The 57671-nt window shown below is 30.0% G+C and carries 45 protein-coding genes, 3 tRNA genes and 1 pseudogene (1 of these 49 running past the window's edge); 36 read left to right on the top strand and 13 right to left on the bottom strand.

What is annotated here, in order from left to right; all coding sequences use genetic code 11:
- From R3X25_RS14460 to R3X25_RS14430, 7 genes are all read left to right on the top strand, one after another.
- A protein-coding gene (locus tag R3X25_RS14460; RefSeq protein ID WP_317675673.1) for a DUF4835 family protein crosses the window boundary here: on the top strand, positions 1 to 842 show its 3' portion. The gene continues 43 nt to the left of window position 1, outside the view; 842 of the gene's 885 nt are visible here — the last part of the coding sequence; its start codon lies off the left edge, out of view; it ends in the stop codon at positions 840 to 842.
- A 24-nt stretch (positions 843 to 866) separates the two neighbouring features.
- The gene (recN, locus tag R3X25_RS14455; RefSeq protein WP_317675672.1) at positions 867 to 2519 is read left to right on the top strand and encodes a DNA repair protein RecN; all 1653 of its coding nucleotides are present in this window, start codon (positions 867 to 869) and stop codon (positions 2517 to 2519) included.
- Between the two features lie 49 nt (positions 2520 to 2568).
- Positions 2569 to 3420 carry an enoyl-ACP reductase gene (locus R3X25_RS14450; protein WP_317675671.1) on the top strand — a complete coding sequence of 284 codons (852 nt, stop codon included), beginning with the start codon at positions 2569 to 2571 and terminating at the stop codon, positions 3418 to 3420.
- A 148-nt stretch (positions 3421 to 3568) separates the two neighbouring features.
- Positions 3569 to 4444, top strand: coding sequence for an electron transfer flavoprotein subunit beta/FixA family protein (locus tag R3X25_RS14445; RefSeq protein WP_317675670.1), 876 nt, complete (start codon positions 3569 to 3571; stop codon positions 4442 to 4444).
- Positions 4445 to 4468: 24 nt separating this feature from the next.
- A complete protein-coding gene (locus tag R3X25_RS14440; protein ID WP_317675669.1) occupies positions 4469 to 5488 on the top strand; it encodes an electron transfer flavoprotein subunit alpha/FixB family protein in 1020 nt (339 codons plus the stop codon).
- A gap of 138 nt (positions 5489 to 5626) precedes the next feature.
- Entirely contained in the window at positions 5627 to 7354 is a 1728-nt protein-coding gene (locus R3X25_RS14435; RefSeq protein WP_317675668.1) for an acyl-CoA dehydrogenase family protein, read from the top strand.
- 118 nt (positions 7355 to 7472) lie between these two features.
- A complete protein-coding gene (locus tag R3X25_RS14430; protein WP_317675667.1) occupies positions 7473 to 8423 on the top strand; it encodes a glycosyltransferase in 951 nt (316 codons plus the stop codon).
- A 50-nt stretch (positions 8424 to 8473) separates the two neighbouring features.
- On the opposite strand, the gene R3X25_RS14425 is transcribed toward R3X25_RS14430, so the two are convergent.
- Positions 8474 to 11008 (bottom strand): ATP-dependent Clp protease ATP-binding subunit, encoded by a 2535-nt coding sequence (locus R3X25_RS14425; RefSeq protein WP_317675666.1) that lies wholly within the window; start codon positions 11006 to 11008, stop codon positions 8474 to 8476.
- A 258-nt stretch (positions 11009 to 11266) separates the two neighbouring features.
- Here R3X25_RS14425 and gyrA point away from each other — a divergent pair, with 258 nt between their 5' ends.
- Positions 11267 to 13777, top strand: coding sequence for a DNA gyrase subunit A (gene gyrA, locus R3X25_RS14420; protein ID WP_317675665.1), 2511 nt, complete (start codon positions 11267 to 11269; stop codon positions 13775 to 13777).
- 12 nt (positions 13778 to 13789) lie between these two features.
- Complete coding sequence (locus R3X25_RS14415; protein WP_317675663.1) at positions 13790 to 15067, top strand: tetratricopeptide repeat protein; 1278 nt, start codon at positions 13790 to 13792, stop codon at positions 15065 to 15067.
- A 49-nt stretch (positions 15068 to 15116) separates the two neighbouring features.
- Here R3X25_RS14415 and R3X25_RS14410 read toward each other — a convergent pair whose 3' ends face one another.
- Positions 15117 to 15887: a C40 family peptidase gene (locus R3X25_RS14410; RefSeq protein WP_317675662.1), complete on the bottom strand. Its 771-nt coding sequence runs from the start codon at positions 15885 to 15887 to the stop codon at positions 15117 to 15119.
- A 5-nt stretch (positions 15888 to 15892) separates the two neighbouring features.
- Positions 15893 to 17068 (bottom strand): acetyl-CoA C-acyltransferase, encoded by a 1176-nt coding sequence (locus tag R3X25_RS14405; RefSeq protein WP_317675661.1) that lies wholly within the window; start codon positions 17066 to 17068, stop codon positions 15893 to 15895.
- A 140-nt stretch (positions 17069 to 17208) separates the two neighbouring features.
- Here R3X25_RS14405 and R3X25_RS14400 point away from each other — a divergent pair, with 140 nt between their 5' ends.
- The 20 genes and pseudogenes from R3X25_RS14400 to R3X25_RS14310 all read left to right on the top strand — a co-directional run bounded on the left by R3X25_RS14400 (position 17209) and on the right by R3X25_RS14310 (position 41383).
- Positions 17209 to 18576, top strand: coding sequence for an FAD-dependent oxidoreductase (locus tag R3X25_RS14400; protein WP_317675660.1), 1368 nt, complete (start codon positions 17209 to 17211; stop codon positions 18574 to 18576).
- A 65-nt stretch (positions 18577 to 18641) separates the two neighbouring features.
- Entirely contained in the window at positions 18642 to 20696 is a 2055-nt protein-coding gene (locus tag R3X25_RS14395) for an HDIG domain-containing metalloprotein (protein ID WP_317675659.1), read from the top strand.
- A 103-nt stretch (positions 20697 to 20799) separates the two neighbouring features.
- Positions 20800 to 20883: transfer RNA gene (locus tag R3X25_RS14390), tRNA-Ser, on the top strand.
- Between the two features lie 21 nt (positions 20884 to 20904).
- Positions 20905 to 20979, top strand: a tRNA-Pro gene (locus R3X25_RS14385).
- A gap of 31 nt (positions 20980 to 21010) precedes the next feature.
- Positions 21011 to 21084: transfer RNA gene (locus tag R3X25_RS14380), tRNA-Arg, on the top strand.
- A 334-nt stretch (positions 21085 to 21418) separates the two neighbouring features.
- Positions 21419 to 22684, top strand: a complete 1266-nt coding sequence (locus R3X25_RS14375; protein ID WP_317675658.1) for a site-specific integrase — start codon at positions 21419 to 21421, stop codon at positions 22682 to 22684.
- 53 nt (positions 22685 to 22737) lie between these two features.
- Positions 22738 to 23580, top strand: coding sequence for an RteC domain-containing protein (locus tag R3X25_RS14370; RefSeq protein ID WP_317675657.1), 843 nt, complete (start codon positions 22738 to 22740; stop codon positions 23578 to 23580).
- Positions 23581 to 23940: 360 nt separating this feature from the next.
- Entirely contained in the window at positions 23941 to 24219 is a 279-nt protein-coding gene (locus R3X25_RS14365) for a helix-turn-helix domain-containing protein (RefSeq protein ID WP_317675656.1), read from the top strand.
- 5 nt (positions 24220 to 24224) lie between these two features.
- Positions 24225 to 24899 (top strand): hypothetical protein, encoded by a 675-nt coding sequence (locus R3X25_RS14360; RefSeq protein WP_317675655.1) that lies wholly within the window; start codon positions 24225 to 24227, stop codon positions 24897 to 24899.
- Positions 24900 to 24952: 53 nt separating this feature from the next.
- Positions 24953 to 25624 (top strand): ATPase, encoded by a 672-nt coding sequence (locus R3X25_RS14355; RefSeq protein WP_317675654.1) that lies wholly within the window; start codon positions 24953 to 24955, stop codon positions 25622 to 25624.
- 181 nt (positions 25625 to 25805) lie between these two features.
- Positions 25806 to 25913: pseudogene (locus R3X25_RS15250) on the top strand (ATPase); the annotation flags it as partial.
- A gap of 599 nt (positions 25914 to 26512) precedes the next feature.
- A complete protein-coding gene (locus R3X25_RS14350; RefSeq protein ID WP_317675653.1) occupies positions 26513 to 28162 on the top strand; it encodes a DUF6377 domain-containing protein in 1650 nt (549 codons plus the stop codon).
- 313 nt (positions 28163 to 28475) lie between these two features.
- Complete coding sequence (locus R3X25_RS14345) at positions 28476 to 31436, top strand: TonB-dependent receptor (RefSeq protein WP_317675652.1); 2961 nt, start codon at positions 28476 to 28478, stop codon at positions 31434 to 31436.
- A 20-nt stretch (positions 31437 to 31456) separates the two neighbouring features.
- The gene (locus R3X25_RS14340) at positions 31457 to 32932 is read left to right on the top strand and encodes a RagB/SusD family nutrient uptake outer membrane protein (RefSeq protein WP_317675651.1); all 1476 of its coding nucleotides are present in this window, start codon (positions 31457 to 31459) and stop codon (positions 32930 to 32932) included.
- An 11-nt stretch (positions 32933 to 32943) separates the two neighbouring features.
- On the top strand, positions 32944 to 34689 hold the full coding sequence (locus R3X25_RS14335; RefSeq protein ID WP_317675650.1) for a SusE domain-containing protein: 1746 nt from the start codon (positions 32944 to 32946) through the stop codon (positions 34687 to 34689).
- A gap of 41 nt (positions 34690 to 34730) precedes the next feature.
- The gene (locus tag R3X25_RS14330) at positions 34731 to 36197 is read left to right on the top strand and encodes a glycoside hydrolase family 30 protein (RefSeq protein WP_317675649.1); all 1467 of its coding nucleotides are present in this window, start codon (positions 34731 to 34733) and stop codon (positions 36195 to 36197) included.
- Between the two features lie 8 nt (positions 36198 to 36205).
- Positions 36206 to 37681 carry a glycoside hydrolase family 30 protein gene (locus tag R3X25_RS14325; protein WP_317675648.1) on the top strand — a complete coding sequence of 492 codons (1476 nt, stop codon included), beginning with the start codon at positions 36206 to 36208 and terminating at the stop codon, positions 37679 to 37681.
- Positions 37682 to 37764: 83 nt separating this feature from the next.
- Positions 37765 to 38754 carry a T9SS type A sorting domain-containing protein gene (locus tag R3X25_RS14320; RefSeq protein WP_317675647.1) on the top strand — a complete coding sequence of 330 codons (990 nt, stop codon included), beginning with the start codon at positions 37765 to 37767 and terminating at the stop codon, positions 38752 to 38754.
- Positions 38755 to 38787: 33 nt separating this feature from the next.
- Positions 38788 to 40404, top strand: a complete 1617-nt coding sequence (locus R3X25_RS14315; RefSeq protein ID WP_317675646.1) for a sodium/sugar symporter — start codon at positions 38788 to 38790, stop codon at positions 40402 to 40404.
- Between the two features lie 16 nt (positions 40405 to 40420).
- Positions 40421 to 41383: an ROK family protein gene (locus R3X25_RS14310; RefSeq protein WP_317675644.1), complete on the top strand. Its 963-nt coding sequence runs from the start codon at positions 40421 to 40423 to the stop codon at positions 41381 to 41383.
- Positions 41384 to 42298: 915 nt separating this feature from the next.
- Here the strand turns inward: R3X25_RS14310 and R3X25_RS14305 are convergent.
- Together R3X25_RS14305 and R3X25_RS14300 are read right to left on the bottom strand one after the other, a co-directional pair.
- Positions 42299 to 43762 carry a hypothetical protein gene (locus R3X25_RS14305; protein ID WP_317675643.1) on the bottom strand — a complete coding sequence of 488 codons (1464 nt, stop codon included), beginning with the start codon at positions 43760 to 43762 and terminating at the stop codon, positions 42299 to 42301.
- A gap of 254 nt (positions 43763 to 44016) precedes the next feature.
- On the bottom strand, positions 44017 to 44346 hold the full coding sequence (locus R3X25_RS14300) for a helix-turn-helix domain-containing protein (RefSeq protein WP_317675641.1): 330 nt from the start codon (positions 44344 to 44346) through the stop codon (positions 44017 to 44019).
- A gap of 277 nt (positions 44347 to 44623) precedes the next feature.
- Here R3X25_RS14300 and R3X25_RS14295 point away from each other — a divergent pair, with 277 nt between their 5' ends.
- The 5 genes from R3X25_RS14295 to R3X25_RS14275 all read left to right on the top strand — a co-directional run bounded on the left by R3X25_RS14295 (position 44624) and on the right by R3X25_RS14275 (position 49049).
- Positions 44624 to 45028, top strand: coding sequence for a DUF6943 family protein (locus R3X25_RS14295; protein WP_317675640.1), 405 nt, complete (start codon positions 44624 to 44626; stop codon positions 45026 to 45028).
- Positions 45029 to 45143: 115 nt separating this feature from the next.
- Positions 45144 to 45497, top strand: a complete 354-nt coding sequence (locus tag R3X25_RS14290) for a DUF2493 domain-containing protein (RefSeq protein ID WP_317675639.1) — start codon at positions 45144 to 45146, stop codon at positions 45495 to 45497.
- A 261-nt stretch (positions 45498 to 45758) separates the two neighbouring features.
- Positions 45759 to 47714 (top strand): hypothetical protein, encoded by a 1956-nt coding sequence (locus R3X25_RS14285; RefSeq protein WP_317675638.1) that lies wholly within the window; start codon positions 45759 to 45761, stop codon positions 47712 to 47714.
- Positions 47715 to 47746: 32 nt separating this feature from the next.
- Positions 47747 to 48148: a hypothetical protein gene (locus tag R3X25_RS14280; protein WP_317675636.1), complete on the top strand. Its 402-nt coding sequence runs from the start codon at positions 47747 to 47749 to the stop codon at positions 48146 to 48148.
- A 187-nt stretch (positions 48149 to 48335) separates the two neighbouring features.
- Positions 48336 to 49049: a hypothetical protein gene (locus R3X25_RS14275; RefSeq protein ID WP_317675635.1), complete on the top strand. Its 714-nt coding sequence runs from the start codon at positions 48336 to 48338 to the stop codon at positions 49047 to 49049.
- A 239-nt stretch (positions 49050 to 49288) separates the two neighbouring features.
- On the opposite strand, the gene R3X25_RS14270 is transcribed toward R3X25_RS14275, so the two are convergent.
- Genes R3X25_RS14270 through R3X25_RS14260 form a run of 3 tightly spaced genes read right to left on the bottom strand, consistent with a single transcriptional unit; the run spans position 49289 to position 50676 of the window.
- Positions 49289 to 49522 carry a hypothetical protein gene (locus R3X25_RS14270; RefSeq protein WP_317675633.1) on the bottom strand — a complete coding sequence of 78 codons (234 nt, stop codon included), beginning with the start codon at positions 49520 to 49522 and terminating at the stop codon, positions 49289 to 49291.
- Between the two features lie 3 nt (positions 49523 to 49525).
- A complete protein-coding gene (locus R3X25_RS14265; RefSeq protein ID WP_317675631.1) occupies positions 49526 to 49921 on the bottom strand; it encodes a DUF5675 family protein in 396 nt (131 codons plus the stop codon).
- Positions 49921 to 50676: a hypothetical protein gene (locus R3X25_RS14260; protein WP_317675630.1), complete on the bottom strand. Its 756-nt coding sequence runs from the start codon at positions 50674 to 50676 to the stop codon at positions 49921 to 49923. Before R3X25_RS14260 ends, R3X25_RS14265 begins: the two co-directional genes overlap by 1 nt.
- Positions 50677 to 50835: 159 nt before the next feature.
- Between R3X25_RS14260 and R3X25_RS14255 the strand changes: the two genes are divergently transcribed.
- Positions 50836 to 51039 carry a hypothetical protein gene (locus tag R3X25_RS14255; protein ID WP_317675629.1) on the top strand — a complete coding sequence of 68 codons (204 nt, stop codon included), beginning with the start codon at positions 50836 to 50838 and terminating at the stop codon, positions 51037 to 51039.
- 257 nt (positions 51040 to 51296) lie between these two features.
- On the opposite strand, the gene R3X25_RS14250 is transcribed toward R3X25_RS14255, so the two are convergent.
- From R3X25_RS14250 to R3X25_RS14230, 5 genes are all read right to left on the bottom strand, one after another.
- Positions 51297 to 52166, bottom strand: coding sequence for an acyltransferase (locus R3X25_RS14250; protein WP_317675628.1), 870 nt, complete (start codon positions 52164 to 52166; stop codon positions 51297 to 51299).
- Between the two features lie 304 nt (positions 52167 to 52470).
- On the bottom strand, positions 52471 to 53139 hold the full coding sequence (locus R3X25_RS14245; RefSeq protein ID WP_317675627.1) for a 3'-5' exonuclease: 669 nt from the start codon (positions 53137 to 53139) through the stop codon (positions 52471 to 52473).
- A gap of 1 nt (position 53140) precedes the next feature.
- Complete coding sequence (locus R3X25_RS14240) at positions 53141 to 55057, bottom strand: DUF294 nucleotidyltransferase-like domain-containing protein (protein ID WP_317675626.1); 1917 nt, start codon at positions 55055 to 55057, stop codon at positions 53141 to 53143.
- A complete protein-coding gene (locus R3X25_RS14235) occupies positions 55058 to 55603 on the bottom strand; it encodes an NUDIX hydrolase (protein ID WP_317675625.1) in 546 nt (181 codons plus the stop codon).
- Positions 55604 to 55657: 54 nt separating this feature from the next.
- The gene (locus tag R3X25_RS14230) at positions 55658 to 56743 is read right to left on the bottom strand and encodes a M42 family metallopeptidase (RefSeq protein ID WP_317675624.1); all 1086 of its coding nucleotides are present in this window, start codon (positions 56741 to 56743) and stop codon (positions 55658 to 55660) included.
- A gap of 110 nt (positions 56744 to 56853) precedes the next feature.
- Between R3X25_RS14230 and R3X25_RS14225 the strand changes: the two genes are divergently transcribed.
- A complete protein-coding gene (locus tag R3X25_RS14225) occupies positions 56854 to 57549 on the top strand; it encodes a DUF4294 domain-containing protein (RefSeq protein ID WP_317675623.1) in 696 nt (231 codons plus the stop codon).
- Positions 57550 to 57671 lie beyond the last annotated feature (122 nt).

The raw sequence follows: 57671 nt of genomic DNA, 5'->3' as shown, positions 1-57671 counted from the left end.
TTCAGCTGAATGCTCAAGAGTTAGATTGTACAATAACAATAAATTCTGATAAAATTTCGGGTTCAAACAAACAAGTTTTTGAGACATTAGAAAATGCGCTTAATGAATTTGTAAGTCAAAAACGTTGGACAAATTTAAATTACAAACAACAAGAACGAATTAGTTGTAATTTTACATTAACTATTTTAGAAAGGGAAGGAAATTCTTTTAAAGGAAATATCCAAGTTCAATCATCTCGACCAGTTTATGGAGCATTGTATTTAACACCTGTATTTAATTTTAAAGATAGTAATTTTTCATTTCAATATACTGAATATGAACCTTTACAGTTTAATGAAAATAGCTTTGAGTCTAATTTAGTTTCTATAGTTTCATTTTATGCCTATACTATTATAGGGATGGATACAGATACATTTTCGTTAAATGGAGGAACACCATATTATACTCAAGCACAAAACATTGTAGTTCAAGCACAGCAAAGTGGTTATAAAGGTTGGAATCAAAACGATGGAACAAACACAAGATTTACCTTGGTAGATAATTTGTTGTCTCCAACGTATGCTTCATATAGAACGGCAATGTATAAATATCATTTAAATGGATTAGATTATTTTTCAAAAGATAAAAAAAAGGCCAAAGCTTCTATAGCAGATGCAATTTCAGAAATAAAATCCATATTTGACAATCGCCCAAACGCATTTCTTTTACGTGTGTTTATGGATTCTAAATCAGATGAAATTGTAGATGTTTTTTCTGACGGTCCTTATTTTGATAAAAGTGATTTAAAGGAAATTTTGTTAAAAATGTCTCCGATAAATACTTCGAAATGGAATAACATGTAGTAATTTTTTAAAATTAGCTAAAAAATGCTCATACAACTTTCCATAAAAAATTATGCTTTAATTGAAAGCTTAACAGTTAATTTCAAAGATAATTTATCTATAATTACTGGTGAAACAGGTGCAGGTAAATCTATTTTATTAGGAGCTTTAGGTTTAGTTTTAGGTAAAAGAGCAGATTCTTCTACCTTAAAAAATTCAGATAAAAAATGTATTATCGAAGCAGAATTTTCAATTCAAAATTATGGATTGCAATTTTTCTTTGATGAAAACGAATTAGATTTTGAAAACGAAACTATAATTCGTCGTGAAATTTTACCAAGCGGAAAATCAAGAGCATTTATAAACGATACACCAACAACACTTTCAGTTTTACAAAATTTAAGTGAACAATTAATAGATGTGCATTCTCAACATCAAACACTACAACTTTCTAATACCGATTTTCAATTTAAAATAATAGATTCTTTAGCTAATACAACTGCTAAAATAGAATCGTATAAAAGAGGGTTAAAGCTTTATACAAAACTAAATAAAGAACTTAATCAGCTAAAACTGCAACAAGAAAAATCAAAGGAGCAGTACGAGTATAATTTGCATTTATACAATGAATTAGAGGATGCAAAGTTAAAAGAGAATGAACAGGAAGTTATAGAAAAAGAATTAGATAAATTAAATAATATTGAAGCTATTAAATTAAATTTATCAGAAGCTCAATCCATTGCTTTTAATGAAGAAGTTGGCTTGCAATCACTTTTAAACTCATTTTCAAATAATTTGAATTTGATAAAATCATTTTCTACAGAATATTCAGATTTATTTGAACGAATAAATAGTTTAAAAATTGAGTTTGAAGATATTGCTTCAGAAATTGAAAATTACAATGAGAATGTTGAATTAGATGCTTCAGAAATAGAGAAGCTAAATGATCGACTTCAGTTAATTTACAACCTTCAAAAAAAACATGCTGCATCAAGCGTAAAAGAATTATTAGAAATTTGTAATAATTTATCAGAAAAGGTTGCTTTAGTAGAAAACTCTTCAGAAATATTAAAAGCCAAAGAAACGGAATTAAATAACGTTGCAGGTAAAATAGATATACTTGCAAAAACTATTTCAGATCAACGTTTAAAAGCAATTCCAAAATTGGTTAAAAAACTTGAAAAGTTATTAGCTTTTGTTGGTATGGAAAATACCAGATTTCAGTTTAATTTAAAACATTCATCTAATTATTTATCAAATGGTAAAGATGAATTAGAGTTATTAATTTCAGCAAATAAAGGTGCAAACTTTGGAGAATTAAAAAAAATAGCATCAGGAGGTGAATTATCTAGAATAATGTTAGCTGTAAAAGCAATCCTTTCGGAATATTTAAAGTTACCAACCATTATTTTTGATGAAATAGATTCTGGAGTTTCAGGTGATGTTTCTCAAAAAATGGCTGAAATTATGAAGCAAATGAGTGCTAATATGCAGGTAATTACTATTACACATTTACCACAAATTGCCTCTAAAGGAAAACAACACTATAAAGTTTATAAAATAGATCAAAAAGGAGATATAATTACACAGTTAAAAGAGTTGAGTTCTAAAGAAAGAATTAATGAAATTGCTGAAATGTTAGGAGGTAAAAATATTACCGAAACAGCTTTGCAACACGCAAAACAATTGCTTAACTAATAATTGTTATATTTGCCACCAAATTACTAAAACAAAAATATAAAATAGTATGCATAATTTACTAAAAGGAAAAAGAGGAATTATTTTTGGAGCGTTAGATTCAAAATCAATAGCTTGGAAAGTTGCAGAAAGAGCACATGAGGAAGGAGCAACATTTGTATTAACAAATGCACCTGTAGCTATGAGATTGGGTACTATTAAAGAGTTGGCCGAAAAAACAGGTTCTGAAGTAATTCCTGCTGACGCTACTTCCATGATGGATTTAGAAGTTTTAGTTGATAAAGCTGTTGAAATTTTAGGAGGTAAAATTGACTTTGTATTGCATTCAATAGGAATGTCTGTAAATGTTCGTAGAGGAAACCATTACACCAACCAAGATTATAATTTTACAAAAACGGGTTTTGATGTATCGGCATTATCTTTTCATAGAGTAATGAGTATGTTACACAAAAAAGATGCTATGAACGAGTGGGGAAGTATAGTAGCTTTATCATATATGGCTGCACAACGCGTTTTTCCAGATTATAATGATATGGCAGATAATAAAGCATATCTAGAATCTGTAGCACGTAGTTTTGGTTATTTCTTTGGAATAGAAAAAAAAGTTCGTGTTAACACAATTTCACAATCTCCAACGCCAACTACAGCTGGAAGTGGAGTGAAAGGTTTTGATGGGTTTATTGCCTATGCAGAAAAAATGTCTCCATTAGGAAATGCAACAGCATTAGAATGTGCAGATTATACTATAAGTTTATTTTCAGATTTAACTAAAAAAGTAACACTTCAAAATTTATTTCATGATGGTGGATTCTCTAATATGGGAGTAAGTAACCCAATTATGGAAAATTTTATGAGTACTTTTGAACATGAATCAGACACTATAGAAGAAACAGATAAGTAATAAAATAATAACTTTAATTTAAAAGCGATGATTATAAATCATCGCTTTTTTTTATACTATTTTTTTATTGAGTATGAGTAATATCACGTTTTATTTCATACGCATCATTTAATTTTATAGGATATTAAAAAATATACCTAAAAAATAGATGAGACCACTTAAAATAATTGTGTTGGCAAAACAAGTGCCAGACACAAGAAATGTAGGCCCTGATGCCATGAAACCCGATGGTACAGTTAACAGGGGTAAGCTAGCAACCGTTTTTAATCCAGATGATTTACATGCACTGGAATTAGCACTAAACATAAAAGATCGTATACCAGAAACCAAGGTTACTATATTAACAATGGGGCCGCAAAAAGCTGCCGACATTATTCGTGAAGGTTATTATCGCGGAGTTGATAATGGAATAATGATTTCAGATAGACGTTTTGGTGGTGCAGATACATTAGCAACAAGTTATACTATTGTTCAAGCAATTAAAAAAATTGCCGACTATGATTTAATAGTAGGTGGAAGACAAGCTATTGATGGAGATACTGCACAAGTTGGACCACAATGTGCTGATAAATTGGATATTCCTCAAGTAACCTATGTTGAAGAAATTTTAGATATTAAGAAAGATAAAATTGTTGCCAGACGACGTTTAGAAAAAGGAGTTGAAACTGTTTCCGCACCATTTCCTTGTTTAATGACTGTTCATGGTTCTTCACCAGAATGTAGATCTAGACATGCTAAAAATGTAATGAAATACAAATACGCCAGAACTAAAACTGAAATGAGAAAAGGAGATCCTGTTTTAGAAGAGTTACATAAAAAGAGACCGTATTTAGTAATTCCAGAGTGGAGTGTAGAAGATATCGATGCCAATGTAGAAAAAATTGGTTTAGCAGGTTCACCAACTAAAGTTAAAAGCGTTTCAAGTATTGTATTAACAGCAAACGAATCCAAGGTTTTAACTGATTCAGATAGCGATATTGAAGGAATGATTAAAGAATTAATTAAACATCACACCATTGGGTAGTTGATATAACTTAAAATGAATAAAATGAAAAGTGTATTTGTTTATTGTGAAGTAGAAAACCAGAAAGTAGCAGAAATAAGCCAAGAGTTATTATCAGCCGGAAAACGTTTAGCTCAAAAATTAAGTTGTCCATTAGATGCAATGATTTTTGGTAAAGATTTAAAAGGAATTGAAGATCAAATTTCACCATACGGAGTTGATAAATTATTTATTTCTGATGATAAACGTTTAGAGCCATATACAACATTACCACATGCGGCTTTAGTTTATAAAGTATTAAAAGAACAAGATCCTCAAATTGTATTATTTGGAGCAACTTCTGTTGGAAGAGATTTAGCTCCTAGAATAGCTTCAAAATTGAATTGTGGATTAACAGCCGATACAACAATATTAGATATTGGCGATCATTTTGTAAAAAAAGAAAAAAAAGAATATACGGATTTATTGTATGCAATTCGTCCTGCTTTTGGAGGAAGTATAATGGCAAACATTATAAATTGGGATATGCACCCTCAAATGGCAACTGTAAGAGAAGGTGTAATGAAAAAAGAAATATTTGATAAAAATTATAAAACAGAAGTGGTTTCAATAAATGCAAATGAAGTTGTAAAAGGCGAAGATTTTGTAGTTGAAATTATTGAACGTCATATTGAAGAATCTGATGTAAATTTAAAAGATTCACCTATTATAGTTGCTGGAGGATACGGAGTTGGTTCAAAAGAGAATTTTGACCTACTTAAAAATTTAGCAAATATTTTAGGAGGTGAAGTTGGAGGTTCAAGAGCTGCAGTAGATGCTGGGTTTATTGAGCATAATCGTCAAATTGGACAAACAGGAACAACGGTTCGACCAAAATTATACATTGCCGCCGGTATTTCAGGAGCAATTCAACATACAGCTGGTATGCAAGATGCTTCAATGATTATCTCCATAAATAATGATCCAGATGCACCAATTAATGATATTGCAGATTATGTAATAACTGGTGATTTAGGAGTTGTGCTTCCTAAAATGATTAAATATTACAAGGAGAACGCAAAATAGATTAATAATAAAATGATAAGATTTTCAAAATAGAAGGAAGCCGTTATGCTGAACTTATTTCAGCATCTCATTATACTAAATTCAAGTTGATAAAAACTGAAATTTTGAAAATTCTTTAATAATATAAAACAGAAAAAAATGAATAATTTTTTCAAAGACACACCGGATTTCAAATTTCATTTTGAAGATCCAATTGTAAAAAAAGTTGTAAAATTAAAAGAAGATAATTTCAAACAGTCAGAAGAGTTTGATTATGCACCTTTAAATCATGAAGATGCAATAGATTCGTATAAAAAAGTACTTGAAATTGTTGGTGATATTTGCGCAAATACAATTGCACCAAATGCTGAAGGTATTGATATAGAAGGACCAAGTATAAAAAATAATGAAGTAGTTTATGCAAAAGGAACTACAGAAGATTATAAGGCTTTATATGAGGCTGGATTAATTGGAATGGCTTTGCCAAGAAAGTATGAAGGCTTAAATTTTCCTTTATTACCATATGTAATGGCTGCAGAAATGGTGGCTCGTGCTGATGCTGGTTTTGCTAATATTTGGGGATTACAAGATTGTGCTGAAACTATTTATGAATTTGGTTCGGAAGAACAAAAAGAGAAATTCCTACCAAGATTTAATCGTGATGGTGCAACTGCTGCAATGGTTTTAACAGAGCCAGATGCTGGTTCAGATTTACAAGCAGTAAAATTAAAAGCTGTTTTTGATGAAGAAAAAAATACTTGGATTTTAAACGGTGTTAAGCGTTTTATTACCAATGGAGATGCAGATATTTCATTAGTATTAGCTCGTTCGGAAGAAGGAACAAGTGATGCACGTGGATTATCTATGTTTATTTACGATAGAAATGATCACGCAGTTGAAGTTAGACATTTAGAAAAAAAATTAGGAATTAAAGGTTCTCCAACTTGTGAATTAGTATTTAAAGATGCTCCAGCCGAATTAGTAGGAAAAGAGCGTTTTGGATTAATTAAATACGTAATGTCTTTAATGAATTCTGCTAGGTTAGGTGTTGGTGCGCAATCTGTGGGAATCGCAGATGCAGCTTATAGAGAAGCATTAAAATATGCTGAAGAAAGAGCACAATTTGGAAAAGTAATTGTAAATTTTCCAGCGGTGTATGAAATGCTAACAAACATGAAAGTTAAAGTAGATGCACTTCGTTCATTATTATATGAAACTACTCGTTTTGTAGATATTTTCAAAGCTTATGAAGAAGTTATGAAAGATCGAAAGTTAGAGAAAGAAGAACGTATGGAAATGAAACATTACGGTAAACTTTCAAACGTATTTACACCACTTATTAAGTTAACAGCAAGTGAAGCTTGTAATAGAATTGCGTATGATTCTTTACAAATTCATGGTGGAACTGGGTTTATGAAAGATTTCCCAATAGAACGTATTTATAGAGATGCTAGAATTACTTCAATTTACGAAGGAACTTCACAGTTACAAGCCGTTGCAGCAATTAAAGGTGTTACAACAGGAGTGTTTTTTGACCAAATTAAAGAATACGATAATTTGGTTTTAGATAAAAATTGCGAAGTAAGAACAAAACTTCATAAAATGTCTGAAGAATATCAGTCAATAGTACAAAGCGTTATCGAGCTGGATAGTAATGAATTGATCGATTTTCATTCAACAAGACTTGTTGAAATGGCAGGAAATATTATTATGGGATATCTATTAGTATTGAATAGCCAAAAAGATGAGAAATTTATAAAAACAGCAAGGTTGTATGTGAATTTAGTGAGGTCTGAAAACAAGGAAAAATTCGATTATATGAACGGTTTTAGTTTAGAGAATTTAGAAATGTACAAGAATGTAGATTTAGCAGTTTTACCAAATTAATTTATAAAATAATTATAGAAGTTGTCATTTTGAGTAGGATGAAAAATCTTTTATTAGATTGTTCATTTCATTCAGAATGACAATTTTTTAGTTTAAATTTGTTTCAAATAAAAAATTAGTGAAGCTACAATTTTCAATTATAATCCCTGTTTATAATCGGCCAGATGAGGTTGATGAATTGTTGCAAAGTTTGACAGAACAAACTTATTCTGGAAGTTTTGAGGTAATTGTAGTTGAAGACGGTTCAAGTATAAAAGCAGAAGATATTGTTTTAAAATATTCTGAAAAATTAAATATTCAATATTTTTTTAAAGAGAACACTGGAGCAGGAAAAAGTAGAAACTTTGGAATGGAAAAAGCCCAAGGTAATTACTTTATAATTTTTGATTCGGACTGCATAATTCCTTCATACTATATAGAGGAAGTAGCGAAAGCTTTAACTAAAAATTATACTGATGCTTATGGTGGTGCAGATGCTGCTCATAAATCTTTTACAACAATTCAGAAAGCTATTAACTATAGCATGACTTCTGTATTTACAACTGGTGGAATTAGAGGGAAAAAGAACGCAGTTGGAAAATTTCAACCAAGAAGTTTTAATTTTGGAATCTCAAAAAAAGCATTTGATAAAACAAAAGGTTTTAGTGAAATGAAAATAGGAGAGGATATAGACTTAACTTTTAGACTATGGGAAGCGGATTTTAAAACACAATTTATTGAAAACGCTTTTGTTTACCACAAAAGAAGATCAACTTTTAAACAGTTTTTTAAGCAAACTTTTAAGTTTGGAGAAGGAAGACCATTTTTAAATACCAAATATCCAGGAACAGCAAAAATTACATATTGGTTTCCAAGTATTTTTATTGTTGGATTGTTTTTTTCGGTAGTAATCCTTTTAATAGGAATTAAGTTTTTTCTTTTATGTTACGGTCTTTATTTTGGAGTAATATTTATTGATTCTCTTATTAAAAATAAAAGTATAGTGGTTGCTTGTGCTACAATTTTAACAACCTTAACGCAGTTTTTTGGATATGGTTTAGGTTTTTTAAAAGGAATTATTAAAACATAAAAAAAGGCTGAAGTAAACTTCAACCTTTTATTAATTATTTTAGATTTTAACTATTCTACTTTGTCAGTTCCTTTTGTAATTTTTATAGTTAACTCTTCTGTTTTCTTATCTAAATCCATAAAAATGGTATCACCTTCAGAAAGTTTAGAATTAACAATTTCTTCTGCTAGTGCATCTTCAATATATTTTTGAATAGCACGTTTTAAAGGTCTTGCACCATATTGTTTGTCAAATCCTTTATCAGCAATATAATCTTTTGCTTCGTCCGTTAAGTTAAGCGTGTATCCTAAATCATCAATACGATTGATAAGTTTTTTCAATTCAATATCAATAATTGAATGAATATCTTTACGTTCAAGCGCATTAAATACAATTACATCATCAATTCTATTTAAAAATTCAGGAGCAAAAGATTTTTTTAAAGCATTTTCAATAACACTTTTTGCATTTGCATCAGCTTGTTCTTTTTTAGAAGAAGTTCCAAAACCAACACCGCCACCAAAATCTTTTAATTGACGAGATCCAATATTTGAAGTCATAATAATGATTGTATTTCTAAAATCAATTTTTCGTCCTAAACTATCAGTAATATGTCCATCATCTAAAATTTGAAGTAGCATATTGAATACATCAGGATGTGCTTTTTCAATTTCATCTAAAAGAACAACGGCATAAGGTTTTCTTCTAATTTTTTCAGTTAATTGTCCACCTTCTTCGTATCCAACGTATCCTGGAGGCGCTCCAATTAAACGTGATATGGCAAATTTTTCCATATATTCACTCATATCAATTCGCACTAAAGAATCTTCATTGTCAAATAATTCTGTAGCTAAAACCTTTGCTAATTGCGTTTTACCAACTCCAGTTTGCCCCAAAAATATAAACGACCCAATTGGTTTGTTAGGATCTTTTAATCCAACACGGTTACGCTGAATGGCTTTTACAACCTTTGCTACAGCTTCATCTTGGCCAATTACTTTACCTTTAATTAATTCTGGTAAATCATGTAATCTATGGCTTTCAGCTTCAGCAACTCTATTAACCGGAATACCTGTCATCATAGAAACTACTTCAGCAACATTATCTTCAGTTACAATTTCTCTATTTAATTTAGAAGCTTCTTCCCATTTTCTTTGTTCGGTTAAAAGTTCACCTTCAACACGTTTTTCATCATCGCGTAAACGCGCAGCTTCTTCATATTTTTGACCACTTACAGCAGCAGTTTTTAAATCTTTTATTTTTTCAAGTTCAGCTTCTAAATGCAAAACTTCTTTAGGAACAACAATATTTGTAATATGAATTCTAGATCCAGCTTCATCTAAAGCATCAATAGCTTTGTCTGGAAGAAATCGATCTGTCATATATCTGTTTGTTAATTTTACACAAGCATTAATAGCTTCATCAGTAAAATCAACATTATGGTGTTCTTCGTATTTTTCTTTAATATTATGAAGTATTTGTATGGTTTCTTCAACTGTAGTAGGTTCTACAATTATTTTTTGGAATCTACGTTCAAGGGCACCATCTTTTTCAATATTAGTTCTGTATTCATCTAATGTAGTTGCACCAATACATTGAATTTCCCCACGAGCCAATGCAGGTTTTAACATATTTGATGCATCTAATGAACCTGTAGCTCCACCAGCACCAACAATAGTGTGAATTTCATCAATAAAAAGAATGATGTCTTCGTTTTTCTCTAGCTCATTCATTAACGCTTTCATACGTTCTTCAAATTGACCACGGTATTTTGTACCTGCAACCAAACTTGCTAAATCTAAAGATATAATACGTTTGTCGAATAGAATTCTAGATACTTTACGTTGAATAATACGCAGAGCTAAACCTTCAGCAATGGCAGATTTACCAACACCAGGTTCACCAATTAACATTGGATTGTTCTTTTTTCTTCTACTTAATATTTGCGAAACACGCTCAATTTCTTTTTTACGTCCTACTACTGGGTCTAGTTTTCCTTCTTCTGCTAGGCGAGTTAAATCTCTACCAAAATTATCTAGAACAGGAGTTTTAGATTTTTTTTGAGCTGGTTTGCCTTGTTTAGGTTGCTCAAAAGGGTTAGATTTTGGGGAGTCAAAATCATCGTTTGAAGGTATATCGGCAGAAGGTAAATCAAGTTCTTCATCAGTAAATAGCTGTTTAAAAACTGTTTTTACATCTTCGTAATTAGCTTCAAAATTATTTAACAATTTTGTTGTAGGATCATTTTCATTACGTAAAATACATAATAATAAATGAGCTGTGTTTACAGAATCACTATTGTATAATTTAGCTTCTAAAAATGTTGTTTTTAGTGCTTTTTCTGCTTGTTTAGTTAAGTGTAAGCTTTTTTTCTCGTTAGCTATTAAAGTAGCAGAATTACTTGGGCTTAAGCCTTCAATTTTTTTGCGTAAATGAGATAGGTTTATATCTAATGAATTTAATATTTCTATTGCTTTTCCATCACCCTTTCTCAACAGTCCAAGCATTAAGTGTTCAGTGCCTATAAAATCGTGACCTAAACGTATAGCTTCTTCTTTGCTATAAGCAATTACATCTTTTACTTTTGGTGAAAAATTATCTTCCATAATCATATGTTTATATGGTAAAATTAACTGATTTTTTTCTTTTTTAAGTACAAAAACAGCGCCACTTTCATTTTTGTTTAAAATAGATTGTTATTAAATATGTGAAAGTGGCTGATTATTAATGTTTTAAGTGTTGTTTTTTTAAACTAGTTGTTGTTAATAAAATAAGTAAAATCTACTGCAATATTGTCTTGTATACCCTCTAAAAATTGTATATTGCTTTGTTAAAATTTGAGATAAAAAACTAAAAAAATATTTATGGCAGACGGAGAAAAACTGATTCCAATTAATATTGAAGATGAAATGAAATCGGCTTACATTGATTACTCAATGTCAGTGATTGTATCAAGAGCATTACCAGATGTTCGTGATGGTTTAAAACCTGTACACAGAAGGGTTTTATACGGAATGCACGAATTAGGAATTAAAGCAACAGGATCTTATAAAAAATCAGCCAGAGTAGTAGGAGAGGTTCTAGGGAAGTACCACCCACATGGTGATACATCTGTTTACGACTCTATGGTTCGTATGGCTCAAGATTGGAGCGTAAGGTATATGATGGTTGACGGTCAAGGGAACTTTGGTTCGGTTGATGGTGACAGTCCAGCAGCAATGCGTTATACAGAAGTGCGTATGCAAAAAATATCAGAAGAAATGTTATCTGATATTGAAAAGGATACAGTAGACCACAAATTAAACTTTGATGATACGTTAAATGAACCTACGGTTCTACCAACTCGTATTCCAAATTTATTAGTAAATGGAGCTTCTGGTATTGCAGTAGGTATGGCAACTAATATGGCGCCACATAACTTAACAGAAGTTATAAATGGTACTATTGCTTATATAGAAAACCGAGATATTGAGATTCCAGAATTAATGCAACACATAAAAGCTCCTGATTTTCCAACTGGTGGAATAATTTACGGATACGAAGGTGTGAAAGATGCTTTTGAAACAGGTAGAGGCCGTATTGTTATGCGAGCAAAAGCTACCATTGAAGAAGTAAAAGGGCGTGAATGTATTATTGTTACTGAAATTCCTTACCAAGTTAACAAAGCAGATATGATTAAAAAAACTGCTGATTTAGTTAACGAAAAAAAATTAGAAGGTATTGCAAATATTCGTGATGAATCGGATAGAAATGGAATGCGTGTTGTTTATGTATTAAAACGTGATGCAATTCCTAATATTGTTCTGAATAAATTATTTAAGTACACAGCTTTACAAACATCATTTAGTGTAAACAATATTGCATTAGTTAATGGTAAACCAGAGCAATTAAATTTAAAACAACTTATTCATTATTTTGTAGAGCACAGACATGAAGTAGTTGTTAGAAGAACTGAATTTGAACTTAAAAAAGCTGAAGCTAGAGCGCATATATTAGAAGGTTTAATTATAGCTTCAGATAATATTGATGAAGTAATTAAAATAATTAGAGGTTCTTCAAATGCAGATGAAGCTAGAGAAAGTTTAATTGAACGTTTTGAATTATCAGAAATTCAAGCAAAAGCAATTGTAGAAATGCGATTACGTCAACTAACTGGTCTAGAGCAAGACAAGTTGCGTGCTGAATATGATGAAATTATTAAAACTATTGCAGATTTAAAAGATATTTTAGGAAACGAAGAAAGACGTTATCAAATTATTACTGATGAATTAGTAGCAATTAGAGATAAATATGGAGACGATAGAAGATCTGTAATTGAATATGCTGGTGGAGATTTATCTATAGAAGATATGATTCCAAATTCACCTGTTGTAGTTACTGTTTCACATGCAGGTTATGTAAAACGTACAAATTTAGATGAATATAAAGTTCAAAATAGAGGAGGAAGAGGTCAAAAAGGTGCAACTACTCGTAATGAAGATTTCCTAGAACATTTATTTTTAGGAACAAATCATCAATACATGTTGTTCTTTACGCAGAAAGGAAAAGTATTTTGGATGCGAGTTTATGAAATTCCTGAAGGTGGAAAAAACACAAAAGGAAGAGCAATTCAAAACTTAATTAATCTTGAACAAGATGATAAAGTAAAAGCATTTCTTGTTACCGAAGATTTGAAAGATGAGGATTATGTTAATAATCATTATGTGATTATGGCAACTAAAAAAGGTCAAGTTAAAAAGACTTCATTAGAACAATATTCTAGACCAAGAACAAATGGTATTAATGCGATTACTATTAAAGAAGGTGATGAATTACTAGAAGCAAAATTAACAAATGGCGATAGTCAAGTTATGATGGCTTTAAAATCAGGTAAATCAATTCGTTTTGAAGAAAGTAAAACACGTCCAATGGGTAGAACTGCTTCAGGTGTTCGAGGTATAACTTTACAGAATGAACAAGATGAAGTTGTTGGAATGATTGCAGTAAATGACCAAGAAAGTAATGTATTAGTAGTTTCGGAAAAAGGATATGGTAAACGTTCAAGTCTAGAAGACTACAGAATTACAAATCGTGGAGGTAAAGGTGTAAAAACTATTAATGTTTCTGAAAAAACTGGTGCACTAGTTGCTATAAAAAATGTTACTGACGATAATGATTTAATGATAATCAATAAATCGGGTATTGCTATTCGTTTAGCGGTTTCAGATTTACGCGTAATGGGTAGAGCAACCCAAGGTGTAAAATTGATTAATATTAAAGAAAGTGATTCTATCGCTTCTGTTGCAAAAGTTAACCGTGAAGAAGAAGAAGATACTTCCGATGTAGAGAATGGCACGGAAATTGAAAATAATGAAGAGAACACAAATCAAGAATAAATCAATTTAAAAATGAGAAAACAAGTATTATTTGCTGCAGCACTAGTTTTAAGCGTCGCAGTATTTGGACAGAAAAATGAACTAAAAACTGCTGAAAAAGCAGTAAAAGCAGGGGATTTTGCAACAGCATTAACGGTTATAAACCAAGCTGAAAGCTTAATAGGAGCTGCAGATCAAAAAACAAAAGCGAAGTTTTACTATTTGAAAGGTAAAGCACTTTATCAAAATGGTAAAGTGAGTGATCTTAAAGAAACTGCTGGAGCTTTGAGACAGTTAATTAATTTTGAGAACGAAACAAATAAGCAAAAGTACTCTAGTGAATTCAAAGAAATTATTAATAAACTAGTTGAAGCAAACAGAACAAAAGCTAATACTAGTTATGAAAAAGCACTTGCAACAAAAGCACCAGAAGATTACAGTGCATCTGCAAAAAGTTTTTATAATATTTATGTTTTAAGCCCTAAAGACACTTCTTTTTTAGATAATGCAGCATTGCTATACACTTTAGGTAAAGATTACGACAAGTCTATTGCTTTATATGATGATTTATTAGAAACAGGATATACAGGTATTGAAACAGTTTTTACAGCTACTAATATTGAAAGTGGTGAAAAATTATCGTATGCAGATAAAAAATCTAGAGATAATCAAATTAAATTTAAAATAGCAGAAAACCCTGGTGTTGAAGTTAAGGAAACACGAAGACCATCAATTTATAAAAATTTAGCATCTGCTTACAGTGGAAAAAATGATGAAAAAAAGGCATTAGAAATTGTTAAAAAAGGTAGAGAAGAATTTCCAACTGATTATATTTTATTAATTGAAGAAGCTAATTTAAATTTTAAATTAGGTGATGAAGCTAAATTTAAAGAATTATTAGAAAAAGCAATTGAATTAAACCCAACAGAACCTGCATTATACTATAATGTTGGGGTAATGAATTTAAATCAAAAAAACATTGAAGAAGCTGTAATTAACTTCAAAAAAGCTATTGAATTAAAGCCAGATTATGGAGATGCTTATAATAATATTGGAGCTACTATTTTATTAAAAGCAGAACCAATTATTGAAGAAATGAATAAAAATTTATCAAACTTTGATAAATATGATGAGTTACAAGCTAAACAATTAGAGGTTTATAAAGAAGCTGTACCTTATTATGAAAAAGCTTATAATCTAGATAAAAATAATATTGGAGTTGTTCAAACATTAATAGGATTATATGAAAACCTTGAAAATACTGATAAGTTAAAAGAACTTAAAGAAGTTTATGAAGGATTGAAACAATAAAAATAAACTTTATTGATAAAAAAAGCTCACTGAAAAGTGAGCTTTTTTTTTATATTATTTTTTTAATTACACGTAATTTATGCGAGTGTCTTTGACTATCAATATTAAATATACCGCTATGGTCTAATCTATCTATTCTAACTTTGCCATGAGCATGTATTATATGGTTGTCTTTTAAAATAATTCCTACATGTGTAATTTCACCTTCACTGTTGTCAAAAAAAGCTAAATCGCCAGGTTCACTTTCTTCAATAAAACTTAATACATCACCTTGTGTTGCTTGTTGTGATGCATCGCGTAACAAATTATAGCCACATAATTTATAAACTAATTGAGTAAATCCAGAGCAATCAATACCAAAAGGAGTTTTTCCACCCCATAAATATGGAGTATTTATAAACTTATACGCCATTTCTATTAATTGTTCTTTAGGTAAATTATTAGAAATAGTTAATCCTTCGTAATTAAACAAAGTTTTATTTATTTTTAGTTTACCATTATTGTAAAATGGTAAATTTGAACCTATTGGAATGGTAAAAAAATTATGCCTTTCGTCAGTAGCAAAATCAATTACTTCTCCTGAAATTACTTTTTTAGAAGTATTAATTTCAAAATATAATTCTTCATTTATTTCTTCATATTGTTTGTTATCAATCCAGCCTTCATAATTGTCGAAAGCTAGACGGATTTTACTCCAATTTTTACGTTTTTCTAAAACTTTAAAATATTCTCCAAATAAAATTTGTGAAACCATTTCAGTGGTGTCATCTGGTTCAATTCGAAGAGGTATTATGCTTAAATTACAAATTCCGTAGAGCATATAAATTACATTCTTTCAATTATCATTGCGCTTGCACCACCACCACCATTACAAATTGCGGCGGCACCAATTTTAGCGTTATTTTGTTCTAATATGGATGTTAAAGCAATAATTATTCTTGCTCCCGACATTCCTAATGGATGACCTAATGAAACAGCTCCACCATTAATATTTACTTTATTAGGGTTTAATCCAAGTATTTTAATATTTGCCAATCCAACAACTGAAAAGGCTTCATTTAATTCAAAATAGTCAATATTTTCAATAGTTAAATTTGCTTTCTCTAATGCTTTTGGAAGTGCTTTTGCAGGTGCTGTAGTAAACCATTTTGGTTCTTGAGATGCATCGGCATAGCTTATAATTTTTGCAATTGGTTTAAGTCCTAATTCATTTGCCTTTTCTAAACTCATTAAAACTAATGCTGCGGCTCCATCATTTAATGTTGAAGCATTAGCTGCAGTCACAGTTCCTTCTTTGCTAAAAACTGGGCGTAATGTTGGAATTTTTTCCAATTTTACATTTTTATATTCTTCATCTTCCGAAAAAATTATAGGTTCTCCTCTGCGTTGTGGAATTTCAACAGGAACAATTTCATTATTAAACTTTCCATTTTCCCATGCTTCAGCAGATTTTTTATAAGATTTTATAGCAAAATTATCTTGATCTTCTCTAGTGAAATTGTGTTCAGTAGCACATAAATCGCCACAAGTTCCCATGTGCTTTTGGTTGTAAACATCAGTTAAACCATCTACTAGTAATCCATCAGAAACGTTAATATTCCCAAGTTTTGTACTAGTTCTTCCCTGCATGTAATGTGGAATCATACTCATATTTTCCATTCCTCCAGCAATAACAATTTCAGCATCATTAAGTTTAATTGCTTGCACACCAAACATAATAGATTTCATTCCCGAAGAACAAACTTTATTTACAGTAGTGCAAGGAACTGTATCTGGAATACCTGCAAAAATAGCTGCTTGTTTAGCTGGTGCCTGACCAAGTCCGGCAGAAACAACATTACCCATGAAAACTTCATCAATTAACGATGGTTCTATGTTTATTTTTTTAAGAGCACCTTTAATTGCTATTGCTCCTAATTTTGGAGCAGGAATATTTGAAAGGCTTCCCATAAAACTTCCCATAGGAGTTCTGGCAACAGATACAATAACTACTTCTTTCATAATTGGATAGATATTTTGCGAATTTAATCATTTTTAAGCAAATCAACATTTTAAAAAATTAGTAATTTAACTGTGATAATTGTAACACTAAAATTCATTATATTTAATAACTTGTTATAATATTTTAAAATATGCTAAATATGAGTACAAATGAAATAAACAAAAAGCATTATGTGGCTATTATTGGAGGTTCAATTTCTGGGTCTGAAGCTGCAAGTATTTTAGCAAATAATGGATTTAGAGTAGTTGTTTTTGAAATGAATAAGTTACCATATGGTAAGATTGAAGATGGATTACCTAGTTGGCATATTAATTTAAGAAATAGACAAATAAATGAAATAAATTCAAAGTTGAATCATCCAAATATTCAATTTATACCAAACACTAAAATTGGAGAAGATATTGAGTTTGAAGATTTAGTGAAAAACTGGGGTTTTTCAGCAATTATTTTAGCAAATGGAGCTTGGAACGATAGGTTGTTGCCAATTCCAAATGCAGATAAATTTAGAGATAAAGAACTGGTATATCAAAACGAGTTTATTTATTGGTTTAATCATAAACATGAACCATCATTTGAAGGAAAGAATTTTTTCATAAAAAATAATACGGTTGTTTTTGGTGGAGGATTAGCATCGTTAGATGTAGTTAAAATTGTAATGATTGAGTTGGTGAAAAAACAATTATATTTTAAAAAAGATATTGATATAGATATATTTACAATTGAGAAAAAAGGCATAGATGTAATTTTAGAGGAAAATAATTGTACACTTGCTACATTAGAAATTGAACCTGCTAAATTAGTTTATAGACGTTCAGCTCGAGAAATGCCTTTAAAATCTCCAAAAGATCAGACTCAAGAGAAAATTGAAGCAGCTAAAGATGTTTCAGAAAAATTATTGAATAAATATGTTGAGAAATATTTATTTGAGTTTATTCCCTTAAGTATTCCAAAAGAATTTGTTATTAAGAATCAAAAATTGAACGGTGTTATTCTTCAAAAAAATAAATCATACAATGGTAAATTAATACCTCAAAACGAATTTAAAACTATTAATACAGAAATGGTAATTTCTTCAATAGGTAGTATTCCAGAACAAATAGAAGGGTTAGAATACGATTATGCTGCTTTAAAAATGAAAGGGGAAGATGATTATCGAGTGTATGGATTTAATAATGTATTTGCCATAGGAAATGCTGTTACAGGTAGAGGAAATATTCAAGAATCTAAACAGCATGGAAAAAGAATGACTCAAAAAATTATAGATGTGGATTTAACAGAAGATGAATTTGAAAAATGGTTAACATCAGTAAATGGTGAAATTTCATCAAATGTTAACAAACAAATGGGGGATATTGTTTTAGAAATTTCCAAACAACAAATTCAACCAGAAACTATAATTCAACAAATAGCCAAAAAAACAAAAATTATACATAAAAAATACAACTACAAAAATTATTTAGATTGGGTACAGCGCAATTTACCAATTCGTTTAGAAGAAATGATATAAAATAAGTAGTAGCATGTAGCTATCATAAATTTTATTGCTATTTTTGAAGTGAAAACGTTTACTTCGTGAAAAATATAATAAACAAATTACTTGTTAATCACTCATTAATATATAAAGTATTTTTATATATCGCTGCCGTTTTTTTGGTAGTGTATTTATTTCCAAAAGGAGGTCATTTTAAATACGAATTTCAAAAAGGAAAACCTTGGCAATACAACGATTATTTTGCGCCATTTGATTTTGCAGTAGAAAAATCTGAAGAGGAAATAGCAGTTGAAATAGCACAAATAAAAGGTACAGCAAAACAGTATTATGAGTTTAATGAAACTGAAGTGAAAAATGTTGTAAAAGTTGTAAATGAAGGATTAGATAAAATTTTTGGTGTATTTGAAGTGAGTGATACTAATAAAAATGAGGTATCATCAAAAGTTTCAACAATAATTTCTAAAGTGTATGAGCCTGGCTTTATAGAAACAAAAGAATTAGAGCATGTAGCAGGCTCTACTCTTACACTTAAAAGAGGAAATCAAATTCAAGAAATTCATAAAAATAAATTACTGAAGTCTAGCGAGTTATTGCATTTTCTAAATGCAGAAATAGGAGCGCAACCATTAACAGAAATTGAAGATGAAATATTAAATTTATTATTTGAAACGTTAAAACCAAATATATTATTTAATGAAGAATTTACAGAGAAAGCATTGAATGAACAATTAGGTGAAGTTTCTTATACAAAAGGATTGGTGAATGAAAATGAGCGAATTATTTTTAAAGGAGATATTGTAGAAGGTGAAAAACTAGCAAAATTAAATTCATTAAAAAACGAATATGAATCTCAAGTTTGGAGTAAGTCTAATTATAATTGGATTGTTTTTGGGTATACAATTTTAGTGGCATTAGCATTTTTAATGTTATTATTATTTCTAAAAAAATATAGAATAGATATATTTGAAAATAGCAATAAAGTAACCTTTATATTTTTTAATATAATATTAGTAGTTTTATTGGTGACTTTGATTGTTAAATTTGATTCTAAATACGTTTATGTTGCGCCAATTGTTATTCTTCCATTAGTTATAAAAGCTTTTTTTGATGCCCGTTTAGGGTTATTTACGCATGTTTTAACGGTGTTATTATTAGGGTTTATAGTTCCTAATAGTTTTGAATTTATTTTTCTTCAAATTATAGCTGGAATTGTAACAATTTTAACTATTTCTGAATTATATAAAAGAGCGAATCTATTTATTTCGGTGGTACAAATAACATTTGTTTATTTTGTAGCCTATTTTGCTTTTTCAATTATTCAAGAAGGGAACGCTTTAAATTTAGATTGGTGGAAATTTGGTTATTTTGCTTTAAATGGCACCGCAACCTTATTTGTTTTACCGCTTATTTACATTTTTGAAAAGTTATTTAGTTTAGTTTCAGATGAATCGTTGAAAGAATTATCCAACACAAATTCTAAATTATTAAGAGAACTCGCTGAAAAAGCACCTGGAACTTTTCAACACTCATTACAAGTGGCTAATTTAGCTGAATCTGCAGCTAATGAAATAAATGCAAATGCCATGTTAGTTAGAACAGGAGCCTTATACCATGATATTGGTAAAATGGAAAATCCAATGTATTTTATTGAAAATCAATCTACTAATGTAAATCCTCACGATGAATTAACACCTAGAGATAGTGCACAAATTATTATAAACCACATTATTAAAGGTGTAGAATTAGCAAAAAAGCATAGATTACCAGATAGAATTATAGATTTTATAAGAACACATCACGGTACAACATTAGTCTATTATTTTTACATGCAAGAAGTTGAAATTGAAGGTGAAGGTGTAGATAAAAATTATTTTAAATATCCAGGACCTATTCCATTTTCAAAAGAAACTGCAATTTTAATGATGTGCGACTCGGTTGAAGCAGCTTCAAAAAGTATAAAAGAACCTACAGCTCAACTAATAGATAATTTAGTTGAAAAGGTTGTAAATGGGCAAATGGAGAAAGGTCAATTTATGAATGCAGATATAACTTTTAAAGAACTTCAAACCATTAAAAAGGTGTTAAAGAAGAAGTTAAAGAACATTTATCATTTACGAATTGAATATCCTGAATAATTTATAAAAATAAATATATAAAAAAAGTTAAAAAATGTTGTGTAAATGTAATTGTAGTGTTACATTTGCACTCGCAAAAATAAAGTTCTAACACATATTTTTAGGAGAGGTGCCAGAGTGGTAATGGAGCAGATTGCTAATCTGTCAACGCGTAAGTGTTGCCAGGGTTCGAATCCCTGTCTCTCCGCAAAAATTAAAGATAACCATTCGGGGTGTAGCGTAGCCCGGTTATCGCGCCACGTTTGGGACGTGGAGGCCGCAGGTTCGAATCCTGCCACCCCGACAAATATCTTTGGATTATTTATAATCCTAATGGTCGCGTAGCTCAGCTGGATAGAGCATCTGCCTTCTAAGCAGACGGTCACAGGTTCGAATCCTGTCGCGATCACTACAGCACTTATCAAACGGTGTTAAAACCTTGTAAATCCTATGATTTACAAGGTTTTGTAGTTTTAGGGCCATCATATAATTTGATATGATTTGATATAAAATGTTCACAAAGCGGTCAACAAAATAAAAATTGAAAAATGTAGACCGAATTTTAGCTGGAGATACCGAAAACACTAGGTTTTTACATTTTAGTTAAAGAAATTGAAAGCTGAATTATATCAAATATTTCAATGAATTAGTCAACAAAAAGCTAACTTCTATAAAGGTTATATGTACTATAGTTGATTTGACTTTCGTCTAAATTAAAGTTTAACATTAAAAAGACGACAACTATGAAAACATCTAACACATTCTCAATCCTAATTTGGATAAACACTTCACGTGTAAAAGATAACCAGGCAAAACTGTTTGCTAGAGTAACGGTTAATCAAAAGCGAGTTAACATTAGCCTTAAAAAAAATGTAGATGTTTCCACTTGGGATAAACACAAATCTAAATTAAAAGGAAATACACAAAAAGCTAGAGCAACAAACAATTACATTGAGCAAGTAAAAGCAAAGCTTTTTCAAAGTTATCAGAATTTAAGATTAGAAGATAAATTGATAACAGCTCAAGCAATAAAGTCTAATTTTTTAGGAGAAGATGAGGTTTATAAATCACTAGAAGATTTGATTACCTACCATAATGAAAAAATGGCTTGTAAACTTCATAAAGATACAATGAGGCATTACAAATCAAGTCAGAATTATTTAAGGAAGTTTATAAAAAAGGAGTTCAAGACAAACGATGTTTATTTAAAAGATTTAAACTATTCATTTGTCATTGGATTTGAAGATTTTTTACGCTCTTATCAGCCAACAGACCACCAAAGAAAGATTGGTAATAATACAGTGATGAAACATATTCAGCGGTTAAGAAAAATGGGAACAATGGCTTTTAAAATGGAATGGATTGTAAGAGATCCATTTGTAAAGTTCAAATCATCATTTATTAAAAATGAAAGAGAATTTTTATCAGAAGAAGATTTACAAACATTAGAAGAGTTTACGAGCACAATTAAAAGATTAGAACTGGTAAGAGATTTATTTGTGTTTAGTTGTTATACCGGTATAGCGTATATAGATATTATGCAGCTAACAACAAACAATATTTCTAAAGGTATAGATGGAAATTTGTGGATTATTACAAAAAGACAAAAAACAAATACACCAGTTAAAATACCATTATTAGATAAAGCAAAAATGTTAATTGATAAGTATGCTAATAGTATTAGAGCTAATGCAAACGGAACTTTGTTTCCTCAATTTTCCAATCAAAAAATTAACAGTTATTTGAAAGAAATAGCAGTATGGTGCGAAATAAAAAAGAATCTTACTTTCCATATGGCCCGACATACTTTTGCTACAACAATAACTTTGAGTAATGGAGTTCCAATTGAAACTGTATCAAAATTATTGGGGCACACAAAATTAGCTACTACTCAAATTTATGCTAGAGTTATTGAAAGAAAAGTAAGTGAAGATATGAATAGTTTAAGAAATCTATTAGAACAAAAATCAATAGAGAAAAATAAAAATATCAGAAAATCAAGTAGTTAGGTGATTTGTAGATTTTTACTATTTTTAGACAGCTAAAAATTGAAAACTAACCTATGAAAATTATTAATGAAATCTTTGTTAAATACAAAGGTGAAATTGCTATTGTGGAGAAGTCAGATCTCCAGGATATCAAAATCTTAAGAAAAGGAATTAACCTATCAAGAAAATGCCTCAACGAATTTAGTAAACTTGTAAGGAATCATAAATTTGAATCAAAAAAGAATGAAATAAAGTTCTTCAAAGAACTTAAACCTGAAGTAGAAGGGAGGTTGCATTTTTTTAAGAAAGCCCATAAATTTATGTTAGCTTTTCCAAATACCAGTAATTCTTTAAAACGAAAATCTATTACAGCAGAAATGCAAAAACTAAATTTTCGAGAATGCAAGCATCAGGATTTTTTAAGCTATTATCGTTCAAATCAGAAAAAATTAGACCATATTTATTTTATTAGAGGTGTATCACAATTAGAACTTTTTCTTGATTTTTCAAATCAGTTTATTGACCCAGAATTTAATACTAGCCACGATTTCCTAGTAACTAAAATTATCGCCCAAGACTTACAAATTGAATTTTATAAAAAGCAACTGCAAGAGCTCAAAAAGAAAAAGTTTAACAATAAGCAGGTAAAAGAAAAATCTAATGTTTTAAACGACCTGCAATGGACAGGTACAAAAACAGAATTAACCGAATTATTATACGCATTAAACGCTACTGGTGTATTAAAAAATGGTGAAGCAGAAATGAAAAAGCTTGTTGAAATTTGTAAGGAATTATTCAACCTAGATCTTGGGAATATTTACAAAACCTATGGAGAAATAAAGGCTAGGGAAAAAGAACCTACAAAGTTTCTAGATTTAATGAAAATTAGACTACTTCAAAAAATGCAAACTAAATAGTTAAAAACATATCGCATTGATTATTAGTGTAATATAAAAGATAAAATGTTAAAATTTTTCGGTAGTTGGACCCGACTACCGAAAACTACATTTTAGCCATTTTTAGACCTAAAAACAGTGTTTTATTACCCTAAATTTTAAATTTTTCTGCTTTCAATCAAAAATGATTCAAGGTTAACTATCCTCTCAAAAATATTTATTTTCATAAGTTACATATTATCAACATATAAGCATTTTTGAAATGTTAAAGTTTTTCGGTAGTTGAACCCGACTACCGAAGAATTCTCAATAAAACTCTTCAGCTTTGTAGCACGAAAGTCAAATCGCTATAAAATTATTAATTTAAAAAATGCTGAAACAATGCCAACACAAATTATTACTACAGATGATTTAAGAGAATTCAAGATTGAATTATTAGAAGAAATCAAAAAGCTATTAGTAAAAACAACCTCAACAGGAGTTAAAAAGTATTTAAAATCAAACGAGATAATGGAGTTATTAAAAATAAGTCCAGGAACACTTCAAACATTACGAATTAACGGAACGCTCCCATACACAAAAATTGGAGGAATCATTTTTTACGATTCCGAAGAAATCGAAAAAGTGATGAAGGAGAACAGTATCCACAATAAATTTTAAGGTTAATGAATTACATAACACACCTCAATGGTGTATTTCATCAATTCTCAAAAGATGCTCGTTTAAATCCAACACATATAAGTTTGTATATAGCTTTATTTCAATTATGGAATTACAATCGATTTCCCGAAGAGTTTTATATAAACCGAGAGGAAATAATGAAGTTTTCTAAAATTGGTTCAAATACAACGTATCATCGTTGTATTAAAGAGTTAAGTCATTGGAAGTATATTCTTTATAAGCCTTCTCACAATCCATTTAAAGGTAGTAAAGTAAGGTTGTTTAATTTCAGTACAAGTGATAAGCAAGACTTGTATTTAGACTCTACCATAAATGGACAAGCACTGGTATCTAATATAAACATTAATAAACATAAAGTAAACTTTATTAAACTAGAGGCAATCGCAAAAGAAAAATTAATTTTTGAGTTTTTTAAAAAAGAGAATTATCCAAAATTGGAAGCAGAAAAATTTTTCAATCATTATCAGGGAATTGGCTGGAAGGTAGGAGGGAAATCAAAAATTGTTGATTGGAAGGCCACAGCCAAAAGTTGGATGCTAAAAGCAGGAGAAATGAAACTGTCATTTCGAGAGCAAACAAGTGAAAACAATGTGCCACTTGACCATAATCAAGACAACCTCCACACCAATCAAAACAAAAATTACAACGAACCTTTATAAGATTTTGTCATTCCTGCGAAGGCAGGAATCTCATCAATTGGAAATCAAAAACTATGAAAATCGAACCACACATAAAAATTGAAGGAACTTCCAAATTCCAGATTGGAGAAATTAGAAACAATACAGTTCATTACGATTTCGAAAAAATAAAAACCTACCTCAATATCAAAGGCCATTTACTTTTTGGAAAAAACTTTAAAATCTACAAAGAAGATGAACCGCTACTTTTTAAACTTTGCAATTACTTTATCCAGGATCATTACAGCTGTGCTAAACTCGGAATTGATACAAACAAAGGGTTATTACTTTCTGGTCCTGTTGGTTGCGGTAAAACATCTCTAATGAAGTTGTTATTGAATTTAGCACCACATAAAACAAATTATGAAATTATTCCAACACGAAATATTGTATTTAATTTCAATTCAAAAGGTTTTGATGTGTTGGAAAAGTTTAATAAAACAAATAATTATTGTTTTGATGATTTAGGTTTAGAGCCAACAGGCAGTCACTATGCAAAAGAATGTAACGTTATGGGGGAAATCTTATTATCTCGTTATGACCTATTTTGTCACCCAGAACCGCAGAGAAGAATCTATACTCACATAACCACCAACCTCAACGCTCAAGAACTAGAAAAAAGATACGGAAACAGAGTACGAAGTAGAATGAGAGCAATGTTCAACTTAATTAGTTTCGATGAAAATTCTATTGATAAAAGAAAATGATTTTTTTAATGGCCTATTTAAATTTCGGTAAGAATTCAAAATTATGAAGCGTTTGAGTAAACCAAATAGCGTAGCGGTCTGGTGTCGAAAGTGGAATAATTGTAGAATTCAAAGAAATTAAAATCAGCCTAGATTTTTGTTTACTTTTCATCAATGGAAAAGTAATAGATTATAATCAACCAACACTCAAGAACTAGAAAAAAGATACGGAAACAGAGTGCGAAGTAGAATGAGAGCAATGTTCAACTTAATTAGTTTCGATGAAAATTCTATTGATAAAAGAAAATAAAAAACCCCACCTTATCAGGTGGGGAAAATTGCTATGAAAAAGATTAGGCCTATGAAAACCTAACACTCAAATATAGTAAATTAGTTACGTAAAATCTAGATAAACATAAGTTTTTTGACGTTACAATCAATCAATAGCATTCAGTTCAAAAAGAAGTTTACATTATAAAGCAGGTCATTTATTTTGGGTGCTTTTAATCTTATTTAATAAACGAAGTTTAGTCTTTTATTAGAAAAATCCAAATATTTTAAATATAGGTTGCTCAATTTCTATGCATTGTGTAATAATTTACCATTACCACTCATAGAAATGGTTTTTGTACCTAGTACATTGAGCAGATTTTTTCTCGCTTACAATCCTTCTTATTGGAGCGTAAGTAGAGCTATTTATTGTTCAGAAATTATAAACGCAGGTTTAAAATGTAGAGAACCAACTAAATAATTTTAGATGGACAAAAAAGAAACTCTAGTAAAATATATTTCAGAAATTAAAATGTTGTTGCCAGTCTCAAAAATAAGGCAATAAAAAAGTATCGCATTTAACTCTTTAAACTTTCTTATAATTTATATTTCTTACTTTTGAAAAAAAATGATTTTTTAATGAGAGTTTTAATACTATTAATTTTTATTTGTTCTTGTAATTTTATTTATGCTCAAAAAGAAATCGATTCACTTTTGGTTGTTTTAGAAAAAACAATGGAAAACCGAAAGGGATATGATTCTCAAAAAGAACTACACATTCGTAATTTAAAAGATTTATTAGATGATGAGAGTTTAAGTTTAGAGCAAATTTATCAAATTAATAATAATATTATTTCTGAATACGAAACCTATTCATTTGATGCTACATTATCTTATATAGAACAAAATATATCAATAGCAAATAAACTAAAAAATCAACTTTTTATTGATGAATCTCGATTAAATTTAGCTAAACTTTTAGCTTCTTCTGGTCGAGACAAAGAAGCTTATGATATTTTAACTGATATAGATCGAGAACATCTCGCTGATAAACTACTTAATAGGTATTATAGCAATTATAAAAAAGTATATTTAGACTTGAGTTTTTATTCTTTAGCGAATGAAAATAAACAGAAATATTCAAATTATTACAAGGTATATACAGATTCATTATTTAATAGATTAGATCCAAGTACTGAAGAATATTTAGCAATAGTTGAAACTAAATTTAGAGACAATCGGCAGATATTAGAAAGTTTAAAAATTAACACTCGTAGGTTGGCAATGACAAATATTGGAACAAGAACTTATTCTCTTGCTTCATTTGAAAGGTCTTTAAGTTATGAACTTGAATTAAATAAAGATGAACAAAAAAAATACTTGATTTTGTCAGCTATTTCAGATATTCAAGCAGCTGTTAAGGACAATGCTTCGCTAACAACATTGGCTTTGTTGCTTTTTGAAGAAAATAAAATTGATAGGGCTCATAAATACATTAACTTTTCATTTGAAGATGCTGAATTTTATAATTCAAGACTTCGGTTTATTCTCATATCAAACATATTGCCAGTTATTACAAAAGCCTATCAAGAGCGCAGTGAAATGCAAAGAGTGAAACTTCAAAATTTATTGATTGCCATAAGCATACTTGGTGTTGTATTATTATTTACAGTATTTTTTATTTTTAAACAAGTAAGACATTTGTCTACAACAAGAAACGAACTTATACAAGCAAATGAACAATTTAAAGAGTTAAATTTAAAGCTAAATAATACCAATAGTAAATTAGAAAAATTGAATGAAGATCTTTCTGAATCAAGTTTGGTTAAAGAACATTATATTGGTACGTTTTTAAGTATTCAGTCAAACTATATCGATAAATTAGATGCTTATAGATCAATGGTTAAAAGGCATATTATTACTAAAAAAGTTGCTGACTTATTTGAAAAAACAAAATCAAAGCAATTAATAGACGATGAATTAAAACTTTTTTACAAAAATTTTGATGATACTTTTTTACATATCTACCCTAATTTTGTTGAAAAATTAAATAATTTGTTAATTGAAGAAGGTAAAATCATACCCAAAAATAAAGGGTTTTTAAACACTGAACTTCGTATTTTTGCATTAATAAGATTAGGAATCACAGATAGTTCTATAATAGCAAAATTATTGCGATACTCTGTTAATACAATTTACAACTACCGTGTAAAAGTTAAAAATAATTGTGCAGTTCCAAGAGATAATTTTGAAGATGAGGTTATGAAAATTGGGGCTTCAATAAAATAAAATCACCTAGGTTTAAAGTTAATTAAACAAATAAATTAGTTAAAATACTTTAAAAGGCTAATTATTTCTTCCACTTTTTTTTAAATAGTTAGAATCTGTATATTGCTGTAAGTCAGATTTTTGATTGTTTTCTACGTTGAAACACGTCCACTTTTTTACTACTTCAAATTGTAAGGTGTCTTTCTTTGTAATTTCTTTACACTGTAAATCGAAATAATGTATGTAAACAAGTTTCGAGAATTACTTAAAAATGAATAGCATTCAATGCTAATTTTTAAACCAAATCTTAATTATTATCATTAAAAAAACAAGTATGAAGTTTAATGAATTATCAAGTTTAAAAGCATCGTTTAAATACGTTGTTTTTTTTATGCTAATTTCTTTTTCATCTTTCGCACAGAAAAGTGTTGTAAAAGGAAAAGTAACTAGCCAAATGGGAGATCCAATTCCTGGAGTATCCGTTGTTTTAAAAGGCACGGAAAAAGGAGTGGTAACAGATTTTGATGGAATGTATCAAATCAACATTCAAAAATCATCTAATTCAATATTAGTTTTCAGCTATATAGGTATGAAAACAATTGAGAAAAATGTTTCGGGAAAATCTGAAATAAATGTATCACTTATTGAAAATGTTACAGCTATGGATGAGGTTGTAATTGTTGGTTATGGTTCCCAACAAAAAAAGGACATTACAGGTTCTGTATCTATTGTGAAAGCTGACGATTTTGAGACTAGACCAAACAATCAGGTAGGAGCATTACTTCAAGGTAAAGCACCGGGTGTTGAGGTGCTATCTAGTTCAGGAAAGCCATCTCAAGGGTTAAGTATTCGTATTCGTGGAACTAACTCAATTCAATCTGGAAGTGAACCACTTTATGTTGTTGATGGTGTTCCTACAACAGATACAAGGTCTATTAATCCTTCTGATATTGAGAGTATTACAATTTTAAAAGATGCTTCTTCAGCTGCAATTTATGGTGCTCAAGGTGCAAACGGTGTAGTTATTATTTCAACAAAAAGAGGGACCTCTTCTAAACCTACAATTACTTTTGATACTTATATGGGAGTTTCAAAAGTGTGGAATACTCTTACAGTTCTAAATGGAGAGCAGTATAGAGATTTAATGACTGAAATGGGGCAAACAACAGATTGGGATAAGTATAATGAGAATACTGATTGGCAAAAAGAAATTTTCCAAACTGGGTTATCTCAAAATTATCAAATCTCAATTGGAGGAAGTAATAATGGGACAAATTATTATATCTCTGGTGGATATTTAAAGCAAGAAGGAGCTGTAAGAAGTTCAGAAATGAATAGAGCAAACTTTAAGATTAATTTAGAGCAAAAGATTAATGATTGGTTAAAAGTTGGAACTAGGTTCGCGTATTCAAAATATTCAGATGTAGATGTTAATGATAGCTCAAGTACAAATAACGGAGGTGTTTTGTTAGGAGCTTTAGCTACGCCAAGTGTTATTGGAATTTATAATGAAGATGGAACTTTTACAAGTAACCCTTTTCAAAATTGGGAAAATCCAATTGCAAGTACAGATGGAAGCGAAAGAGGATATAGTAACCGTAGATTTTTAGGGAATGTATATGTTGAAATTGATTTTTTAAAGAATTTCACTTTTAGATCAAATTTTGGTATCGATGACAGTAATGGTACTTATGAATATTTTTTAGATCCATATAGAACAAGTTATGGTAGAGCTTTAAGTGGTCAAGGTATTTACAATACAGATAATTCTTTTTACTCTATTATAGAAAATACTTTGAAGTATAAAACTGAAATTGATAAGCATAAAATTGAAGCATTAGTTGGTTCGGTAAATCAAAAAAACAATTGGGAAAACAGTTCTATAGAAAGAAGAAATTTTGCAAGTGATGGAGTACAAACGGTAAACGGAGGGTCAGAAGTGTTTGCTGCCACAGCATACAAATCTGAAAAAGCAAATTCTTCATTTATTGGTCGTCTAAACTACGATTACAATAATAAATATTTGGCAACAGTAAACTTTAGAGCTGATGGTTCAAGTATTTTTGGTTCAGATGAACGTTGGGGATATTTTCCTTCATTTTCATTAGGGTGGAGATTGTCTGAAGAAAAATTTATAAAAGATATTGATGCAATTAGTAATCTTAAGTTAAGAACAGGATGGGGTATTGTAGGTAATGACCAGATAGATAATTACGCTTACTATGGTAGAGTTGGAAGTGGTGCAAACTACCCAATTGGTGGTGTTACAATGCCAGGAACTTACCCTGCATCTATTGAAAACCTTAAATTAAAATGGGAAGAATCTGAACAAACAAACATTGGTATTGATTTAGGCTTGTTTAAAGGAAAACTTCTTTTTACAGCAGATGCTTATATTAAAAAAACAAGAGATTTATTACTAAATGCTCCATTGCCAAAAAGTACAGGTTATGATAGTGCTGTTCAGAATATTGGGGAATTGGAAAATAAAGGTTTAGAATTTAGTTTAAATACAACCAATATCGATAAAGAAGATTTGAAATGGACAACTTCGTTTAATATTTCATTCAATGAAAATGAAGTTACCAATTTAGTAGGGCAACAATTATTTCAAGGAAGTATAGCTGGCAGAGGGGAAGCAACTTTAGTAAAAGAAGGCCTTCCTTTAGGAACACTTTATGGGTATGTTTATGGAGGTGTCGATAGTGCTACTGGTAATGCTTATTATATAGATAGTGATGGAGCTTCAACATTCAACCCTACATCTGATGATAGAAGAATTATTGGAGATGCAAATGCAGATTTTACATACTCTATAAATAATACGCTTTCATATAAAGGATTTGGTTTAACAGTATTCTTACAAGGTTCTCAAGGAAATGATATGTTAAATGCAACAAGAATTGAAGCAGAAGGTATGATTGACCCTAAAAATCAATCAATCGCTGTTATGGATAGATGGAGAAATCCAGGAGATGTAACTATCGTACCTAAAGCTTCTTGGGGAAATACGGATAATTCAAGAATATCTACAAGGTTTATTGAAGACGCTTCGTATTTGAGATTTAAAACTATTTCACTAAGCTATAACTTCAACCAAGAGCTTTTAGATAAGCTACAATTAGGGAGTTTAAGAGTTTATCTTACTGGTGAAAACTTATTTACGATAACTGATTATTCAGGGTTTGATCCTGAAGTAAATGCCTATGGAGGTAGTAATACAGTAAGAGGTATTGATTATGGAACATATCCACAAACCAGAAATATCATTTTTGGGTTAAGTACATCATTTTAAAAACTAAAAAAATGAACAAAATGAAATTAAATAAAATAGTTGTTGTTTTAATTACAACGTTTATATGCTTTTCTTGTGAAGACTATTTGGATTTAGCTCCTATATCAGAAGAAACATCAGACAACGCCTATAATAGTGCTAGTCAAATTGAAGCCGCTCTAACTGGAGCTTATGAATCTTTTCAATCATCAGATTATTATATTTGGGATAATGTGTTATTTCAAGATGTTAGATCAGATAATTATTATGCAGGAGGAGATAACCCTGAAATATTTTCAATAGATGAATTGACTGTATCTCCAACAAATTCAAAAGTATATGGTAGCTGGTCTAATTTATACAATGCTATTGCTAAAGCAAATACAGTACTGGATAAAGTAGATGGAGTTACAGATGTTAAATTAACTGAAGAAAGAAAAGAACAAATAAAAGGAGAGGCTTATTTTTTAAGAGCTTATCATTATTATAATCTTGTGAAACTTTATGGAGGAATACCTTTGGTTTTAGAGTCTGTAAAATCTGCAAACCCTGAAGATGTTAATATTCCAAAATCGACAGAAGAAGATGTATACACACAAATTATTGTTGATTTACAAGAGGCGATATCATTATTGCCAGACACATATGGAAACGATAATAGTGTAAATAAAGCTAGAGCAACTTCAGGTGCAGCAAATGCTTTGGCAGCTAAAGCTTGTTTACAAAAACCAAATCCAGATTATAGCCTAGCATTAATGTTTATTCAGGAGGTTGAGGCAAGTACAGCAAATTATACATTAATAGCTTATGAAGAACTGTTTGATGGAAATCATTACAACAATGATGAGTCTATTATGGAAATCCAATTTTTAGGTGGAGATGAAGGGAACTGGGGCCCGCAATTGTTATTACCTCCTTCAATATCAGGAGATTCTTGGAGGAAATTTGTGACACCATCACATAATTTAATTGATGCGTTTGATGCAGAAGGTGATGACGTGAGAAAAAATGTATCAGTATTGTTTGAAAGTGTACAATGGGTTGATGAATATTGGGGAAATGAAATTGGTTCTTCAATTCCATTTGCTTATAAGTGGAAAAATGCTAGTGGTTGGGCAAGTTCAGATCGTCAGTATATTTTAAGATATGGAGATATTGTATTATTAAAAGCAGAAGCTTTAAATGAATCTGGTCAATTAGATTTGGCTGTTGCAGAAGTGAATAAAATTAGAATACGAGCTTCATTGCCAGAATTAACTAACGAACAGAAATCATCTAAAGAGGTTCTTCGAATTTCAATTTTAAAAGAAAGAAGACTTGAATTAGCTCAAGAAGCACAGCGTTGGGATGATTTAGTGAGATATAATTTAGCTGTTTCTACAATGAACAGTTTGAACGAAGTTGATTTAAGAACTGGAAGTTCAGTGAATTACAATATGACAGAAGCAAAGATTTTATTACCAATTCCACAACAAGAATTGGATAGAAATCCTGCATTAGTACAAAATCCATTATAAAATAAGCGAAAATGAAACATATATATAAAATAGTATTCTTTTTTATCCTAGCAATCTCAATTGTTGCTTGTAAGGAAGATGATAATTTACAACCGGAAGGTTTATGGGAACTTTCTACTTCTGAAATAATTTTACCTTCAGAAAATGAAACAATTGTTTTAGATGCAGAAAACTCGAATGAATTAATAACATTTGGATGGACAGAAGCTGTTTCTTCAGCAGGTTATGGAGTGTTTTATTCAGTTGTAATAGTAGAAGCGGAAAATCCAGATTATGAGAATCCATTAATTGAAATTACAGCAGACAATGGAGGAGAAGATTTATCAGCTTTTATTTCTTATGAAGATTTAGATAGAGCATTGTCGTTAGCAGGTTATGATGCAGGAAGTGAAGTGAATTTAATTTGGGGAGCAGTTGCGCAATCATTAAGTAAACAAACAATGGTAACTGGAAATTTAACTGTAATTCGTTTTGAAACAGAAATTATTCCTACTCAAATATTTGTTTCAGGAAATGCAACAGAAGGTGGAGACAATTTATCATTGGCTACGCCCTTAAAAAGATTGGATAATTCTGATGGAAATCCATCAAATATTTATGAGGTTTATACAAGTCTTACTGCAGGAAATACTTTTATGTTCTATAGTGAGCAATCATTACCTGCACATAATTATGGTGGAGCAGATGATGTGTTAGTAAAAAATGGTGAAGCAATCACTGTTTCAGAAGATGGTCAATATAAAATTACAGTTGATTTAGAAAACAATACGTATTCATTATTAAAATTTGATAGATGGAATGTGAAAGGAAGCCCAATTATTGGAGGTTGGGGAAGTGATGAGCCACTTGAATATATTGGTGGAGGTGTTTGGCAAGCGACTATGGAATTTGTAGAAACTGGAGGGTTCTTATTTAGAGCTGATGTTCCTGGTGGAGATTATTGGAGTTATTTAATGAAACGAGTTGTTGGAACTTCAAATGAAGTAATTATGGAGTCTCAAGCAGGGAATCAAGGTTTATCTTATGAAGATGTTCCAGCAGAAATAAAGGGAACTGTGATAGTTACTTTAGACCTTTCGGCGGATGCTTATACGTACTCAATTGAAAAAGACCCTAATGCAGTTGGACCAATTGAAACACCAGAAACATTATTCTTATTTGTGAATGATGTAATGACTGAAGAATTGGTTAAGGATGGAGATACCTTTAGTAGTGTTAATTATATGGCATTACAAACAAGTGATATAGTAGCTTTAAATTCTATGGCCAACGGAACAGGTAATAGTTATACGGTGTCTTCAAATATTGGTGCTACGGATACTCCTGATAGCGTAAAAGTTAGTGTAAATGCTGATTTAAGTGAAGGAGATGATAATATTTCAGTTGAAAGAGATCAAGCATATTTATTTAGTATTGATTTTGAAAATTCAAAATTATCGTGGAGTTACTACAATATTTTTCTATTTCATTGGGATGATTTAAACGGAGGTTGGGATAGTAGAAATGAATTTTTAATGACCTATGAACACCCATTTAAATTTAATGTATCGGAAAATTTAATAGCAGATTACGATATGAAATTTATCTCGCCTTGGGATAATGATTTTGGTTCAGATGATGCCGGTGCATTGAGTGGAAACTTAACAAATAAGGGCGGTTCAAACATAAGAAATATTTCAACAGATGGTTCGTACACAGTTTCTATTGAAATTACGAATGATTATACTGCTGGAACTTACTTGTTTGAAACTAATTAATTTAAAATCAGAGCTAAATTCTGGTGAAAAAAACTATAATAATGAAAAATAAAATAATAACTAATTCAAAAATATTAGCGATTATACTTGTTTGTGTGGGAATTCAAATAGGTTGTAAAAGCTGTAAAGAAGCGGATGATTTTAATGTAATACCACCTCCAGAACCAGATGTTGTAAATACAGCGTTTTATTTAACTAAAGGTGATCAATCAGTACTATTTGCAAAACAAGAATCAGGAATTTCTTCATATTACGAAAATAATTATGCTACAATTAATGTTTCAACTTCTGAAGAGTATCAAGAAATTGATGGCTTTGGATATACTTTAACTGGAGGAAGTGCAATACATATAAATAATATGTCTTCATCAGCTAGAGCAGAATTATTAAATGAACTTTTTGGTGTAGATGAAAATAATATAGGTGTAAGTTATTTAAGAATTAGTATAGGAGCATCGGATTTAGATGAAGCTCCATATTCTTATAACGATTTGGCTTCTGGTGAAACAGATGTAAATATGGATAAGTTCTCTATAAACGAGGATAAAAAGAATCTAATCCCAGTATTAAAAGAAATTTTAGCTATAAATCCAGCAATTAAAATTTTAGGTTCACCTTGGTCTCCACCTGTTTGGATGAAAACGAATCAAAGTACAGTTGGAGGAAGTTTGAAATCTGAATATTATGATGTGTATGCAATGTATTTTGTTAAATACATTCAAGCTATGCAAGGCGAAGGAATTTCAATAGACGCAATAACTGTTCAAAATGAACCGTTGAATCCTGAAAATAATCCAAGCTTATTAATGGAAGCTTCAGATCAAGCTGAATTTGTTGGAGAACATTTAGGTCCTGCTTTTGAATCAAATTCTATTGAAACTAAAATTATAATTTATGATCATAATGCCGATAGAACTGATTATCCAATTTCGGTTTTAAACAATTCTGAAGCTAACAAATATATTGATGGATCGGCATTTCATTTATATGCAGGTGATATTAATAATTTAAACGATGTGAAAACAGCGCACCCAGATAAGAATTTGTATTTCACAGAACAATGGGTGGGGTCAAATGACAGTTTTAATGAAAGTCTAAAATGGCATACAAGAGAATTGATTATTGGAGCAACAAGAAACTGGTGTAAAACTGTATTAGAATGGAATTTAGCTTCTAATTCTAGTTTGGAGCCTCATACTGATGGTGGTTGTACAGAATGTTTAGGAGCGCTAACTATAGATGGTGATGCAGTAACTAAAAACGTAGCGTATTATATAATAGCGCACGCATCAAAATTTATACGTCCAGGTTCAGTAAGAGTTGATTCAAACTATTTAAGTGAATTACCTAATGTTGCATTTAAAACGTCAAATGGCGAAACTATTGTAGTTGTTTTAAATAATACAGATGTACAAAAAATATTTAATATTAATTTACCAAGTGAATCAATCACAGTTACATTAGATGCAGGTTCAGTTGGAACATTTGTAAGTACTAACCTATTATAATTGATTAAATGAATACAAAATATTTATCAATAACGTTTTTATTACTTGCTTTTATAGCTTGTACAAAAACAGTAGAGAAAGAAACTACTGTTAAAGAACAAATACCAATTTCTAAAGCTATAGAATTAAATAAAGCTGAAGTTTATACAACAACCAAAAACACAGATTTAAAGTTGTCATTCACTAATAATCTTACTTTTAATAAGGTTGTTCAGCCTTTAGAAACTGAAGTAGCTGTTTTTGTAAATCCAAACAAAACGTTTCAAACATTTTTAGGAATAGGTGGAGCAATTACAGATGCTTCTGCGGAAGTATTTTCAAAATTGAGTAAAAACAAACAAGAGGAATTACTGAAGGCTTATTATTCTGAAGACGGTATAAATTACAATATAATAAGAACAAGCATCCATAGTAGTGATTTTGGTTTAGGAAGCCATACTTATATAGAAGAAGGTGATAAGGAACTTAAAACATTTTCTATTGAAAAAGATAAGGTAAAGCGTATACCTATGATAAAGCGTGCACAAGCTCTTATTAATGATGATTTGGTGTTTTATGCTAGTCCGTGGAGTCCGCCAGCGTTTATGAAGACCAATAAGAATATGCTTCAAGGAGGTAAGCTATTATCTCAATATAATCAAACTTGGGCTAATTACTTCGTTAAGTTTATTGAGGCTTATGAGGCAGAAGGTATTCCAGTTTGGGGAGTAACTATTCAAAATGAACCTATGGCGGTGCAACGTTGGGAATCGTGTATTTACACTGCTGAAGAAGAACGAGATTTCTTGAAAAAATATTTAGGTCCTACTTTTGAAAAAGAAGGATTGGGTGATAAAAACATTGTAGTTTGGGATCACAATCGTGATTTAATATCACATAGAGCCAATACTATTTTTGAAGATCCAGAAGCTATGAAATACGCTTGGGGAATTGGCTTTCATTGGTATGAAACTTGGACAGGTGGAGCGCCTAAATATGATAATTTAAAAAATATTAAAGAGTCTTTCCCTTCAATGAATTTATTATTTACAGAAGGATGTCAAGAAGCTTTTGATCCAGCACAATATCAACGTTGGTCTAATGCCGAACGTTATGGAAATTCTATGATTAATGATTTTAATAATGGAACCGTTGGTTGGACAGATTGGAATATTTTATTAGATGAAAAAGGTGGGCCAAATCACGTAAGTAATTTTTGTTTTGCACCCATACACGCTGATACTCAAAATGGAGAATTAATTTATACACCCACGTATTATTATATTGGTCATTTTTCAAAGTTTATTAAACCTGGTGCTGTAAGAGTTAGTACAACTTCATCAAGAAGTACTTTAGAAAGTACAACTTTTAGAAATCCTGATAATTCAATGGTTACTGTTGCTATGAATAAAACAGACAACACGATTGTATATAAATTATTGGTTGGAGATAAGGAGACTTCTCTTGAAATAGCTCCACATTCAATGCAATCAATTATTTATTAATCTAATAATTTTTAATAATACTGTTTTCTAAAATGTGGAAGAAATATACTTCTGCATTTTAGAAAATTATAAAAAATAAAAAAATGAAACAAAATTACGTATTAAGCTTTTTATTAGTGTCATTATTTATGACTTTGCAAGTATATTCACAAGTGAATGTAACCTTTAAAGTGGATATGTCTTCTGAAACAGTTAGCGCTGATGGTGTGCATATAGTTGGAACGGTTAATGGCTGGAATACTTCAAGCACTCAACTAACTCAAGAAGGGGCAACAGGTATTTATTCTGTTACGGTTCTTTTGGATACAGGATGGCATCGTTTTAAATATTTAAATGGTAGTTCTTGGGGAACTGAAGAGCAAGCAAACTATCCTTGTGCTACATCAAGTGGTGATAGGTTTTTGTACATTAATAACTCAGGGTTAGACGTTGACTTAGAGTTAGTTCCTTTTAATGGATGTAATAGTGAAGGTACTGGGTTTTCAATTATGTTTAATGTAGATATGACAAGTGAAAGTACAATTTCAGGAGATGGAGTTCATATAACTGGTTGGTTTAATGATTGGAATACTAGTAATCTATCATTGCCAGATGTAAATGGAGCTATTCATAGTGCTACTTTGAGGTTTCCAACACCGGAAAACTATCCTATAGATTTTGAGTACAAATATCTGAATGGGAATACTTGGGGTACTGATGAAACACTTAATGATAGTTGTTCTTCCGTAACAGGATCAAATAGATTAGTTACAGTTTCAACTTCTGGTGAAAGTTTGTATGATGTTTTTAATGGATGTAATTATTCACTAAGTGTTGATGAGAATAATTTTATGAAATATAGTATTGTTTATATTAAAGAGATTGGATTGAAGATTAAGGATATTAAATATTCAAACACAGGAAAGTTAAATGTAGATATTTATAATATTTCTGGTAGATTGATTAATTCAAAAACATATGCCAATATAAATGAAGAAATAATATCTATGGGTGCTTTTAAAACTGGTGTATATATTGCTAGAATTAGTGATGAAACAAATCGAGTGCAAAATTATAAATTTATAAAGTATTAGTTAAATAACTTAAGATATTTACATAGAGTTGATATGACAACAGATTTTCAATTATTAGATTACGTAATCTTTATAGCCTATGCTATTTTGATTCTAGGAGTTGGATTGTGGGTTTCGCGTGATAAAAAAGGACACGAGAAAAACGCAGAAGACTACTTTTTAGCAAGTAAAAGTTTACCTTGGTGGGCGATAGGTGCAAGTTTAATTGCGGCTAACATTTCAGCAGAACAATTTATTGGAATGTCAGGTTCTGGTTTTGCTTTAGGTTTAGCAATTGCATCTTACGAATGGATGGCAGCGTTAACCTTAATTATAGTAGGTAAATACTTCTTGCCAATTTTTATTGAAAAAGGATTATATACTATTCCAGAATTTGTTGAGAAACGATTTTCAACAAACTTAAAAACAATTTTAGCTGTTTTCTGGATTGGATTGTATGTGTTTGTAAATCTAGCATCGGTACTTTATTTAGGGTCATTAGCTTTAGAGACAATTATGGGTGTTCCAATGATTTATGGTGTTATAGGTTTGGCTTTGTTTGCAGCAGCTTATTCATTATATGGAGGATTATCAGCAGTAGCTTGGACAGATGTAATTCAAGTTATATTTTTAGTGTTAGGTGGTTTAGTAACTACATATTTAGCATTGAATACAGTTTCTGGAGGAGAAGGAGTTATTGAAGGTATTAAAACTGTATATGATGCAGCTCCTGATAGATTTGCAATGATTTTAGATGAATCTAATCCTGAATTTCAAAATTTACCTGGAATTGGGGTGTTAGTAGGTGGATTATGGGTGGCAAACTTATATTATTGGGGTTTCAACCAATACATAATTCAACGTACGTTAGCGGCTAAATCCTTAAAAGAATCTCAAAAAGGTATTTTATTGGCGGCATTCTTAAAGTTAATAATTCCTGTGATAGTAGTGGTTCCTGGTATTGCGGCTTATGTAATGGTAAATGATCCAGAAATTATGGCAAGCTTAGGTGAAGCAGGGCAATTAAATATGCCAACTTCAGATCAAGCTGATAAAGCCTATCCTTGGTTACTTCAATTCTTGCCTACAGGTATGAAAGGAATAGCATTTGCTGCTCTAGCGGCAGCAATTGTATCTTCATTAGCATCAATGTTGAATTCAACTTCAACAATCTTTACAATGGATATTTATAAGCAATACATCAATAAAAACGCAAGTGATAAGGCTACTGTTAATACAGGTAGAATTTCTGCAGGTGTTGCTTTAGTTATTGCTTGTATTATGGCTCCACTTTTAGGAGGAATTGATCAGGCTTTCCAATTTATTCAAGAGTATACAGGAATTGTATCTCCAGGTATTTTAGCAGTATTCATGTTAGGTTTATTCTGGAAGAAAACAACAAACAAAGCAGCAATTATTGGTGCTTTAGCGTCAATTCCAATAGCGATATTATTTAAAGCTACAACAATGCCTTGGATGGATCAAATGGGATTAACAGCTGTTTTAACAATGGTAGTAATTATAATCACTAGTTTAATTCAACGTAAAGGAAAAGATGATGAAAAAGGAATTGAAATAACAAAAGAGTTATTTAAAACAAGTCCTTTATTCAATATTGGAGCATTTACAGTAATGCTTATTTTAGTTGCTTTATACGCTCTTTTCTGGTAAAAACAAAACATCGATTATGAACAAAGTCGCAATAGGTATTGACATTGGTGGAACAAATACAGCAATTGGATTAACCAATAGAGAAGGCAAAGTTTTAATTAAGCAAAGTATTCCAACTCCAAAACACGGGATTATTGAGTTATATTTAGATGATATAGTGAAAACAATGAAGGCTTTAATTAATAAATTTACTTCATCTGAGGTTGTTGGAATTGGAATTGGTGCTCCAAATGGGAATTATTATGATGGAAGTATTGATTATGCTCCAAATTTATCATTCAAAGGTAAAGTGCCTATTGTAACTTTATTAAAAGAGAAATTTCAAAATATCAAAAAAGTTCATCTTACCAATGATGCAAATGCCGCTGCACTTGGAGAAAAGATTTATGGTGGAGCTAAGGATTTTAACGATTTTGTTATGTTTACACTTGGAACTGGAATTGGAAGCGGTATAGTTGTGAATGGGAATTTACTATATGGTCATAGTGGCTTTGCAGGAGAATGTGGTCATATGCTAATAGAACCTAATGGTAGGTTATGTGGGTGCGGAGTAAGAGGACATTTAGAAGCATATTGTTCAGCAAATGGAATTAAAAGAACAGCTTTTGAGCTCTTAGCCCAAAATAACAATACGGACAGTATTTTGTCAAATTATTCATTAGCTGATTTAAATTCAAAAATTATTTATAATGCCGCTAAGTCAGGTGATTTATTAGCCATTGAAGTTTTCAAATTAACAGGTTATTGGTTAGGAATTGGTTTAGCTAATACAATTCATCATCTTGATTCTCAAGCTATTTTTCTTTTTGGCGGTCCTTTAGCTGCTGGAGATTTTATAATTAAACCAACTGTGGAAAGTATGGAAAAACACTTACTTCCTATTTATAGAAATAAAGTAAAAATTATTCCTTCACAATTAAATGGTGGTGACGCAGCAATTTTGGGCGCAAGTTCTTTGGTTTGGATTGAAAATAATTAAATGATAATGCACAAAAAATTTCAAAAATATTTAGGTGCAAAGTAATCCATTTCCACAACAAACATCAGAACAAAATACAAACATTCGTGCAGGTAATAAGGTGTTCGCAATACGCTCCATTTTGTTTCATAAAATATATTTGCAAGGGCATTCAATAGAAAAACATATAACTCCTCCCATTGAAAGGGGAGGTGCCAACGGCGCAGGGGTTGTTATCCCTTGCATATACCATAAATAGCACTAATTCGTCCACAGTCCTCATTTAGCACAATTTATTTATTTTATTTCACACACTCCACGTATTCCTCACGCATAGCTATCTTTTGCCCTTAAAATCCTTTTAGGTTTTGCTACGCAAGAATATGAATTAAGGTCAAACCGCTATTACACTATTTTGGCTCGCCTGCTGCTCACTCCGGGCTAATCAGGTGTCACAGTTTTTGATAGCAGCCATTTTGCATATAAAATAAACCGTTGCAAGTAGTAAAATAAATTCAACTAATTTGATGTTTGATTTTCTCAATAATAATTCAGTAGAATAACACACAACGGATTTATTACATATTGCAAACGCGCACAAGAGCAATGTATTTCCTTCTTCATTTGTCACTATGGTACTTTATAAAATTTAATTTCAAACTATAATTATCATCCAAACCAACCAACAGCTAAAAACCAAAAACTACCAACCAAAATAAAGTACACAACATTCCTTCATTCCTCACTACATAAATTGCCCTTGTTTTCCCAACAGCTTCAAAAACACCGCCACCTTGCGTGTACCACGTAATTGTTGCACGTACTTATGCCTACGGCAACGTACTTTTGCCCCAACACCCTTCGTTCAACTCGCCGGCGGCTCGCTTAAATGCTTCGCGATTACCTGCTATATTGATAGATAAATATTTATATGATTTATGATTTTTTCTTCTTAAATACGTTGAAAGGAATACCAACTTTCAATCGAGCAATAAATTCGTCATTTATTTTAGTATTGTACGGTTCATTTTCAAAACCAAATTCTAATCCAAACGTCGCTTTCGTAAAATTATCTTCTCCTACATTACTAAAAACGGGGCCAAACAGAAGGCTGAAATTACTCTTAAAATAATCATTGTTTTTAGAATTGATAATATAATGATGTTTAAAACTTAAACTAACTCCAATATTCTTTTTAGATGTAAAAAAATAACTTGAATAAAAGTTTATCCCACCATAAGTATTGTTACTGTCTAAATGTCGATATTTTCCAAGTATATTTTCTTCGTCATCTATTAAAAAATAGTCATCTTCCTCTAATTTTAATTTAGGTGTACCAACTATTGAGTTATTATCTAAAAGGTTTCCAAATGTTAGAGATGCTCCTAATTGTGCATAAAATAAGCTGTAGTTATTTTTAGTATAATTAATGTTAATTTGTGTTCCTAATCTAAATTTTCTCTTAAACTTTTCAAGCTCTAAAGAGGAAAGAATAGCCTCTGTGAGGATACTATCATTTTTAATGTTGTATGAAGAGTTTATTCCATTAATATTAAAGTCAAACCACCATAAAGAATATCCGTTTGTAATATCATTTTTTTTATCAAACAGATATAATTCATCTTTAGGCAATCCGGAAATAAGTTCTTTATCTAAAATATTATAGATGTTTTGTTTTTTTACGAGACTGTCATACACTTTTTTTATCCCTTTTTTTTCAAACTTATCATTAATATTTTTAAAATTTATAATTCCTTCATCAACAATTTTCTGACAGTCTTTATCACATTTATCTCTGTTAGCTTTCATTTTTGCTTTTGCAAAATCTAATTCAGCTTTTAGTTTATCTCTTTCCTCAATTTTCTTAAATTTTTTGCTAAAAATCAAGGAGTCAGCGTAAACCAATCTTTTTTCATTTAATATAGGCTTCTTACTTTTGTTGTAATAGGTACCTCCTTTAAATTTAAATATAATTCCAGCATTAAATCCTACATCATTTTGCCAGGATTCTTTGGAATACAAATCAAATAAATTTCCTTTTCCAGAGGCAAATAATCCTAATTTTAGGAAAGCTTGTTTCTCACCTATAGACTTATTTAGGGGAACAAGTGTAGTAGTTGTTATGGTTGTTTTGTCATCATTTAAGGAAAAACTAAAGGATTCAGCATTTGTATTTGTTTCACTACTTCCAAAAATGACACTTTTCAGGTAATTATTAATGTTTTCATTCAAAAGTTTTTCCTGAATTGCATAGTTTTTTTGTTCATATTTATCAAGTTCTTTGTTTAAGCTTTTTTTATACTTTCTTAAAACTTCTTGGTAATGGTCTTCAGTATTATCATTTTGACTGAAGATAAAAAAAGGCACAATTAGAATACATAAAAATAAATAATTTTTCATGGTAATGTTTTTTAGTTAGTAGAATCAAATATAAACTTAATCTATTCCTGTTGAAATACTCATAATGAGTATTTTAAATGCAAATGCTTCTTTTAAGCTTTTAGGGTAACAGTTTTATAGTATATAGATCTTGGTAATGTGATGTATGAATTTATTTTACGTTATATTTTTTTAAATATTTAGACCAATATCAACTTTAAAGTCTTTTTCTAGTAATAGATTTCTAGCTTCAATATCAGTTATAATTTTAGTAGTTACTTTTTTTTTCGAATAGAATATAATGTTGCTTCACGTTGTAAATCATCCATAGTTTTAATTTTATTTTCTAGTAGCCAGGTATTAATTTCATCTTTTTTAAATACCAAGCGTTTTCCTTTTTTATAATGTGGTATCTCTCGATTAGAAGTTAGTTTGTAAATAAAACTTTTATGGAAGTCATAATACTTACATAATTGATTTAAACTCATTATTTCAAATACTGTTTTTGAAGTATCATTTGATGTTAACAGTTTGTTTTCAATTGATGTAATTCGATTCTCAATAGCATTTAGTTTTTCTACAATAATTTCAAAAGGATTTTCCATAAGAATAAAATTTAGTACAAGTAAAAATAAAAAATATAGCAAATATCGGTTGTTTCCATCTCCAGCCGCTTTCAGCCTTTCAAGGTCAAGCCCTACGGGTTTTGAAAAAAACCTCCACCTCACTATATTTTTAGTTATAATTTCAACTGTCAATATAGGTAGTGTTTTTCCCAAAAACCTTGACAGCCCTATCCACACAACCTAGCTGTGGCTATCTTTTTTCTTTTGTCTTCCGAAAAATTATGTGCGCGAAGCGCATAATTTTAAATGGAGAACTATGTCAACTTATGAAATCAAAACCCACCGAAGCGGAAGAACCTATAACAAACCGCACTTTTTTATTTTATGTAAAGGCTTAAACAGTGGTAAGCCTATGGAGCAACCTTGTCCAAACTGTTTTGTAATTACAACTAATTCAAAAGTTAGCCGGGAGTCACTTTATTATTTATGTCTATCACTAAAAATTGGAAAGTTTTTTGGCTACTACTTAAAAGGAAGTGTTATCCCTTTTATATGTATTTCAGATGCTAAAAATGTGATTAATACAGCACTAAAAAACTACCAAGAGCAACAATGGCAAATTAAAGTTGAAAAGCTTAAAAAAATAAATGCTTTTGAAGCCAATTTAAAACAGCAACTTTCAACAATAGCGCAATTAAAAATTGCTTTGTTGAGGTCTTAAAAAATAAATATCCCCCTTTCAAAGGGGGACACAGGGGATAACTAGACGCCAGGTGTCATTCCTGCGTAGGCAGGAATCCAAACCAACAACAAAAAACCAACAACCAATAACTAGAATGATGAAACTAATAATAGCAGGAAGCCGGACTTTCAATGATTATAAAAAAATATGTGCAGAATGTGATAACATCCTCCAGGATCAAACCAATATTGAAATTATTTCTGGAGCCTATTACAGAGGAGCCGACAAACTAGGAGAGCAATACGCAAAAGAACGAGGATATAAAATAACTCAATTTCCTGCAGACTGGAATAAATTTGGTAAAGCTGCAGGACCAAAACGCAATGAACAAATGGCAAATTATGCTGACACATTAATTGCCTTTTGGGATGGAAAAAGTAGAGGTACTAAAAATATGATTGAATTAGCAGGGCAATTGGGTTTACATTTAATAATTAGTTGTAATTAAATAACATTTTAAAATTAATAATATCAATATTCAATTTAAATAAGTAGATTTTATTGATATATAATTTCATTTACTGTAATTTAGTAGCAAAATAATTGCAAGCTATATCATATTAATTTTATTAAAATAGGTGAAAACCTTGGTTTATGCCTTGTTTTAACCTAGTAAATAGTGGAATTAGTTAGCATATAACAAGTTAGCAAAAATATTGATAAAAATGTGAACAATTAATTTAATATATTAACCTAAAAATTGAAATCTATGAAGAATTTAAAAAAATTTAAACTATTATTATTGTGTCCAATATTAATTGGATTATTGATTATTTCCTGTGAAAAAGATGATTATTTTATAGATGAACAAAACAATGTAAACTCTGAAATTAATGATAAAAGTTTACAGAGTAAAAACGAGAAATTTAAGGGAGCTAAAAAATTAAAAAATCCTTATTCAGTTAAGAATATGAATAAAGCTCTTGAAAACATTAAGAAAAACCTTAAAGAAAAAAAGATTAAAACTAAAGGAACTAGCGCTAGTAGATTAGAGCAAACCATTAATGATTTAGAGTTTAATACTACCTATTATTATGTAAAGTTTACCCCTCAAAATACCGAAGAAGAAAGTTTGATTAAAAATGATGATGATTTACACGTTTTTGATTATCCTCTAGATTATGAATTTTCTGATACATATTTAGATAATAGGACTCCTGATAATGATTCTATTCCTGAATATTACACCGCTGTACCTGTTGGGAAAATTCTTCCAAGCGGAGTAGCATCAGAAATAATTGAAAATTTGTACATTCCAGAAGAAGATCCATTTTTCGATACTTATGAAATTTCTAGTGAACCAGAAGCTATGACCCGTCAAGGAGAAATAGGAAACAATGAAGATTTATTGCGTCATTTACTAATGGAAGCTTTTACACTTACTGGCAATGAAAAAGAATTAATGCCTGAAGGCGACACTACAAATTCTTGGTGGATTTTTGGTAGCAAATGGTATCCTTCAGGAAAATTAAAAATTTGGGATGACAATGCGGGCTCTTCAACTACAACTACCCAAACATTTAGCCATTGGGAATATTATAATTGTGATACGGGAGAAATTGTTCCTGCTCCTGATGAATTACTCCCATATGTTAAAGTAGAGAATGCTAGAATTGATCCTATAGATGATAATATTTGTCAGAGAGCTGTTTACATATACTCTACAAGTACAGTTCAAGGTAAATACGTACCTTTAGAAGGAGCTCAAGTATTAATGAGACAATGGTTTACTATTAGACAAGGTATAACTGATAGTAACGGTAACTTTAATACAGGTTCAGTTAGAGGAAAAGCAAGGTATGTAATTCAATGGGAAAGATATCATTACAGCATACGAAATGGTTCGTTATTCCAAGCAGAAACAAGAGGGCCAAAGGTGAAAGATGAACCTTGGAATAAAAATATTAAAGGTGGGGATGACGAATATCATGGAATGATACATTCTGCTGCACATACGTATTATTATGGTAACAGGTTCGGGTTAACATCTCCTCCTAGAAATGCTTTTTTCAAAAGACAAATGAAAATTGCTGCTAGAGAGAGTGCTCCTTGGGGAATTCCTTCTTCATTCTCTCATCTGAGAAGTGAATTAACCTTTGGTCTTTCAGCACAAATTCATATAAAAGCATATGGTAGATCATCAGATAATGTTTATGGAACTACAATTCACGAATTAGCACATGCTGCCCATTGGGAAGTTGATAGTTCATCTTATAACAATCTTGTAAGAGATAGTTTTTTATCTGGAAGTTCAGAAGTTAAAAATAGAAATAGGAGACTTTTAGAGACTTGGCCAACAACTGTGGAAATAATGTTAACTGTTGATCGTTATAGAAATAAATTTAGTCTGACTGACTATGAATACGGTAATTCTGATGGTTTTGATTTGCGTAACTTTCAGAGAAAAACTGTAGCATCTGAAAATCATTATACGTCATGTGGGTGGGATATGTTAGATAATTTTAATCAAGGTGCTTCAATATATAGCGGTGGCTATGGAAGTTCCTATCCGTTTGATAGAGTTAGTGGTTATACCATTAAACAACTTGAAGATGCTCTTGTAGGTGCAAGATATTGGAATGAGTGGAGAGATAATATTAAAAATGATTACAGTAATCCAACGAGTATTTATTTAGATGAACTATTTGGAAACTGGACAGATTAAACTATTAAAACAATACTATGAAAAATCTAATTTTGACTTTAATTATGTTAGTATTAATTAGCTGTGGTACAGACCAGGGTGAAGGTACTTATTATGAGTACACTATAATTAATAATAGCGGAAAAAACATTAAAATAAACTCATATAGGAATAGTTACCCTAAAAGAGATACTCCAACTACAATTGATTTGCAATATGGGGATGAACTAACAAAATCATTTAAGGATGACTTACCTCCAAGAGGGTATGATTTTGCTGTGTTTTTCCAAGGTGATTCAATCATAATTAATTATAATAATGAAAGAAAAAAAATCTTAACTTTTCCGACAGAAAATGATAGAAATCCTTTTTTTTATACAGGTACAGACGTAACATTTACTTTTACTCAACAAGATTATGAAAACGCAGAACCTTGTAATGGTAATTGTGATTAAATACTTTTGCTAACACTGTGTATAATTCATTGCTAAATTTTGTCGTTTTACGACAAATAATCTTAACTTTAAACTTCGATTTCTTTTACGATAAGTCTTACGACATTATCGCAACGAAATCATAACACAAAACCGTTGGCAACAAGCTGACAACAAAATCAAATATAAATTAATAACAAAAATGAAAATGAAAAAATTATTATTACTTACAATTGCTATTATTACGCTAAACAGTTGCTCATCAGATTCTGATGAATTTCAACCAAATCTGTCTTTTAATCTTGAAAATGATATTGCTATTGCATCTTCTGACATTAAAGCTACGAATACCACAACAAATGAAAACGGAGGATATATTTGGGAAGTTATTTCAAGTAGTGAAATTAAAACTTTTACTACAAAAGATTTAAATTTTAGCGCTAATCGAGTTGGAGAATACACTATTAGACTGAAATCAAAACAATTTGATATACAAACTGAACAAACCATAAATATCATTCGCCCAAGTCTTTTAAAACTGAACAATATTACTTTAGATGACGTGCCACAAAGTTATAACTCTCTATATTTTAAAATATTAAAAACTTCAAATTACACATATACATACACCTCACAAACCCAACAAAATATTAGTTCTGTTTTCCCAAGTACAACAGATTGGAATGTAAGTTATCCTGGTAACACAATCGTGATTACAGACAAACCCAGTAATTTCTCGGGATATATTATAGAATTTTATGATGGAAACGATAATTTGGTTACTCAAATTGAACCATTTATTGATTTATACCCTGATTTTTCTTCTACAGAATTTATTGCTGAAGAGAAAGAATTAACAACAAGTACCAATTGTACGAATTGTGATTATTTCAAGATAATAGCAGACATTAGTTTTCAATAAAGTGATAAAAGCCAGTAGCCAACAACGTTTATAAAAGCCTGGCTAAAAATTTAGCTAGGCTTTTTATTTATTTGAAAATAATCTCTTCAAAAAATAAGAAACAAAAAAACTAACCACTGCACCAATAGCAGCCATAACAATAGTAAAAATAACATCGTTCAAGCTAATATTTAATACAGTGGATAATAAAGTCCCACCAACAACCCCAGACTTTATTTGAATATCATTATTCATAGAAATTACTCAATAATTTCTTCTTGGTTTTTCTTTTTATCGGAAACAACAGCTTGGCTAACAGCAGTAGCTACTGTTCCTGCAACAGTCATATACGTTGCAACAGTAATTACAGCTGCAGGTAATGAAATTGGAGCAGCAATAATAACACCACCAGCAGTGGCCAATGCAATTCCAATATTTCTTAATTTTCTAAAAAATGGAGGAGTAGGTTTTTTATAACGTTCTTTTAAGTTCATAAGTTATGATTTAATGGTTAAGATTACTTGTTCTTTTCGTTCAAAAGCTTGGTAGCACAACGAAATAATTTTTTGAAATAATAGTTTGGATGTAGTTCCTTTTCCAATTCCAGATAAATAAGTTACAGGAGCTATACAACCACGTAATTCTTTTAATGCATCATTTGCAGGATGAATCAATATCAAACTTCTATTCTTTACATTTTCAAGAATTAAATGATGTTTAAATTTATCTGAAAAGCGAGGTTTTAATTTATAAGTACCTTCAGGAATACACGAAACAGATTTTTGGTTTTTTCTCCAGGGCAATTCAATAGTAAACCCTAAAAATTTAGAATTAATAAAAAGGACACTATTCGTGCCCTTTTCAAAATAGGTTCTATGTAAAACCAATTCCATTATACAGTATCAATTTTTACAACTGATAAAGCATTGTAAGTTCCGTTTTTCAACGAATACATTTGTCCATTTACCTCTTGGTAAAATTCAATTCCCAATACAATAAATACTGGATGAACAGAATTTGCAGGTGCAGTTACAGTTAACCCAATAGCAGCTGTATTTGCATTGTCATAAGGTAAAATAGCAGTTTCATCATTTTCAAATGAAGAAGCTTCATTTTCAAAATCCAATTCAGCAGCTCCAGTTACCACTTTAAAATGTGTTGTTCCAGATGGAGCAGCAATTCTAACAGCAGGAGCAAAAGCAGCCAAGTCAACAGAAATATCTCCACTAACTCTATCGTAAGAAGTTGAAAAAGGAGCAAACAACGTAGAACCAAGTTTACCATTCAAATTGAATTCAAATCCTTTTAAAGAACTCATAACCCCATCTTGAATAGTTCTCAATCCACGAGCGTTGGTCGTATCTGTTTTAACTACTTTTAATAAGTCAGTGGTTAATCTACTAACCACTCTTTTGTCTTTTGCATTTTGCAAAAGAATACGAATCGCATTTCGAAGAACTTTACCACCTTTACCAGCTCTTCCAAATTCAGAACCGTTTTCACGAGTTCTTTGAAAAGCAGGATCATTTGCAATTCTAGATTTGTCCACACCACCTTTTTCGCGAGCAAGGTGTCCATCACTCGTTTTGTAAAAGGAAATTCCACCAATGGTTCCTTTTAATTTAATAATACCGGTTTGTTTAGCCATATTGTTATAAATTTTTAATTTCAAACAAATGAAGGTATCTTTATAAAAGAATTAAAAAAACGAAACCCATCCATTCCGTAAACGTCCTTTTTAATACAATTAAGGGTGTATAGATAAAGTATAAATACTAGTAGGATAAAGTATAGATAGAGTATTAAAATGAAGATAGTAAGAGCTTGTATTTACCCAAAAGACATTCAATGTATCACTGGAAGAAGTGAACGCTATGGACGTAAACTTTTAAATACAATGAAATTACACTTTGGTAAACAAAAACATCAATTCATTACTTCAGAAGAATTTGCAGAATATAGTGGTATTAAACTTGAAATTGTTAATGAATACTTGAGAAAAGTATCATAAATATTAGTGTAATTTGTATTAATTTAGCGTGTAAATTCTTATATTTGATAAGGAAATTGAAAGTTAAATTTCAATAAAGTAGATTAATTGACTGTTTCACAAATCGGTCAACAACCTTTACAAGAAGTAGCTGAATAGCAGTAAAATAAAGGGATTTTAGACGTAGTTCGAATCCTGTCGCGATCACAAAAAGCCTTACTAATTTTTAGTAAGGCTTTTTTGTTTTGAAGGAAAAAGGTATTCATAGTTTTTATGGGTTATTTATATTTTAGCAATATCTTTTTTAGAAACTTTCCACCTTTTGTTTCTATAATTAAGTAAGTGAATTTTGAGTAAAATAATATGAAAACAACTGTAATTATTAGAACTATAATTTCATTAAATACATTTTTAGGAATTTGTAACAAACTAAAAAGTGAGTTTGGCACTAATATTAGAATAATCATATGGTTGAGGTAAATAGAGTATGATATTTTCCCTAAAAAAAGTATAGGCTTACTATCTAGAAATTTACTAATAAAACCATTTGTTTTTAATAAAATAAAAATTGAGAAACTATAAAATAAAGGTATAGTTACTAGGGCAAATAAATAACCATTATTATTGGAGTATCGGTTTAGATTATAAAAAATAATAATTAGGAGTATCGGTATTAAATATTCGAATAGGTTATTAACCTTAAAGTTTAGTTTTGAGAAATACCAAATAAAGTAGCCACAATTAAATGAAATAAAGCCTCTAATAAATCCAAAATCTCCTCCAAAAAAGAACTCCTTCTTCCAGATAACAAAAAGAGCAGATCCAATTATAATCAATATCAAAGTAATATTTTTTTCCTTTCCTATAAAAAACAATGAGATTGCTCCAAAAAGTAGATAAGATATCATTTCACTTGATATAGACCAAGAAGGCTCATTTAAACCTAAATACGTATTTGAAAATATAGGTGTAGAATTTAAAAATAATAAGGTATCAATTGCTTTATAGTATAAAATAGTTATAAAATCTGTATTGTTATAATAATCAGATCGGAATATAATCAAAACAATCATATATAATAAGAATACTATTGTTGTATAAAATAAAAGCGGATAGAGTCTAATAAATCTTTTTTTTAAAATACCCAAAACTCTTTTTTAGTGTTTAAGGTGTTGTAGTTGTATGCAATAACAAACCCACTTAACACAAAAAAGAAATCAACAAAAGTATAGGATTGTCTAATAAAAAAATTAGTATATATAAAGTCTGGAAGGAATTTTTAGGAATAGTGAAAAAAAACAATCATAAGGCTAAAAATTCCTCGTAACCCATCTAGTTTGGTAATTCGCATTAACTCTTTTTTTAAAAAAAAAATTAATTTAATATTTAAGTGTATTTATAGATATTTATAAAATTTACTAATTTAAATTTTATATTTTTTAACTAAAGAATCTATTGAGTAAATGGGTATGAAGTATCTATTAGGTTTTTTAAGTTTAATGCATTATTTTTTTTGTACTTACCTAAAAGCTTTAAAAAAACTTGTGCAGTTAATAAGGCATCTCCAGCAGCATTATGCCTATCGTATGGTTTTACGTTGTAAATTACACACAATTCGTCTAAACTAAAAATTTTATTAAATTCAGTAGAATTGGACATTTTTTTATGAATATAATTGGTATCTAATGATTTTGAAATTAGCGGACCAGCATTGTATCTTTTTAAAGCTTGATTAATCATAGTAACATCAAAAGCAGTATGATGCGCAATAATAACTGCATCGTCTAAATATTCAAGAAATTGTTTTAGAGCTTCTTCTTCTTCAAATTTGGTTTCTAATCCATTTTTTCTAATTCCATGAATTTTTACGGATTCTTTTTTAAATACATCTTGTTTAATAAATATTTCAAAAGAGTCTTTAACAAGAATTTTATTGGATTCTAAAGCAATAGCTCCAATACTTAAAACTCTATCTTCGTTAAAATCAAAACCTGTAGTTTCAGTATCTAAAGCAACAAATCTAATATTTTCGAAATTTGCATATTTTGTACAGTTCTCAACTTTAGAAACGTAATTTTTCCAATATATAGGTTGTTTTTTTCTTTTGAAAAATCGAATCATTTTAATTTATTTTTGAAACACTAAAACGTAATTTTAGTGAATCTTGGATATTTTTTATAGGTTTAAAACAACTTTTAAGCTTTAATCTATCGGCTTTACTTAAATTATTTATATCAACATACTTTCCCGAATCATTATTTGAAATGCCTTGTAAAGTTCTAAATTGCAATAAAATTTTAAATGCATTGGCGCAAGATTCAAAAATTTCTTTATTTTGAGGTTCCACTTCCATCAATTTTTCATAACGTGCAATCGTATTGTTTTCATGAATTCCATACAATAGGGAGAAAATTCTGGCAGCATCAACCAATGGTCTAATAGCTCTTGATTTTATATCAAAATTATCTTTATTTTCACCATCTTCTTCAACTAAAAACTGTTTAAAAAAGCCTAATGGTGCAGGGTTTTCTAATGTAGCTTTACTTAAAAAACTTAAAAATATTTGATTTTTTTTGATGTATTTAAAAATTCTTTTTGAAAGTTGTGAATGTAATTCTTTATCACCATAAATATATTCAACATCAAAAAATATAATACTTAACAATATTTTTTCAGCAACCGGATTTTTAATCCAATCTTTAAATTGCATTTTCCACTCTTCACAACTTAAACACCATTTTGTATTACTAGCCATAATATTAGCAGGGCAATATTCAAAACCAACTATATGAAGTTTTTCAGTTACTTTAGTAGCAAGTTTTAAAAAGTATGCTTTTACACTATCATAATTTTCTTTAGGTACATTTTCAAAAACTAATGCATTGTCCTGGTCCGTCATTAGCAATTGTTCTTGCCTTCCTTGGCTACCAACTGCAAGCCAAGTAAATTTTGCTGGAGGTTTTTGATTTAATTCTTTTATAGATAGTTGAATTGCTTTTTTGGTAATTGCATTGTTAATTTCAGAAATAACTTTGGTAACAAAATAGATAGGTATTTCTTGTTCCAAATAAGCTTTTGTTAAATTGGTGGCTTTTGTTCTAACATATTTTAAAGTTTCTGAATCCTTTGCATTTCTAATTTCTTTCATTAAATACATTGGATTATTACCATAACTAACATTTAAATCATGATCAGTAATAATTCCAACAACTTCAGTTGATGGGGTTCCATCTTTTGTAATAATTAAATGGGATACTTTATGTTTAAGCCTTGCAATTTGAGCTTCAGCAACACTTAAATTTTCTTTAAAAGTTTCAACAGGAGAGCTCATAACTTTAGATACAGACTCTGTAATTTGATAGAGTCCAGTACCAATTTTTGTACGCATATCTTTATCTGTAATAATACCAATGGGTATATTATTTTCGGTAATAATAATTGAATCAATTACCATTTTACTCATAATTATTGCAGCTTCTTGTATTGAAGTTTCTTTAGAGCAGGTAATAGGATTTTTAGTGTATTTTACTGATTGTGTTTCTGAAAAAGAATTTTCAACTTTTTGAATAGCAGAGATATTTGCAAATAATTTCCCTTTGTGCTTGTCTTCAAATGGATTTCTGGTATTTGTAGCAAAACTTGCAAGTAAAAACTGACTAACTAAAGGAAAATTTAAAATAATATTATTAAAATCTTCAATAGGAATACCATAAACAATGGTCTCTTCATTTGCAGCTGCTCCCATTAAATAATTTTCCTTCATTATTAAAGGTCGTAAACCAAACAAATCTCCTTCGTCACAAATATCAACCACATGCTTTCTACCTTCTGCAAATCTATATAGTCTTACAGATCCTTCATGTACTATATAAAAGTGTTTATGTGGAGTATCATTTTGATTAAATATAATTTGGTTTTCTTCAAAATATTGAATTTCTACATTATTAGAAATCTCTACTAAAGTTTCTGTAGGTAATTTTATAAATGGGGGATATTTTTTTAAAAAATGCTGAACGCGTGAAACTATCGTATTTTTCATCTATATATTATATTTTTTAATCGCTTTAAATACCAATTTAAAATAATCAGCTCCATGAGGAACAAATTTTAACGTACTATTTTTTATGTCTCTTTTTAATTGAACTAATTTTATTGAATTTAAAGCACTAACTTCTTCTTTCTGAATTTTTAAATTACTCAACTTAAAATTCAATTTACACATATATATATAATGAAGTTCATTATCTATTAATTCTTTTGAATGGATTATTTTTTTTTTGAAGGTATCAATAAATTCAAGCTGGCTTGCAGTAACAGATAAACCAATTTCTTCTTCAATTTCTCTAATTGCTGAAATTATAGACTGTTCTCCTGCTGAAATATGTCCAGCAACCGAAATATCCCAAAAGTTTGGAAAAGTATCTTTGTTTTCTTTTCTTTTTTGAATTAATACATTGTTGTGCTCATCAAAAATCCAAATATGCACACTAGCATGAAAAAGCCCATTTTTATGAGCAAAAGATTTCATACAAGTCTCACCACATGGTTTTCCATCAGCATTTAATATGTCTATTAATTCATCCATTAAATTAGATTAAGAAAAATCCTCCCTTAAATAAGAGAGGATTTAAAGAGTTTTTTATTTAAAATAACTAAAAGTTTCTCCTTCTTTAATATTTAATAGTGATTCATAAATTAAACGAATCACATTTTCTACATCATCCTTATGTACCATTTCTACAGTTGTATGCATATAGCGTAGAGCTAAACTTATTAATGCAGATGGAACTCCACCATTACTATAAGCAAAAGCATCCGTATCTGTTCCAGTAGATCTTGATGAAGCCATACGTTGAAAAGGTATCTTTTTAGCTTCAGCAGTTTCAACAATTAAATCACGTAAATTATTTTGAACAGCAGGAGCATAGCTTATTACTGGTCCGTCACCACTCTTTGTTTCTCCTTCTTTCTTTTTATCAATCATTGGAGTAGTGGTATCGTGGCAAACATCTGTAACAATAGCAATGTTAGGTTTTATAGTTTGAGTAATCATTTCAGCACCACGTAAACCAATTTCTTCTTGAACCGAGTTTGTAATATACAATCCAAAAGGCAACTCAATATTATTTTCCTTTAATAAACGAGCAACTTCAGCAATCATAAAACCACCCATTCTATTATCTAAAGCTCTACAAACAAAATTGTTTTTGTTTAAAATAAAGAATTCATCAGGATACGTAATAACACAACCAACGTGTACACCTAATTTTTCAACTTCCTCTTTGGTTTTACAACCAACATCAATAAATATATTGTCTAATTTTGGAGCTTCTTCTTTTCCGCCAATTCTTGTATGAATTGCTGGCCATCCAAAAACACCTTTAACAATTCCGTTTTTAGTATGAATGTTAACTACTTTTGAAGGTGCAATTTGATGATCACTTCCTCCATTTCTAATCACATATATTAAACCTTCAGGTGTAATATAGTTTACATACCACGAAATCTCATCAGCGTGTCCTTCAATTACAACCTTAAATTTTGCATCAGGGTTTATAACTCCAACAGCAGAACCATAGCTGTCGGTAATAAAAGTATCAACATAAGGCTTTAAATAGTTCATCCAAATTTTCTGACCCTCACTTTCATAACCAGTAGGAGCAGCATTGTTTAAATATTTCTCTAAAAAAGTAAGAGACTTCTTATTAATTATCTTTTTTGCCATTTCATTTTATTTAAAAAACGAAGATACTAAAATCAATTAATAAGTAATAAAATAATCTTTTATACATTATAGTATATATTGTAAATTTGAATCGTTAAAATTTTTAATGAATGAATGCTGTTTTAAAAAAAACGTTTATTATAATACTAATAATTTCTTCTACATATATATATAGTCAAGAAGAAGTAGATTCAATTCCGTTAAGTGAACGCTATATTGTTTTTGAAGGCGACACCTTATTAATAGAATTAGAGGAAGTAAAATTACTAAAGAAATTAAAATTTAAAACAACTTACGATAGAAGATATTATTATTGGTATCAAAAAAAAACACTAAAAGCTTATCCTTATGCAAAAATGGCAGCAGATAGGTTAGAGGTAATTAATAAAAGATTAGATAGTATAAAGTCAAAAAGTAAAAAACGAAGATATACAAAAAGAGTACAAAAATATATTGAAGGAGAGTTTACAGATCAACTAAAAAAATTAACAAGAACAGAAGGAAGAATATTAATTAAGCTTATTCATCGTCAAACTGGTGAAACAGCATTTGATCTAGTAAAGAATTTACGAAGTGGTTGGAAAGCTTTTTGGTACAATACTACAGCTAAAATGTTTAAATTATCATTAAAGGATACTTACGATCCTGTAAATAATTATAAAGATTTTTTAGTTGAAGATATATTACAACGAGCTTTTTTGAGTGGGACTTTAGAAGAACAACCTTCTAAATTAGATTTTAATTATCTTGAGTTAAGTACAAAACATGTCCACGCACCAATTGATCCAGTCTCTAAAAAACAGTAAAACAATTTGTTTAGTTAAAAATAATTAAGTATATTGTATGTCCGTTTTTACGAAAAAATTAAACCCTTAAATTTTTTACATATTTTACAAGGCATGTATTCAGTGACTTAAGTCAGATATCT

The sequence above is a fragment of the Lutibacter sp. TH_r2 genome (assembly GCF_033101135.1).
Taxonomy (GTDB): domain Bacteria; phylum Bacteroidota; class Bacteroidia; order Flavobacteriales; family Flavobacteriaceae; genus Lutibacter.
This window is presented reverse-complemented; position numbering and strand designations above follow the sequence as displayed.

Excerpts from the sequence above, each read along its gene's own strand:
- R3X25_RS14290 (WP_317675639.1), top strand. The coding sequence starts at position 45,144 with ATGATGAAACTAATAATAGCAGGAAGCCGGACTTTCAATGATTATAAA.
- R3X25_RS14450 (WP_317675671.1), top strand. The coding sequence starts at position 2,569 with ATGCATAATTTACTAAAAGGAAAAAGAGGAATTATTTTTGGAGCGTTA.
- R3X25_RS14260 (WP_317675630.1), bottom strand. The coding sequence starts at position 50,676 with ATGGCTAAACAAACCGGTATTATTAAATTAAAAGGAACCATTGGTGGA.
- R3X25_RS14265 (WP_317675631.1), bottom strand. The coding sequence starts at position 49,921 with ATGGAATTGGTTTTACATAGAACCTATTTTGAAAAGGGCACGAATAGT.
- R3X25_RS14350 (WP_317675653.1), top strand. The coding sequence starts at position 26,513 with ATGAGAGTTTTAATACTATTAATTTTTATTTGTTCTTGTAATTTTATT.
- R3X25_RS14340 (WP_317675651.1), top strand. The coding sequence starts at position 31,457 with ATGAAATTAAATAAAATAGTTGTTGTTTTAATTACAACGTTTATATGC.
- R3X25_RS14320 (WP_317675647.1), top strand. The coding sequence starts at position 37,765 with ATGAAACAAAATTACGTATTAAGCTTTTTATTAGTGTCATTATTTATG.
- R3X25_RS14305 (WP_317675643.1), bottom strand. The coding sequence starts at position 43,762 with ATGAAAAATTATTTATTTTTATGTATTCTAATTGTGCCTTTTTTTATC.
- R3X25_RS14445 (WP_317675670.1), top strand. The coding sequence starts at position 3,569 with ATGAGACCACTTAAAATAATTGTGTTGGCAAAACAAGTGCCAGACACA.
- R3X25_RS14360 (WP_317675655.1), top strand. The coding sequence starts at position 24,225 with ATGAATTACATAACACACCTCAATGGTGTATTTCATCAATTCTCAAAA.
- R3X25_RS14415 (WP_317675663.1), top strand. The coding sequence starts at position 13,790 with ATGAGAAAACAAGTATTATTTGCTGCAGCACTAGTTTTAAGCGTCGCA.
- R3X25_RS14230 (WP_317675624.1), bottom strand. The coding sequence starts at position 56,743 with ATGGCAAAAAAGATAATTAATAAGAAGTCTCTTACTTTTTTAGAGAAA.
- R3X25_RS14355 (WP_317675654.1), top strand. The coding sequence starts at position 24,953 with ATGAAAATCGAACCACACATAAAAATTGAAGGAACTTCCAAATTCCAG.
- R3X25_RS14330 (WP_317675649.1), top strand. The coding sequence starts at position 34,731 with ATGAAAAATAAAATAATAACTAATTCAAAAATATTAGCGATTATACTT.
- R3X25_RS14410 (WP_317675662.1), bottom strand. The coding sequence starts at position 15,887 with ATGCTCTACGGAATTTGTAATTTAAGCATAATACCTCTTCGAATTGAA.
- R3X25_RS14310 (WP_317675644.1), top strand. The coding sequence starts at position 40,421 with ATGAACAAAGTCGCAATAGGTATTGACATTGGTGGAACAAATACAGCA.
- R3X25_RS14425 (WP_317675666.1), bottom strand. The coding sequence starts at position 11,008 with ATGGAAGATAATTTTTCACCAAAAGTAAAAGATGTAATTGCTTATAGC.
- R3X25_RS14335 (WP_317675650.1), top strand. The coding sequence starts at position 32,944 with ATGAAACATATATATAAAATAGTATTCTTTTTTATCCTAGCAATCTCA.
- R3X25_RS14405 (WP_317675661.1), bottom strand. The coding sequence starts at position 17,068 with ATGAAAGAAGTAGTTATTGTATCTGTTGCCAGAACTCCTATGGGAAGT.
- R3X25_RS14435 (WP_317675668.1), top strand. The coding sequence starts at position 5,627 with ATGAATAATTTTTTCAAAGACACACCGGATTTCAAATTTCATTTTGAA.
- R3X25_RS14245 (WP_317675627.1), bottom strand. The coding sequence starts at position 53,139 with ATGATTCGATTTTTCAAAAGAAAAAAACAACCTATATATTGGAAAAAT.
- R3X25_RS14440 (WP_317675669.1), top strand. The coding sequence starts at position 4,469 with ATGAAAAGTGTATTTGTTTATTGTGAAGTAGAAAACCAGAAAGTAGCA.
- R3X25_RS14285 (WP_317675638.1), top strand. The coding sequence starts at position 45,759 with ATGAAGAATTTAAAAAAATTTAAACTATTATTATTGTGTCCAATATTA.
- R3X25_RS14300 (WP_317675641.1), bottom strand. The coding sequence starts at position 44,346 with ATGGAAAATCCTTTTGAAATTATTGTAGAAAAACTAAATGCTATTGAG.
- R3X25_RS14295 (WP_317675640.1), top strand. The coding sequence starts at position 44,624 with ATGTCAACTTATGAAATCAAAACCCACCGAAGCGGAAGAACCTATAAC.
- R3X25_RS14255 (WP_317675629.1), top strand. The coding sequence starts at position 50,836 with ATGAAGATAGTAAGAGCTTGTATTTACCCAAAAGACATTCAATGTATC.
- R3X25_RS14345 (WP_317675652.1), top strand. The coding sequence starts at position 28,476 with ATGAAGTTTAATGAATTATCAAGTTTAAAAGCATCGTTTAAATACGTT.
- R3X25_RS14370 (WP_317675657.1), top strand. The coding sequence starts at position 22,738 with ATGAAAATTATTAATGAAATCTTTGTTAAATACAAAGGTGAAATTGCT.
- R3X25_RS14375 (WP_317675658.1), top strand. The coding sequence starts at position 21,419 with ATGAAAACATCTAACACATTCTCAATCCTAATTTGGATAAACACTTCA.
- gyrA (WP_317675665.1), top strand. The coding sequence starts at position 11,267 with ATGGCAGACGGAGAAAAACTGATTCCAATTAATATTGAAGATGAAATG.
- R3X25_RS14235 (WP_317675625.1), bottom strand. The coding sequence starts at position 55,603 with ATGGATGAATTAATAGACATATTAAATGCTGATGGAAAACCATGTGGT.
- R3X25_RS14365 (WP_317675656.1), top strand. The coding sequence starts at position 23,941 with ATGCCAACACAAATTATTACTACAGATGATTTAAGAGAATTCAAGATT.
- R3X25_RS14225 (WP_317675623.1), top strand. The coding sequence starts at position 56,854 with ATGAATGCTGTTTTAAAAAAAACGTTTATTATAATACTAATAATTTCT.
- R3X25_RS14240 (WP_317675626.1), bottom strand. The coding sequence starts at position 55,057 with ATGAAAAATACGATAGTTTCACGCGTTCAGCATTTTTTAAAAAAATAT.
- R3X25_RS14400 (WP_317675660.1), top strand. The coding sequence starts at position 17,209 with ATGAGTACAAATGAAATAAACAAAAAGCATTATGTGGCTATTATTGGA.
- R3X25_RS14275 (WP_317675635.1), top strand. The coding sequence starts at position 48,336 with ATGAAAAAATTATTATTACTTACAATTGCTATTATTACGCTAAACAGT.
- R3X25_RS14315 (WP_317675646.1), top strand. The coding sequence starts at position 38,788 with ATGACAACAGATTTTCAATTATTAGATTACGTAATCTTTATAGCCTAT.
- R3X25_RS14325 (WP_317675648.1), top strand. The coding sequence starts at position 36,206 with ATGAATACAAAATATTTATCAATAACGTTTTTATTACTTGCTTTTATA.
- recN (WP_317675672.1), top strand. The coding sequence starts at position 867 with ATGCTCATACAACTTTCCATAAAAAATTATGCTTTAATTGAAAGCTTA.
- R3X25_RS14270 (WP_317675633.1), bottom strand. The coding sequence starts at position 49,522 with ATGAACTTAAAAGAACGTTATAAAAAACCTACTCCTCCATTTTTTAGA.